We start from the raw sequence: 42083 nt of genomic DNA on the forward strand, positions 1-42083 counted from the left end.
CAATTAAAATGAAACTGTCAAACTCTTTATCATACCCATATTGTTTGAGTAATGATTGACCTTTCATGCTTTGAAGAGAAGCGAACTTATAGTGACCCTTTGGATCTCTTTTGATTATAAATTGTACGCTGCTATTACAGAGATTACAGACTCCATCAAATAAGATGATTCTTTCCATGTTTCACCTATTTTCCGTATTTGTCATATATCATTAGTATAGTTAAAGTTTTCCTAAAAAGCACAAAATTTTCTTGAGACTCTAGTAACCTGCCGTTATAGTAATATTGTACATATTTTTGAGTTAGCTGGGAAGAAGGGGGCAAAAACTATGGGGGTTCATGAGGGGTTTGATATATTTTCAATCATGAGTATGCTTTTTCCAGTTTTTTTTATCCTTGTTTTTGGTATTATACTTTTTACAATTTTTAAAGGGTTGAAGCAGTGGAGCCATAATAACAAGCAGCCGAGGTTGAATGTTGATGCAGTTGTTGTTTCGAAAAGGACACAGGTAAGTGGTGGAGGAAATGACAGTCATTCAAGTACCTGGTATTATGTTACGTTCCAAGTTGAAAGTGGTGACCGAATGGAACTTGCAGTAAATGGATCCGAGTACGGTTTGCTTGCTGAATGTGATTTTGGAGAATTGGTTTTTCAAGGTACCAGGTATCATGGATTTACCCGGAGACAACAGACGAATTAAGATTAAAAAAAGCACGCGACTGCGTGCTTTTCATGTTTTTAGATCTTTTAATTTAAAATGAGTGCTACTTCTTCAAATCCTTGTGTTTTTTTAAATTTCATTTGGTGATTAAAATTGGTTAAAGCATCTGATGGATCAAGGTTGGTGAGGTTTAATCGGTTGACTGTCATTTTGTCATATTTTACCGAGAGAATGGCTATTTTTTCCTGATAACCCGTTGCTGAATTTAACTTGTCTTCATAAGCATGAACAAAAACAAAGCTAACAGGTAATAACGCGATCATGTCTCTGGCAATACGCAAGGCACAGCTACAAACGTAATCTTGGTAATAATCATAATATGTTGATTTAGGAAGATTCTTTTCGGATAGCTTACCTGTTTTTGTTAGAGACAGTGCCTTTTGTGGAATGACATTTTGAGCATTTACTTCGAAAGAAACATGAATCACATTGGGATTATCCGTACCAAATTCAAAGCCGCTACCAAAATCGACTAAATCCTCAAGAGGGTCAAACTCTTGGATTACCTCCAAATAGGCATCAATGTCTCGATTTAACACTCTTCCCGCAACAGTATGCATAGTGTTCCAGTCGTTAAGCAATTCCTGGTCATGTATTTTTGCTTTTTCAATTTCTTCGTAAAGTTGTTGCATTTTTGAATCGTCTTTATTTAATATACGGTCAAAAAAACCTGGGCGATAGGATTGTTGTTTTTGTCTGGCTGCTAATGTGCTTGGTCCTTCTTGTCCAATTTGGAATGGGGGAGAGCGGTGGAAAACCTCCTGCCAATCTATAGGATTGTCACATTCATGATGAAGCGACCGTATTTGTTCTAGCCGATTTTCATAGAGGTCTACCTGAAAACGTGCATACTCTAACTCCTGCATCTTTTTCTGTTCTCGTTGAATCTGCGCTAATTCATTTCGTCTTTGGTAGGCAGGAGTCTTATAGGATTTAGAACTGGAAGATGTTGTATAATAAAGGCCGGTTCCTGGGACGCCGACTGTTGCCGTCTGCCTGCCACTGCTATTAACGGAGTACCTAAGACCGTTTCCACCAACACTTACTCCTACGCCCTTTTTGCCAACATTCACTCTAACACCGGGAGCAATTTTAAAACTTTTACGAAAATTTAACCCCATTTGTAATCCCCCTAATACTCTTGATAGATACTAAAAGTATGTCACTTTAGGTCAGATTTTACAATTTTTAGAGGATTTAGTTGCGGATGGAGGGAATTAGTTGCGGATGGCGGAATTTAGTTGCGTATGGCGACAAATACTGGCGGATAGCCAGAAATACTGCGGATGGCGAGAAATTGGCAGATAGCCAAAGACATTAAAAAATGAAGACCAATCTCACCATGAGATAGGTCTTCCAAAACATCACATATACAACCCCGCCAAAAAAATCCCCAGCGTCTCCTCGTAAATCTCATCAAATTGTGTAAGTGGGAGGGGATTGGTGCCGGTTCCGAGCTCGACGGTGAAGCCTGGTCGCCTCCAGTCTTGAATGAACCAGTCCTTGTAGCCAGCATAACTTTCAATGGTTTTGACTGCCTGATATCCACTGACTCTGCTAAACTCGTTCACCAGGATCTCGGATTCTGGCGGCTCAAGGTTTTCAAAACCCCAGTAAATGACTTCTCCTTGTGTATGGAAGGCGATTACGCGAGCAAAGTCACGTCTTCTAGTCAAATCTGCCATAGCAATCGCTTCAGGCTCGGATAAAGGGTGTTCCCCTCCATAATCCCGCGGTCCCGGCTTGCCAGGATTCCGTGCTTTCTCCAATTCCCAGCGAGCAGGGAATTGATCATTTAAATCAACACCTCTAATATTGGCTTTCCAACCAGAAAAATCAGTACTTCCTCGATTCAGCTCCATTACTCTTTTTCTCCATGTCTCATTTTCCGGCGGTCCATTCATAACAAGACTAACTCCATCAGGGTTAACCATTGGAACGAGAGATAACATGGTTTGAGAATATAATGGGAAGGTTGATAGACCACGAATCGAATTGCTATTTGTTAATGATAAACAATAGTCATTTAAAAATGTCATTAAGATTGGTGTCGTAATCCATTCGTTCGCATGAAAAGACGCATTATAATGTACTCTTTTATCGCCATCCCCAATGAGAATCTCTGATAGACGATTGCCTAGGACAGAATTCCCAATCCCTGACAATCGTAAAAACGGGTAAACAGATTGTAAACGACCAATATCGCTCATCATTCGGCTGAAATCGTAATGCTGCTTTCCTTGTACAAGTCTCCAGGTGATTCGTAATGGAACCCGAATTGTCTGGCCAATCTGGAGTCGATTGGGATTTATATTAGGGTTAGCAAGCAGCAAGGCATCAAGCGAAAGATTCCGACTTTGAGCAATTCCCCAGAAGGAGTCCCCATGTCTAATTTGGTAATTCTGCTCTATAAAACCGGGAATCCTAATTCGCTGTCCTGCTGAAAGTTGATTGGGCTGAATTCCTCGATTGGAATCAATAATCAGCTGAATATTGATTCCATATAGTTGGCTGTAATACCATAATGAATCACCTTGCCTAACATAGATGTCCATGTAATCCTCCTGATGGTCAATAATTGTATTAATAAGAATGTATGCACAAGGTTTGAGATATTATGTGGTTTTGTATTTACTTTCTCCATAAATAAAGTTCCAGAAAAGGCCATAAATAAAAGAGTGCCGTTAGACACTCTGGAGGAATATTACTATTGAACGCTTGGCCCATAGTTGTAAAAAAAAACTCAAAGATTACGTTAAATGAACGGTTTTAATATGTTGGAGATTTAAATAGACCGGATCCCCTTTAGCTGTTATTAATTCAACGAAATTATTTTTAATTCCCATTACTTTCCCCATTACATTTTCGTTTTCACCGATATTAAATACAATTAATGTTCCATTTAACTTTTCAATCTGGACTTCAAATGATCGTGCAAATGTGATGTTAGTGGGATTCACTGGCAAATTCGCATTGCTTAAACCATAGGGCCGTTGACTATTGGTATATGGAATTAACCATTTTAAGTGGTTGAGGGAAATAAACATCGTTTTATAAATAGGGGAATAAAAAACAAAATAGTTATTCATAATGCTGATAACGTAACCATGTAATGCTAATTTACTGGTTACATATATTTCTGAAAAAATCCCTTTTGCCGCTGTCAGGGTTTTTCTAAGTGAAATTTCCTCGTTAGGGTTGAAGAGGGGAGATTGATCATCCGAGAGAGTAATGATTTCATCAATTTCTTCTATTTTGGGAAACTTCCAATTTTGAATATGAACGGTAGGAATATATAAATAATCATAACCGTTATAGATCACCCACAAATCACTGCCAATATCGATTAAGATTCCGCTTATCGTCTTATTTCCAGAGATTTCAAGTTTTATATAGGTACCGATATGATCTTTCAATTTCATTTAATCACATCCTTTCTAGGAGTATGATTCTACAAAAAGAGAGGGCCTATTGAGGATGAATTGGAATAAATGCCCGCTCATTATTGTAAAATTTATTATGGGAATGAATCGGCACAGGAACATAGTATTTTTGATTAAAGATATTCATTTGCTTCCATAAGCTGGGGTGGATTAAATACGTTTTTGCGAACTATTTCGATTCGGCCATCCTGAAAAAATGGATCTACGGTCAAAATTTCGCATTACAGGTTCTCCTGAAAAACGCGATGCCCCGACTTCTTGTGCCGTAGGATTTTTATCTTCTTTTTTACTTTCTACACTGGTCTTTTTTGTCTTTTCAATTTTCATAAGTGGATTCGTATCCATGGTTTCTTTTGCTAGTTTAACTTTATTTAACAATTCTTGTGTGGAATTTCCTGTTACTTCTTTTTTCAATGGTTCAGATTTAATTTGCTCGCGTATAAGTTGCTTTATCTGAGCTCTTTTATCTACCAACGAACCGGCTGGTTTTTGAACTGTTTCTCTATCATGTTTAACAATGCTTTGAATAACCACTTCATTTTTCTGTTTTTTCACATCTACTTGTGGAGAGGAAGGGATGTCTGTCTTAGTCCATTTGCTTTCAACGTGACTGTTTTGTCGTACACTTACATTTTGCTGTTTACTTTCAATGTGAGTACTTTGCTTCAGTTCTTCGTTTTTAATTTCATTAGTAACCTTTGCTACTGGTAAAGAGGTTTTAATAGGCTCTGCCCATATCTTTTTCTCATTCTCCTGTAGATTTACCAACGCTTTTGGAGCGGCAACCGCATCCGTTTCAACCTTATTTGCAACCGCTTCTCGTTGCGAAGTAGCTGTATCTTGTTTAGTTGATTTCATAAAAGCTTGTGTTTCTACATATTTATCGTCTACAGTTTCCTGTTTATTCTCTGAAACAGTTGCATCACTTTCATTCTCACTTTTTTCTTCTTTTTCTTCTTTTCGATAACCTTTTAATATATTTGAAATGTGAGAAATTTTGATAATAATTCGATCTTCACCATTGATTAACGTAACAAAGTCCGAATCTACGAAACCTAGTACTCCGCTAAAAGATTGCTTATTTAAGCACAAAATTGATACCCATGAATTCTTTAATGAGCTTAATAAGTCCGCTAAACTTTGAGTTTTCATAAATTCAGTTGTAATCTCTTCACCTTTATATTGTTTCGTATTTTTTGTAATCGCCTGAATTTTATCAATGCTATAGTAATAGACGTATTTATTTTCATCTTCTATAATAATATGATCCGTTTCTACGCCCATTAATTTTCCTTTTATAATTTCTTCACCCACAAATAGATTCACATTATAGCCTTTTAATAAATCTACTGTTGATGAAAAATTATCTGTTCCCATTCAACGTTCCTCCTTAGGGTAAATTTTGTCGCTTCTCAATGGAGAAGCGACAAGAGTTTTATTCTTCATTGTCTAACTTGTGAATTTTCTGCACGGACAACTCGTTGTCTCACGACCTGTTTTTCTGTTTGAGACATAGTGTTCTCTTCTTTACCTTGATCTTTATTTTCTTCTTGTTTTTCACTTTCCACCTTTAATCCATAGCTAATATTTCGGATGTGCCACATGGATACACGGACAACTTCCTCTTTACTAATTAACGATAAAAAGTCCTTGTTGATTTCGCTAATAACACCTTCAAGTTTTTCTGGACCGCCACGGTTAATTCTAACCCATTGAAATTTTAAACTGTCTAAAAGTCCTTGGAAGCTTGAAGCACTTTTAAATTCGAAATTTTCCGGAACCTCAATTCCTAAATCCATTGTATCCTTTGAATTTTCTGTTACACTTTTGACATGGTGTGTATTGTAATAAAGCACACCGTCATCCTTTGTCAAAAGTACTAGATGGTCATCAAGAACGGCCATTAATTTTCCAATTCTAGATTCTGGACCGCCTCTATCAACCTTGATCGTCTTCCCCACTAAAGACTTCCACATGTCGTTATTCACAATATTTATCCTCCTTTAAATAAATAAACTTTTACACTGCATTTATATGTGTCACGGTGTGATGTTGTACTAAACGACAAGCCTTTTTTCTCGTCTATTTTCAAAAATAGGCAAAAAAAAGGTATATGGGAACCATATACTGATAGAAAAGGTCATAACGAAGCCATTTCCTTTTTTAAGTAGCTATTTCTATTCTTGATAAAATGAAGAAAAACATTTTTTTCTTTTAGAAACTGTTCTTCATTCATATTTATATGGGGGTCTGTCCTGATGTAAGGCTTTAGTGTTTGAAATTGTTCTTCAATAATTGGTTCTAATGCACCCAAGCTAAATTCGTTATCTAAGATGGAAGACAGAATTTCTTTATATTTTGCTTTCTTTGGGTAAATATGGAGAAGTCGTCCAGTTAACGTATTGTAACCATTTATAGGGACAAAGTCGTGATCCAGCTTCCTTCCGTGAAGGTCTCTTCCCCAGGTCCCATCATAATCCCAAGGGGTGATTTCAAACCGATTGATTTCGCTATTTAGATAAAGAGCATAGTTATGGATAAAACCATCAAAGTTTTGTGTACAAACTACTCCAGCGAGCCATCTTAGGTAATTTTCAATATCAAGGTATTTACCCACTTCTTTTTCAAATTCCTCATTGCTGAAGGTGTTAATCATTTCAATGAAATCCTCTAAAAAGGAAAGATCTTTTTGGTTTCCATATTTTATAGTGTAACCCTCATCTAAACTAGTTTTTAGTTCGTTTTCAGGAGAGAATAAAGAAAAGTTTGCGAAATAATTTGTGGCATAAATGATAGGGCCGTCCGGAAGGTTTCTCTTTTTCAAAAGATGTTGGTCAAAGGATTCCAACTCTAAATAAAGTCCTTTACAAAATCCATTCATATAAAGTTGTACATGTTTAGAGTGTGGAGAGGTAACACCGATTCGGTTGAAAAAGTCGAGTGAAAGCTTATTGCGGCTGAGTGAGATATCATCGTATTCTGCATTTAGATGGATTTCGTGAGCACCATCTACGAGATAGGGGCTACGAAATATAATATTATAGGATTTTTTCTTCTTCTTTCGAATGACATTCCCCCGGTATTTCAACCCTATTTTGTAACTATTTTTTGCGATTTTTAATACGGCAGGGACATAGTCATCTCCCCAAATATCATCTTCTAATTTCTGAAGCCATTTTGGATTAATGAAGATTTCGTATTTTAACACGTACATACTCCTATACATATATTTTTTCTAGATAGTATGCAATTTCCATATTGGATGTGCCACTTTTGATGAATATGGAGTACGAACATCTAGTTATAAGTTATTGGGCAAATGTTTATGCTTAAATAAATTCAAAATGATTTATAAAAAATAAATGTTTGTCTATATCAAACGCCACGTTATAACCATAAATTAGAAAGTGAATAAATTATTTATGAAAGTGGTGGAGACCAGAATGATGAGGGACATGAATCAAATGTTGTCAAAAGCTAAGGATAATGGCGTCGTTTTATTTCTAGATAACAATCCAGATGAAAAGCATGATCGTAAATGTTTCTGCAAAAGTACAGACTCAAGTGGAAGCAAAGGCAGCAGGGGCTCAAAAGGAAGTCGAGGATCACGGGGAAGTAAAGGTTCTAAAGGTACTGGTGGATCACGCGGAAGCAAAGGTCCAAAGGGTCCAAAAGGTAGGAAAAGATCAAGAGGGAATAAAGGTAGCAGAGGCTCAAGAGGCAGTCGTGGGTCCAGCGGTAGCAGAGGCTCAAGAGGCAGTCGCGGTTCCAGCGGTAGCAGAGGCTCAAGAGGCAGTCATGGTTCCGGCGGTAGCAGAGGCTCAAGAGGCAGCCGTGGTTCCGGCGGTAGCAGAGGCTCAAGAGGCAGTCGCGGTTCACGCGGTAGCAGAGGCTCGAGAGGCAGTCGCGGTTCACGCGGTAGCAGAGGCTCAAGAAGCAGTCGCGGTTCACGCGGTAGCAGAGGCTCAAGAGGCAGTCGCGGTTCACGCGGTAGCAGAGGCTCGAGAGGCAGTCGCGGTTCAGGCGGTAGCAGAGGCTCAAAAGGCAGCCGCGGTTCACGCGGTAGCAGAGGCTCAAAAGGCAGCCGCGGTTCACGCGGTAGCAGAGGCTCAAGAGGCAGTCATGGTTCCGGCGGTAGCAGAGGCTCAAGAGGCAGTCGTGGGTCCAGAGGAAGCAGAGGCTCAAAAGGTAGCCGCGGTTCACGCGGTAGCAGAGGCTCAAAAGGCAGCCGCGGTTCCAGAGGAAGCAGAGGTAGTCGTGGCCGTGGACCAAAAGGTAAAGGACCAAAAGGTAGAAAAGGCAGCCGCAGATCACGTGGTAGTCGCGGATCTCGAGGCAGCCGTGGGTCACGTGGTAGTCGTGGATCTCGAGGCAACCGTGGGTCACATGGTAGTCGCGGATCTCGGGGTAGCCGCGGGAGATAAAGTAGTAAGGAACAAGTTAACCATAACACCAACAAAAATAGACCGGTACTCTTTGAGTATCGGTTTTAATATTTCACTAGTTAACTAGTGAAATATTCCCCATTTATTGTGGGGTAGGCAGCATCTATTAACCATTTTAATAGGCGTAAATCCAACCATTATTTGAAGAAAATTTCTAGTTACTTGCTGATTTACATAAATTCAAGATATTCGTTTAGTTCAAGCCCCTAATGACCTACGTATGATAAAGCAGAGGACAAGAAAAGACAGGAAAAAGGATAATTCTTAGTTGAAATTTTGGATTGTTGAAAGGAGAGAAATAAATTATATGTATCATCCATCGACGGTGATCATCACCATCTTCGCGTTTATCCTAACCATGGTGATGATATTTATCCGTCCGAAAAACATGAATGAAGCAATACCTGCAACAATTGGAGCAGTGCTGGTTTTAGTAAGTGGAAGTGTATCCTTAGTAGATTTACTTGATATTAGTTCGAAAGTAACTGGAGCTGCCATCACTATAATCGCCACAATCGTCATGGCCATTGTTCTTGAAAGTTTTGGTTTTTTTAAATGGACAGCGGCATTAATGTTAAAAGTATCAAATGGTTCGGGAATAAGATTGTTTTGGTATACCTTATTGCTGTGCTTTTTAATGACACTTTTCTTTAATAATGATGGTAGCATCTTAATTACCACACCCATCTTAATATTAATTCTAAAACATTTAGGACTAAATAAACGGCAAATGATCCCCTATTTATTAAGTGGAGCTTTAATCGCAACAGCCTCTAGCGCACCTATAGGTGTAAGTAATATTGTAAATTTAATTGCTTTAAAAATTATCGGAATGGATCTTTATCTTCATACTGCTATGATGTTTGTTCCTGGAACTCTAGGTTTGTTATTCCTATCCGGATTATTATTCCTTGTTTTTAGAAAGGAATTGCCGAAACAGCTTCGTTATCATTCCTACTCGATACCATTGCATCAGAATAATCGCTATCACCCCTTAAAGAAAAATTCTGAAGAGATCTTTGTTAAACATAAAAAGCTAATGATTCATATGCTTATATTTGTATTTATCATGCGAATTAGTCTCTTCATTGCTTCATTTATCGGAATCTCAGTTTCCTTAGTTGCCGTAATCGGGTCTATCGTCCTTTTGATTTGGAGATGGGTACGTATTGGAATAAGTCCGAAGGATATGTTAGTTAAAACACCATGGCAAATATTAATCTTTGCCTTCAATATGTACATCATCATTTATGGTCTTCATAATATAGGGTTAACCAACTTTTTAGTAGAACAATTAAGTTCTTTGGTTCAAGGCAGTTTGTTCCATGCAAGTATTACAATGGGCGTATTAACTGCAGTATTATCGAACCTATTTAACAACCATCCAGCATTGATGGTTGCTACTATTTCGCTGACAGAAATGGGATTACCACCACTTACACTGAAAACAGTCTATCTTGCTAATATTATCGGAAGTGACATTGGTTCTTTATTACTTCCAATTGGAACGTTAGCGACACTAATTTGGATGCACATCCTTAAGGCGAATAAAATTACCATAACTTGGATGGAATATTTACGAGTTACCATTATCGTGATTCCTCCAGCATTAATCTTCACACTTATCAGTTTGTACTTATGGCTGTTACTGGTTTATGTTTAAACATACTGAGGGACCCACCAATTGGTGGTCCTTATTTTTTGCTATTAGTAGCTTTTAGCGAACTTTAATGATTCTTTGGAATAGTGGATACAGCAAATAGCCAATGAAAAATCCAATTACATTTAAAATAAGATCATCAATATCCAAGCTGCCTCTACTTGTAAAATATTGTAATAACTCAATCGACGAAACGAAGAGAATGGGAATATACAATAATTGAAAAGGAGTACATTTTTTAACTTTTAGAAATAAACCAAAGGGAATGAACAAACCTATATTTGCCGCCAAATTATAAAATGAAATCAACCCGTTCACTTTTCCTGATAGATAAAAAGCAATGGTAGAAAAGGGAACTAGATTTACTGACTGGTAGGTATGGTTTCCAGGTCGAAAGAATAGCAAAATGAATAAAGCAATCGTGTAAAGAAGTAAAAGCATACAAAAATGAGAGAAGCGAAGCTGTACCGTTTCCTTTCGTATAAACATGACGATGATGAAAACGGCTATAACCATACAGAATAAGACAACACCTAAGACGATAGGATGGAGATAGGAGACTAATGGAACGAATTCAGTAGATAATAGAGCAAATAGAATGATAGCTATAAGTAAAGATAATAAAAGTGATTTTTTCATAATGCGATTGACCTCGTTCACGATTTTTTCCATTATAGCACTAAACACCAATTTAATGTTAGAACCGTCCATTCTGTGATGGTTCACATAAAAGAGGAGGATTTGAAAGCAGTCCGAGAGTTTCAGGATAATTCACTATAAAAGGTAATCACAAAACGCTATTCCAGAATGACGTTCGTGTTATTCTTTTTTTTGCCTTTTTCAAGCGGAAGAGCCTTTTTTTATTAAAACAAGCATTACACTGGATTAGCTTTAACGTTTGTTTCTTACGTTAAATATTATAGTAATAAAAGGTAGGTGAGTAAAATGTATTTGGTCGGCTTTTATTCGCCAAAAGCGAAATCAGGTGTAACCGAATTGTCTTTATCTATTTATCATTGGCTTAAAATGAATACTGATTTATCTGCTGCATTTATTTCATACGGCCCACTAGAGAAGGAAGGGCAAACAAAAGAGGTGATCCACGAATTTTCTAAACTGACCCTAACAGAACAAAAACGAATAGTAAAAAATATGAAGAAAGAGTACGATATCATTATTTATGATGCCTCAAGCCAACTCTCAGAGGGTGTTTTAAAACTTTTGCCTATAGTTGACAGACTATTTGTTGTTGGTGAAGAGCATACAGATTTTGCAGTCAAACTTCACCAAATTATCCAGTTCAACAAAACTTTTGATAAAAATGTAAAAAACTTCATTCAGCATTTAAAAGGGAACAAAACCTTTATTATTCGTGAAAACAAGGAGGGTAGAGTGATTGGTTTTAATCATACAAAAAAAGAAACCAATGATATCGGGCAAATGGTGTATCGAGATTATGTGACACGATATTTGGAAGAGAAATTTATTGAAAAAAATGAAAAAATATATAAAAAAATTAAACAAATTCCAAAAGAAATATTATTTAGAGGGTTGTATGAGCTTGGTATTGATTTCGAGAAAGCATTGCTCTTTCATGAATATGTTCTTTTACGAGAAGCTTTGGGTCAAAATTATCAGGAAGCACTCGAAAACTTATTTCCCTTACTGATTAATTCCACTTTTGAAGTAATCCTCGAAAAATTTCAAAATGAAATAAAATTCATAGCAAAATTAAAACTATCCTAAAAAAGTCAGGAACCTGATTTCCTGACTTTTACTGATTGTTTGAAGATACATACTTAACAAATTCTCCAATTACGGTATAATATTATCTGGTAGAACCTATCATTGAAGAAAATAGTTGATGAAATTGACTATTTTTATTACTATTTTGTGTATAGTCAAAGTTGAAAGTGAGTGGACAATATGGGCCGTAAATGGAACAATATTAAAGAAAAGAAAGCTTCAAAAGATGCAAATACAAGTCGAATCTATGCGAAATTCGGAGTGGAAATTTATGTAGCAGCAAGAAGAGGGGAACCAAACCCTGAATCCAATCAGGCTTTAAAATTTGTATTAGAACGGGCTAAAACGTACAATGTACCAAGGCACATTATTGACCGTGCAATAGAAAAAGCTAAAGGCGGATCAGAGGAAAGCTACTCTGAGCTTCGTTATGAAGGCTTTGGACCAAATGGTTCAATGGTTATCGTCGATGCATTAACGAACAATGTTAACCGTACGGCATCAGATGTTCGTGCTGCATTTGGTAAAAATGGTGGAAATATGGGTGTCAGCGGTTCTGTTGCCTATATGTTCGACGAAACAGCAGTGATTGGTCTTGAAGGAAAAACAGCGGATGAAGTCCTTGAGCTTTTAATGGAAGCAGATGTAGACGTACGTGACATCCTGGAAGAAGAAGATTCTGTTATCGTATACGCAGAACCAGATCAGTTCCATGCCGTTCAAGAAGCTTTTACAAATGCTGGAATCAAGGAATTTACGGTTGCAGAATTAACCATGCTTGCACAAAACGAAGTAACCCTTCCTGAAGATGCTCAGGCTAAATTTGAAAAAATGATTGACGTCTTGGAAGAATTAGAAGATGTACAACAAGTTTACCATAATGTTGATTTAGGTGAATAGGACGAACTGGAGACCTTTGTTTTTGAACAGAGGTCTTCACTTTTCGGTTTTGTTAGAGAGGAGAAATGTATGTCAAATACAGTAAAAATTCAAAAGCCCAAAATACCGCAAGACCTAAAACCTATAGACTTTTATCCATGTGAAGAAAATCTTTTTGAATTATGTACCATAAGTGACTGTTCCATTATAAATAAAGATATACATAGATTAAGGTTTGAACAAGTAATTTTTAAAAATGTGATTTTTCAAGATGTATCCTTTAAAAACATCGAATTAACGGACGTACTATTTGATCACTGTGACCTATCAAACACAGATTTTAGAAATGGCAGTATTCATCGTGTTGAATTTATTGATTCCAAAATCCTTGGTCTAAATCTGTCAGACGCTTCACTTGGCAATGTTTTTTTTCAAAACTGTAATGCAAATTTAATTTCGTTTGGCTATTCCAAATTAAAACAGGTTGTTTTTGATTCTTGTTCACTACGCAATGCAGATTATTATGAATCAAACTTTATTAAAGTTGCCTTTAAAGAGTGTGATCTGAATGAAGCAAACTTTGAAAGAACCCCTTTAAAGGGTGTTGATTTAAGCAGTTGTACCTTTGATCAATTAAATGTATCAATTAATGACTTAGCTGGATGTGAAGTTACATCATCCCAAGCCATAGGATTTGCACGTTTACTAGGCTTGATAATAAAATAAGAATTGTTAAATAGCAGATTGGGATGGGCATGAAATAAAAACAAAAACGACACACTATATAAAAAAAGGGGATATTACAATGAAACAAGCATTAGATTCTAAGGTAATAACCGTATTAGAAGATAAGATTCAATTGATAAAAACAGAAAAAGGCGCAATATACTTAGTTGGACCTATCAAGCTGCCTGTTAACCTATATGGAGAAACCGTTGAATTCAAATGGTACTGTTGGTTAAATTGTAAAGAGGTTACCGAAGACTTTGAAAGGATCATTGATAAATTATCCTCTTCCAATTTAGCTGAATTTCAACAGTCCAGTGTTTTAGTTTATGGGGACTTTGAATATTCGGAGGATGCGATCATTCGCATGCATTCAATTTGTCACACAGGTGATATTTTTGGCAGCAAACGTTGTGATTGCGGATATCAGCTGAAAAAATCAATGAAAATGATTCAAGAACATGGAACAGGCGCCCTATTCTACTTGGCTAACCACGAAGGTAGAGGAATTGGGTTATTCAGTAAAGCAATGGCTTATGTTCTTCAAGAAAATGGCTATGACACGGTTGAAGCAAATGAGGGGCTAGGGTTCGTTGATGACTCTAGAAACTACAGTGATGCCATTCAGGTTCTAAAGGCAATTCGACAAAAACCAGTTACGTTAATGACGAATAACCCTAAAAAGTTAAATGCATTAAAAGAAGCAGGATTAGAGGTTGCAGGACGTCAACCATTATGGGGAGATGTATCTGAATATAATGAGAAATATTTACAGACAAAAATTAATAAGTCAGGACATCTAGAAGAAGATGAAGGGGCTTGCCCAAATGACTAATCATGAATTTTACATGGATATAGCCATAAAAAATGCACAGGCCATGAAAGGTCAGACTGACCCGAACCCATTAGTTGGTTCGGTTATTGTAAATGATAACCGAGTTGTTGGAATTGGGGCACATTTGAAGGCAGGCGAACCTCATGCAGAGATTCATGCCATTCGAATGGCTGGTGAGAAAGCACAAGGTGGAACCATTTACGTGACCCTCGAGCCTTGTTCCCATCATGGCAGAACAGGTCCTTGTGCGGTGGCGATTGTCGAGGCAGGGATTAAAAAGGTTGTGATTGCAACCCTAGATCCAAATCCAGTTGTTTCAGGGAATGGTGTGAAAATCTTAAAGGATGCTGGCATTGAAGTAATTACTGGTGTTCGTCAAGAAGAATCACAAAGAATGAATGAAGTATTTAATAAATTTATTGTTGAGAAAACACCCTTTATCACACTGAAGGCAGGAATAACCTTAGACGGTAAAATCGCCACCCACTCATTTGACAGCAAATGGATTACTTCTGAAGCAGCAAGAGAAGATGTCCACCATCTAAGAAATGAGAATATGGGGATTCTGGTTGGGGTTAACACGGTCATAAAAGATAATCCCGAGCTCACAACACGGATATCGAATGGACGAAATCCAGTTCGTATTGTTATGGACTCGACATTAAGAATACCTTTAGAGTCTAAACTGATAACCGATAAACTAGCAGAAACATGGATATTTACCGGTGAACGGTTTGACCAAGATAAGCGAAAAATTTTAGAGGGCTTAGGTATTCGCGTATTTCAGACCAGTGGGTCAACTGTTAATCCAGTAGAAGTATTGCAAATCTTAGGGGAAGAGCTGATTTCATCCGTTTTGATTGAAGGCGGAGGCACGGTTAACTGGTCATTTTTGGAAAATAAATTAATTGATAAAGTAGTGCTCTATGTAGCACCAAAAATTATTGGCGGCCAGCATGCACCTTCTTTCCTTGCAGGTACTGGGATGGATAAAATGAAGGATGCGGTAGAACTTTCCAATCTTTCTGTCCATCAAATCGGCAAAGATTATAAATTTATGGGGTATCCAATCTATACCCATGAGGAGTCATAAAATGAAATTTGGTTTTGATATTGATGATACACTCATCAATTTAAGAGAACATGCTTTTACGATTTACAATAAAAAGTTAAATAAAAACGTACCGATCGAAGATTTTCACGCCTTGAATAGGGTTGAAATCCATGAACCCTTCGGATTAACGGATGAACAGGGTAGTGAATTGTGGAAATCCTCGTTAGAAGAAATTTATTTTACAAACTGTCCTCCGTTTCCAAATGCGGTCGAAACACTACAGAAATTAGATGATAAGGGGCACGAGATTTACTACATAACGGCTAGACCCAAGGAACATGGGGAACAGACCAAAGAATGGATGAAAGAACAAGGCTTCCCTGTTAGAGATGACCGATTTTTCTACGGGATGCAGGATCATGAAAAAGTACAAATCATTAAGGAACTACAACTTGATTATTACTTTGATGATAAAGCTGAAGTTTTAGATACACTAACACACGATTCTTTAAAAGTATTCGTAAGGGACCAGTCCTATAATCGACATTTACAATATCCTCGTATTCTAGACTGGACGGAGTTAAAGGGAGTATTAAAAAAAGAGTTATAGAGGACAACACGCTGAAGTATTATTTCAGCGTGTTATTTTTTTGGAAATGATATTCACATAATTATCATATGTTTCAATTATTACATCTTCCCTTTTCGACATAATTGGATTGTATTTGTTGCTAGTCATTTACAAAACATATATATCTATTAAGGTATTAAGGAATTAAGTCGAATCCGTGTATTCAACGTCGTTAATTATTGATTTTGTCCGTTCCGTAAGGGTGCTACAATGAGGACAAAATAAGTTTACATATCAATAAAGCTATTTTCAAAAAGGAGGTACCGATGACAAAAAAACAATGTATCGCCATGTTGTTAGCCGGAGGGAAGGGATCAAGGCTAAAGGAGTTAACGAGAAATGTAGCAAAGCCAGCTGTACCGTTTGGCGGTAAGTACAGGATTATTGACTTTGCATTAAGCAACTGCAAGAACTCTAGCATTGATACCGTTGGAATCCTTACTCAATATAAACAAGAGACCCTTCAAACCTATATTGAGGATGGCGGAAAATGGGGGTTAAATCGAAAAATTGGTGGTGTCGCCATCCTTCAGCCGAATCATAATGATAATGGAAAAAATAGTTATAAAGGAACGGCGCATGCTGTATTCGAAAACATTCAGTATATAGAAAGTCAAAATCCCGAATATGTTCTTATCCTTTCAGGTGATCACATCTATAAAATGGATTACTCTAAAATGATCATGGAGCATAAGCTATCAGGTGCCGACGCCACTATTTCGGTAATCAATGTCCCATGGAGTGAGGCTAGTCGATTTGGAATTATCAATATGGAACCCGATGCACAGACCATTATTGACTTCGAGGAAAAACCTGAACAGCCAAAATCTAATCTCGCATCAATGGGTATCTATCTATTCAATTGGCCAATTTTAAAAAAATATCTAGTATTAGAGGAGAACAATCCATCCTCTTCAAAAGATTTTGGCAAAGATGTGATCCCAACAATGATTCGAGACAATCTCCATCTTCATGCCTATCGGTTTAATGGGTATTGGAAGGATGTTGGAACAGTCGAGAGCTTTTGGGAAGCCAATATGGATTTATTGTCGGCACGCACCAATCCGATAATTGTAAATGAAGAATGGAGAATTTATACATCTGGGTTACCGCAGCCTCCTATGTACTTGGATGCAGAAGCATCATTAAGCAAATCTATTATTAGTGAAGGCTGTAAGGTATTTGGAAGGGTAGAAAATTCCGTACTCTTTAATGGAGTAACTGTTGCAAAGGGTGCCTATATTAAGGATTCCGTTATTTTGCCTAATGCCATCATAGGTGTGAATGCGGTGATAAACCGTGCTGTAATCGGAAGTGGTAGTGTAATTGGAGAAAGGATTAAGATTGGGGATTCTGTGCCATTCAGTGATATTACTTTGATTGGGGATAATCAAACGGTTCAACAACCCTTGGAAAAAGTTAATAGATTATGAACTGAAGCGAAGTCGTAGCGGTTTCGCTTTTTTCTTGACTTCATCGCAAACTTGTTGTATTATTATCTCATATTCAAGATATTTAAATTCAAAGTAATAACAGGAGGTGGTTAAGATGGATTTGATATGCACAAACACTCCATTTTTATTATTAATGCAAACTTCTAAAGCAATTCAGGATCGAATTAGGGATGAAATGACAAAAAATAATTTGAGTGTAACTGAATTTTCTGCTTTAGAAGTGCTTTATTATAAAGAGAAACAAACCATCCAACAGATTGGCAACTCCATCCTCATATCAAGTGGATCGATGACATACGTGATTGATAAATTAGAAAAAAGGGGCTTAATAAAACGAAATGATTGTCGGGATGACCGTCGGGTTATTCATGTCACATTAACCAGTGATGGTAAAAATCTAATGAATGAAATTATGCCGAAACATCAACAGTTAGTTGATTATATATTTGATTCATTGAATAAAGATGAAACAGCAACCCTCACAAAGCTTTTGGAAAAAGTAAAGAATAAAATAGAGAGATAATTTTTTACTACATATCTCTCATTCGGGATTCCTTACATTAGACTAAGTAGTAATGGAGCGGCATAAGCTAAAAAAGCTAATCATAATGTTACTGATTAGCTTTTTCGATTTTGTATTAAGGGCTCGGAGCCAATATACTATTTAAGTTTATTAGATTCCTTTTTAATTTCTTTTACTGTTTTGTCAATTTGCTCTCCCCAATGATCATTGATGGTATTGAAAATAATCCTTCCATCTTTATCCATTAACGCGTAGCCACGATAAGCAGTATCAACATTTTTCATGTCCATGACATCAATTAATTCTAACTTAGGATCCGAAATGAAGGTAAGGCTTTGTCCAAAATGATCTTCTAATTCCTTATATAATTCATTTTGTTCCTCTGGTAGGTCTTTACTAATTATGTACTTCTCTACATTCAATCCTTCAAATTTATCAAGATTTTCATGCAACTGAACTAGTTGCTTAAGGCAGACGCCTCAGGTGTAGCTTGTAAGAAAAAAGAAAACAGTCGGTTTTTCTAATGGAAAAGTTACTTCTTCCTGTTTATTATTTAACAAGGTGATTGGTTCACTTAGAGTCTTTTGTCCGCATGCGGATAAAACAAAAATTGCAATAAGGAACAAGACCATTATTCTTGGTTTCATGTGGTTCTCCTTTTTATTATTTTTTTATAAGCAAAAATTAATAAGTTAATTGTAGTGTAAACAATGATATCTATCAAATAATACACTTATCCATGGTCAAAAAAACCAGATTGGAATTTCCATTCTGGTTTTTCACTGCTTATTTTTTATCAGCAAGCCATGATGCCACAGCATCTGCGTCTTCACCTTTTAGAATTCCTCCGGGCATACCGCCTTTTCCATTTAGAATAATTTCTTCGATTTCATCTTTAGAATATTTTGTGCCAATCTTATCAAGATCCGGTGCTCCGCCACTAACTAAATCTCCACCGTGACAGGAAGAGCAGCTTTGTTGAAATAAAGCATCTCCATCACCTGTATCTGCGGTTTGTTCCTGTTCCTTAGTAGGTGTTGTGTTTTGTTCTGTTTTTTCACCCCCACCACCGCATGCGGTGATAAAGCCAAGCAAAGCAAAACAAATGATTCCATAAAGCCATTTTTTCACATTATTCACCTCCAACTAATAATAGGTTTTCAATTTATGCTTGGAAATATTCCATTGGAAATCTGCTTGTCTAGTTTCAGCGCATTTTTTGCAAAACATTCAAATAATCGTTTGACCGTTTCTATCCACTTTGAATATAATATAATCAAATGAATATTTGAATGAGGATGAGCAATGGGCAATTCGGAAAAAATAATGTTTATTCGTCCGATTATGCTGACACTGATTTAAGTCACTTTTGCTCACGAATGGAGGGGATGGCACATGAGTAACGCATTGGAAAGAGCAAATGAAAAAAATGTTTACCGAATACAAGGATTCACCTGAGCCAGCTGTGCCACAAAGTTCGAAAAGAACGTAAAACACCTGGATGGTGTTTTGGAGGCAAGCGTAAACTTTGGTGCTGCCAAACTAACGGTTTATGGTGATACAACCATAGAGGAAATTGAAAGAGCAGGGGCCTTTGAAAATATAAAAGTGTTTCCTGAAAAACAGAAAATAGAAGAGGAAAAAGTTCCGTTCTTGCAAAAGCACTCAACGGTTATCGTCTCAATTGTTTTCCTTCTAATTGGCTGGATGGCTGCTCAATTGAATAGTGAAGAGAGTATCTCTTCCATTCTAGCCTATGGTGCTGCTATTTTGATTGGTGGGTACCGCTTATTTACAACTGGTATCAAAAACTTGATTCGTTTTGAATTTGATATGAAAACCCTGATGACGATTGCAGTCATTGGAGCTGCATTTATTGGAGAATGGGGGGAAGGAGCTACCGTAGTTATCCTGTTTGCTATAAGTGAAGCGCTAGAATCGTATTCCATGGATAAAGCGAGGCAATCGATTCGTTCGTTAATGGATATCGCTCCCAAGGAGGCGATAATTCGCAGAGGCAATCATGAATTCACCGTTGAAGTAGATGATATATTAATTGGTGATATCATGATTGTTAAACCAGGGCAAAAAATTGCTATGGATGGAATTATCGTTAAAGGGTTATCGGCCGTGAATCAGGCTTCGATTACTGGTGAATCTGTACCAGTGGCAAAAACGGTTGCGGATGAAGTATTCGCTGGGACATTAAATGAAGAAGGATTGCTTGAGGTAAGAGTCACCAAACATGTCGATGATACAACGATCGCAAAAATCATTCATCTTGTTGAGGAAGCTCAAGCGGAACGAGCTCCATCCCAAGCTTTTGTTGATCGATTTGCGAAGTATTATACACCAGTTATTATGCTCGTTGCTTTAGGTGTTGCTGTAATACCGCCTTTGTTCTTTGGGGCAGATTGGGATAAATGGATCTACCAAGGGTTAGCCGCACTCGTCGTTGGCTGTCCGTGTGCACTTGTTATTTCAACTCCAGTGGCGATTGTAACAGCTATAGGAAATGCTGCTCGTAACGGCGTTCTTATTAAAGGTGGTATTCATCTAGAAGAAATGGGAGCAATTAAAGCGATTGCCTTTGATAAAACCGGAACTCTCACTGAAGGAGTTCCGGTTGTAACAGATTTCCTTCCAATGAAAAAAACTAATTCACATGAATTATTTGCTATTATCGCTGCATTAGAGCATGGTTCACAGCATCCATTAGCTTCAGCAATAGTGAAAAAAGCTGTACATGAAAACATACGATATAAAGAACTTGAAATCACAGATTTCATGTCGATAACAGGAAAGGGCATAAAAGGGAAAGTTTACAATAAAATTTATTATGTAGGCAGCCCGCTTTTATTTGAAGAACTCCTACCATATGGAATTCCAGCTGACTTGAGAATGATCATATCAGATTACCAAAATAAAGGAAAAACAGTAATGGTTGCTGGAACTGATACTGAAATCCTAGGGCTTTTAGCCGTTGCAGATGGGGTTAGGGGGAACAGTAAATCTGTCATACAAAAACTGCAGATATTAGGTATTCAAGAAACCATTATGTTAACCGGTGATAATAAAGGAACTGCAAGGGCAATCGGAAATCAAGTGGGGATTTCTACTATTAAGGCAGAATTGCTCCCACAAGATAAATTAGCCTTTATTAAAGAACTACGAAGGAAATATGACAAGGTTGCAATGGTGGGAGATGGGGCGAATGATGCACCTGCTTTAGCTGCAGCAACTGTTGGAATTGCTATGGGGGGAGCAGGGACCGATACTGCACTTGAAACAGCGGATATCGCTCTAATGGCAGATGATTTGAGCAAACTTCCATTTACACTAAAACTAAGTAGAAAAGCGTTAACAATTATCAAGCAAAATATTACATTCTCATTAGGGATTAAACTTGTTGCCTTATTATTAGTCATACCAGGTTGGCTCACACTTTGGATTGCAATCTTTGCGGATATGGGTGCTACACTTATTGTTACACTTAATGGATTAAGACTTCTTAAGATAAAAGAAAAGAAGAAAGGCATTTAGCAAAATTAGGACTTAAATAATCGACTTAAATATCTCAATAAGGATTAGGTATGAACTTTAAAAAACAGCTATCGAGAATACCTCGACAGCTGTTTTTTAAAGCTCAGTCACTCCCAATATCTAATACTTTCCGTTTTAGATGTAGGTTCTCTCTTAATCACTTTGCCTGTGGCGTCGAAATATACTTCATATTCCTTATAAATTTCCACGTAATAACCGTCCATTTTTTCAACACTGTCGAGCCTGTTCTCCAAGACCGGCAAGTCTATTGGCGGTTGGACATCGACTGGCTGTGCCACTGCTGGTTCGCTGGACGAGTATGAATAGCCACTATGAATAAAAGAGTATGGAGAATCAAGATAGGCCACCAGTAAAATAATGATCCCCAGGAATAAAAACGTTGTGAAATGAGAGCGTAGTTTCATAAATCGCAACTCCTTTATACAAGTACATCTTCGTAACCTATCATATGCATGTCCTTTTTACTTATGCTAGTTTGTTTTCAAGATTAACGCTTTCGAACGATATACTTGATATAAAACAAAAGCTAAAACGGAAATGATTACTCCAGATATATAGGGTAAGCCGATGGATAACGAGAATAACCATCCACCTAGTGGAGGTCCCACAATTCTGCCTAATGAGTCAAAGGAAGAAAGAAGTCCTGTGGCGCTTCCATGACCTGCTGTGGTTGTTTTGGTAAGCAGGGAAGAAACACTCGGACGTATTACTCCGTTTCCAATACCAAAAATAGTTAAAAAAATCGCAGCAGTTGAAAAACTATTCACCAGTAAAATCAATCCAAACCCTATTGCTGAAACAATAATTCCACCTTGAATTACAGAACCTTCACCATATTTCTTCGTTAGTTTCCCCATTAAACCACCCTGAACCATTGCTCCAGCAAATCCCATAATCATAAAGATGTATCCTAGATCAGTGGCGTTAAGTCCTGCCTTTTTCGCTGCAAAGTAGGCAAAGGTTGCTTCTAAGCCAGAAAGAGATAGAGAAATAAATAGCTGTAAAATAAATAAAACCGATGAGGGACCACTAAAGGATTGCCATAACGATTGCCTTTTTTCTGCAGTTGCATTTTCAGTGTTTTTCTTCAAAGTTTCTTTTAATAAAAAGAATACAAGAATCAAGGTTAGTATAGATGAAAAACCTGCTAAGTAAAAAGGCATACTCATGCTGTTTTTCGAAAAGATTCCACCGATTGCAGGTCCAAACACAAAACCTAGTCCAACAGCTGCTCCAATGATTCCCATTCCTTTACCACGGTTTTCAGGAGTGGTTATATCGGCAACGTAGGCCATTGCTGTCGGCATATTTGCGGAGGAAAGAAGACCCCCAATAATCCGAGCAGCGAATAACATCCAAAGCTCTGTTGCCATAGCCTGGATAAAAAATGATAGTGCAAGTCCCGCTATCCCAATCAGCATAACTGGCTTTCGCCCAATGCGATCAGACAATCTACCCCAAAATGGTGCGAAAATCAGCTGCATCAGCGAATATACGGCCATTAATAAACCAAGCTGAAATGTATCAGCACCAAGTTCTTCAGCATAAAAGGGAAGAACAGGAATGATAATACCAAAACCGATCATGACTAAAAACATCACTAAAAATAAAATAGGTAAAGCTCTTTTTGTTTCCAATAACTCCAACTCCTAAATAATTTCAACAGTTCAAATCTTTATGTACTATGGAATCATATTTTTGACCGCTATGCTTAGAATAATTGAAAACAGGAAGCTAATACAAGTATTTCACCATATTATTTTGTAAACAGCTGAGAATGTGCATTTAACCGAGCTTATCAATAAGATAGCAAAAACATATCACCTGCTAGCTAATGTATAGCAGATGTGAAAAGACTAAAAAAGAACACACATCCCTTCATAGGACATGTATTCTTTACTTAACTGCTTTCCGCGTTGTTTCTGAAGCAAAGTCTGCGATGATGACAAGGATCATGTAACACAGTAATAGTAAGGTGATTTGAGTGTAGTCAAAATAACTCATAGCAAGTTTAAAATCCATTCCAAGTCCACCTGCACCAACAAATCCTACTACAATCGTTGTTCTCATAATAACTTCCCATCGATAGAGGATATAGGTAAGAAATCTAGGGAGTACAATAGGAAGTATTCCATAAAAAAAGATTTCAATTTTTGAAGCTCCCGCTGTAGCTAAATTTCTAATTGGCCTAGGATCCATGTCCTCGACCACCTCTGCCCATAGCTTTCCTAGAATTCCAAAGTTATGAAGGGCAAGAGCTAATGCGCCAGGCAAAATACCAGGTTTAAAAATAAATATAATCATCATCGCCCAGACTAACTCTGGAACTGATCTAGAAAAAATATATGTCAGTCGAATAAAACCGTATAGAATCCAATTATACCAACTTTTTTTTAATGTAAGACTGCCATCTGCAATGTTTCTAGTTGCCGGAATAACAGTAATAAAGGCAACAATCGTTGCAAATCCAATTGCCATAATGCTCATTTCAAGTGTCTCTACTGTTAACTTTAAGGCTGTAGACCAGCTTTCTGCATCTAGAAAAGCAGGGTTATCTTGATTGATACCAAGGAGTCCGCTGAAGAACCTTTTTGCATACTCGATATTTTTTTCAGACAATAATTCAAATAGATCTGCTTTTTCTGCAACAGTAATATATACCCAAGAAGCAGCAATTAAAAGCAAAGAGAATAGAACGGATAACCAGCCAAATCCAATCCCTTTTTGTCGTTTATGATCCGTTAAGCCTTTACGCACAAAATTACTCCATAAATCTACAAAAATAACGAGAGCAATTAAGAAATAGACAAAAGTCCAAACAGATTCGTACTTGAGATCTGATAGTGCTAATTGTATTTGGAAGCCTAATCCGCCAAGCCCAACAAAACTCATGATGGCAGAAGAGCGAATCGCACACTCAAACCTGTACATGGTGTAACTAATAAAATCAGCCCAAACTAATGGAAGGTAGCCATAAATAAGCGTCTGAAGTCTAGAAGACCCTGCAGATTTAAGTGCAATAATTGGCTGCTTGGGTACATCCGTTAACATATCTGCAAATATACGTCCCAGAATCCCTCCATATGGGATTGCAAGGGCCAGGATGGCTGCAAAGGGAGATAAACCGATGGCTGCCACAAAAAGCCATGCCCAAATTAATTCATGAATCGAGCGAGTAAAGCCTAAGATTCCCCTAAAAACTATTTTCGAAAAAATCCTAGAAAATTTATTAGACGTTAACGTTCCTGATGCAAGGACACCAACAATAAAAGCATAAATAATGGCCAAAGACATCCCAGCAACCGCGTATGCAAGGGTAATCCATGCAGATTCCAAACCAACCAATAAAATACTCGGATCTAAATTTGGATGAATCAATCCTTCCACTATTTGCAACATGGTAGGAATTCCGCCCGCATGATATAACTCTGAGTTCCAATGAACAGAAGAAAGGCTCCAGATGAAAACAAATAGTAATAGCATTGTAAGGATGAATCGTTTATGAAGTTGAAGAGAGGGAATAAGTTTCATCTTAAACCTGCTCCTTCAGTTGGTATAGTTCAGTTAATAGTTCATCGGTAACTTTTTCTGTTGGCAAATCGAAAAATATCTTCCCATTTTTGAGTGAGATGATTCTCGTAAAGTATTTACGAGCATATTCAACTGAATGTAAACTGGCAATTAATGTTTGCTTTTCTTCTGTAACGATTTTAGTCAGCATGGTAAGTACATCATCTGCACGAGCTGGGTCGAGAGAAGCAACTGGTTCATCTGCTAGGATGATTTCTGGATTTTGCACCAATAACCGTGCCATCGCTACACGCTGTTGTTCTCCACCTGAAAGCGTGGCTGTGATTTCCAATAGTTTATCTTCAAGTCCCACTCGTTGAAGTGCTTTAATAGCAATTTCCTTTTCTTGAGGGACTAGTAGTGAAAATAATGATTTGAACAATCCCCATTCAGATAATTTACCAGCAAGGACATTGTGAATCACCGCTAATGGACCAATTAAGTCGAATTGTTGGCGGATGACACCTATTTTCTTTGAAAAAAGTTTGCCTTTTTTATATTTTGTAAGAGGTACGTTATCAATAATGAGTTCACCGCTGTGAAGGGGTACAAGGGCAGCAATCGAATTCAATAAGGTAGTTTTTCCGGCACCACTTGGCCCAATTAAGGCAACTAACTCTCCTTGTTTGATAGAAAAAGAAAGGGAAGATAAGGCTATCTTCCCTTCAAACTGTTTTGTTATATTTTTTGCTTCAATGATTGTTTTTGAAGACATTTACAACACCTACTACTTTATAATCTCTAATTCCTTTGCTACTTTTTCAATCTTTTCATAGTTATCATTTTTTGTTTCAATAAACTTGTCAGTTTGGAATAAATCCGTTATTTCTTTTGAGTCGCCCGGCATAGCTAGAAGTGAATCTTTTATTTTTTGCTTCGAACCTTTGCCAAATACTTCTTCAACATTGCTATTGATTGTCCAGTTATAGTCATAATAATCTGGAGTGGTGTAGAAAACTTTTACTTTGCTTGTATCAACCTTTCCTTCTTTTACAGCTGCTTCCCAAACGGAAATGTTAAGGGCACCAGCTTGGAAGGAACCAGATTCGATTAATTTGTAGGTTGTATCATGAGAACCTGAAAAATTCGGCTTACCATTAAAGTCCGTAGTAGGGTCAATTCCTTCTTCTTTTAAGAAGAACCGTGGCATTAAATGTCCAGATGTTGAGCTTTCACTTCCGAATGTAAAGGATTTTCCTTTTACATCAGCAAGTGTGTTAATGCCTGATCCCTCTTGAGTAATAAATACAGATTTAAATTCAGCATCACGTGGACGTTGTACTATCGATTCAGCACCTGGAACAAGATTTCTAGCCTGTACACTTGTTAAACCGCCAAACCATGCTAAATGAATCTCTCCGCGTTGGAATCCTGTTACCAATGCTGCATAATCAACGGAAGGTACAAATTCAACCTTCATGCCAGTATCTTCACTTAATTGCTTTGCAACAGCATCCATCCCTGTTTGTAGGAAAGCTGCATTTTGATCAGGAATGGCACCTATTTTTAAAACTTCCTCTGATTTTGTTTCTTTCTTTCCTTCTTTTTCTTCAGTTCCTTTATTATCAGTTTTCCCACATGCTGCCAACGAAAAAACCAGTATTAATAAAATAATACCAGATAACCATTTCTTCATAAAATATTCCACCTCAAAGATTTAGTAGTTTTATCACCGTAGTAATATTCTTGCCATTTTGATTATATATAAAGGAGTAACCTTATTAAATTCATTTTATCTATTTAATAAATTAAAACCAATCGGTTTTTTCGATTGAATGATAGCACGAAAACGTTGATAAATGAAGAAATATATATATATATATCTTTTTACCATAGGCTGTTCATTCGTTTATTCTTATTTCTTGCGTTTAGAACTACCTCAATATGGAATGATATTTATAGAGCTTATAAAATACGTAGAACGAGGATGAGGTGATGCTAAGTGGAACAAACTCAGGAAGTCAGATTTTGCGAAAATTGTAGCAGGGATACCGTACATATGGTGAGGGAAGATCCATTAGAAATCGAGTATATTTGTAAAGAATGCAATGACCATCAAGAACTGTTTAAATCGTTTTTTTAAATTATTTAGTTAATGAAACTTAAGTAAGAACCATAGCCTGACTTATACATACCATAATAGTAACACCAAGGACAAGGAGGGGGTTTACTTTGGTCACAAATCCTAATAATGTTTCAATTGGGACGATTTCAGGCGGCATTGTTAACTTTGGCGGTGCTGTTTACATTTCACCCATCTCCATTACCAAAACCATCGGTGGCTCTGGCGAAAGTAGCACAAGTCCAGATTGTGATATGGAATCCGAAAATGAGCCAATCATGAAATTTCCTAAGCGTTGCTAACATTAGCTTCGCTTTATTTTTTTGTACATTATGAAGTGGTATAAAGAGGTTTTAATGGTAAATAATACATTAAGAGAATGTCTTGAATTGATTGAGGGTGCTGGTAAATGTTCTTTAAGAAGAAATTAATAGCCAATAAAAATGTGAAACATGTTGGGAACGAGGACTCAATACCTCCATCAAGAGAATTAATGTCTTCGGAATTTAAAAATAGATTGCACAACAGTGCAGACATTTTCGAGAATGAAGTAGGTTGCTCAGGAATAACCATATTCTACATTGGTACATTAATAGAAAAAACCATGCTTTATCAGTTTATTATTGAACCAATAAAAGAGCTTTCCTTCGATTCCATTCAAAAAATAATGGAGTATTTATCTGTTGCTGAGATTGAAAAATCAAATCAAATGGATATGGTCGTCAAATCTGCTCTAGAGGGAAATGTAATTATTTACTTAGAAGGGGATTCATCCGTTCTATTAGCAAAAATACCTTCTACAGTTGGACGATCCTTAACTTTTGCAGAAAATGAATCTGCGGTTATTGGTCCACAAATTGCATTTAATGAAAGTTTACTGACAAATATTTCCCTTATTCGAAATTACCTTAAAGATCCAAAATTATGCATTGAAAATTTGAATGTAGGGAGTCACACCAATAAAACTGTTTCAATTGTGTATATGAATGGTATTGCCTCTGAACAAATGGTGGGCACACTAAGACAAAGAATTCAAAACATAAAAATAGATGGAATTATTGATAGTTCAGGGCTTTTACAACTTATTGAAGATAACTCTTTATCGATATTTCCACTAATGTTGTTAACAGAGCGTCCGGACCGAGTAAGTGATTTGCTATTAAAGGGAAAGCTGGCGATTTTTGTAGATGGCAGCTCCTTGGCTATTGTTTGTCCTCAATCATTCTTAGAGTTTTTTCAAAGTTTAGAAGACTATAATGTCAATTGGCAAATTGGAACATTCCTACGGTTTTTAAGATTTATCGGCTTATTTATTTCGGTGTTCTTTACCTCAATATATGTTGCTTGTCTAACCTTTCATTATGAAGTCATTCCACAAACTTTGTTACTGCCTCTTAGCGAGTCAAGGTCAAAGGTACCATTCCCACCAATGTTTGAAGCTTTAATATTAGAATTTTTCATTGAATTACTAAGAGAGGCAGGAGCAAGATTGCCGACAAAAGTTGGCCAAACGATGGGTATTGTCGGAGGTATCGTTATTGGAACAGCTGCGGTAGACGCAGGGTTTACGAGCAATATTTTAATTATCATCATCGCCTTAGCTGCTTTGGGGTCATTTGTAACACCAAGTTATTCAATGGGCAACGTAATTAGGGGATTACGATTTCCGCTCATTATATTGGCTGGATTTTGGGGGTTTTACGGAATTATGTACGGTTTTTGCTTTTTACTATTGCACATGTTAAAGCAATCGAGTCTTGGAACTCCTTATCTATCTCCTTTTTATCCACCTCGGTTTAGTGATTGGAAAGATAGTATCGTTAGACTTCCCTATCAATTCACTTACAAAAGGGCTGATCTAAATAGGCCAGAGGACGAATACAAATATGCCCCTGAAAAAGCGAAAGAAAAAAATTGACCTTACGTAGCAGGTGAATGTATGAAAGTTCAATACCAACCAAAACCTCAATTTTTGTTAAGTACCTTTTTGATATGTTTTATTATCAATGCTAATCAAGTAGGGATTGGAATATTTGGGTATCAACGGATAATATTTTTTGAAGCAAAACATGATGCCTGGATTTCGGTTGTCCTCGCAGGCGTTTTCTCTCATATTGTCGTATTTATTATGATTAAAACGTTACAAATTTATGGATCTACAGACCTTTATGGTATACACCAGGATGTGTATGGAAAGTGGATTGGAAAGATGTTGAGTAGTGCATATATTCTATATTGCTTATGTGCGTGTTTGATCATACTAAAAAACTATATCGAGGTCATTCAAACATGGGTTTATCCGACTGTACCAACTTGGGTGTTTTCATTTTCCATTCTATTATTAGTCATTTATGGGGTCACAGGTGGGATTCGTATTATAGTTGGGGTTTGTTTTTTTAGTATCTTATTTTCACTCTGGATGTTTGGGCTCATTGGCTTTCCTTTACGATTAGGAGATTTTCATCACCTGCTTCCCGTGATGGAAACAAATATGGTGTCCCTTTTAAAGGGAGTTCATAAAATGACTTTCACTATTGTAGGCTTCGAAATCCTTTATTTTGTCTATCCTTTTTTGGAGAAAAAGGATAGGGTGCAAAAATTTGCTCAATTAGGAATCGCTGCAACTACTTTCTTGTATTTGATTATTATGCTCCTAACCATTAGTTATTTTAGCCCTGGACAATTAGAACATACCATTTGGGCAACTTTAACCCTTTTTAAAATCGTTCGACTTTCTTTTATCGAAAGAACAGAATATATAGCTGTATCCTATTGGCTGCTCATCATTCTCCCTAATCTTATGCTTTATTTGTGGGCCGCTGTTCATGGTGTAAAACGCACATTTGGAAAAAAACCAAAAGGAGTTTTGTGGATTTTTATATTATTAATTTTTGTTGCAAGTTTGTTTTTTACAACACGTTTAAGAATCGATAGATTGAACGATACTTTTGCTAAATTCTCTTTTTTTATTGTGTTTTGTTATCCTTTTGTTCTCTATGCTTTCGCTTTACTAAAGAAACAAATTAGGTCCTATAAGGAGAAAGTGAAATGTTGAGAAAAAGATGGTTATTGAATTTGTTATTATCCTTATTGTTGCTTTGTGGCTGTGCAGAACCAAAAATACTTGATAAATTAGGTCTTGTAACCACTGGTGCATACGACTTGGGGGAAAATGGTTCCATTTTGGGGACGGCGGTTGAGTTAAGCATAAAACCCAATGCAGCTAATGATATTGATATTCTGGAAACGCATGCACTGACGATTAAAGGAAATCGTAACTATGGAAATAAAAAAGCGTCTAAGCGATTGGTTTCGGGACAACTTCGAGTTATTTTATACGGTGAAGAATTGCTTAAACAAGGAAAGGCAAATGTAGCAGAAACGTTATCAAGTGATCCTTCTATTAGTGATATGACATACTTAGCCGTGGTTGATGGAAGAGCAAGGGATTTACTACAAATACAAAACAAGCATATTCCTGATATTGGACTGCATATTTATACCCTCATGGAACAAAATACCCAAAATAAAATGATGCCACCCGCAACTATTCAAGAGATTTTACGTAACAAATACACGATAGGGAAAGAACCAACCATGCCAATTTTAAGGAAGGAAGATAGCAAGGATGTCCTTTTTTCTGGGGTTGCCCTCTTTAAAGGCAGTAAATTAGTAGGGAAAATTAATACTGAACAATCCTTTTATTTAACCTTGCTTACTGATAAATATAAGGATGGAAGTAAGGACGTGGTTATCAATAGTGAATCTCCGAAATTGAAAGGAAGGAATCAACGGCTTAACAAAACGGTTGCATCTCTAGATTCAATACGAAGCAGTAGTAAAATTAAGCTTATTAACAAAGATAAACCGGAATTTAATATAGAGACAAAATTTACTGCAAGATTGCTTGAAATAACTAGTCCAATCGATGTTGGTAAACCTTCAAATATAATATTTCTTGAAAAGGAGATTGAGAAGAGCATGAAAAAGGAGATCGAAAAACTCATATCTTTTTTACAATCTAAAAATTCAGATGTGATTGGACTTGGGGATATATATAGAAGTTCTGTCCGTCACTCAAAGCTTACTGATAAAAAGTGGTACAAAATGTATAAGAATGCGAAAGTCAATGTAAAAGTAGACTTTAATATCATAAGAACGGGGCTTAATGATTGATCGAAATATAAGCTGCCAGGTTCATTTTGAACCTGGCAGCTTTTTAAAATGAATATTATGCAACACCTTGACTGCTTGTTTTTGGAGCTTGCGTTTGCCTTACAGGCTTCGCAACATTAAACACAATATTTAAGAAAATAGCAGTTAAGCTTCCCGCAACAATTCCATTATTGGTTAGGATTTTTACGCTATCTGGGAGTTGAGCAAATAAATCAGGGACAGCCGTAACACCAAGACCCATACCGACAGAACATGCGATAATTAACAGATTTTCTTGTGAAGCAAATTCTACTTTACTTAGCATTTTAATTCCATATGCAATGACCATTCCAAACATCGCCACCATTGCACCGCCTAAAACAGGGGTAGGAATAACCGTTGTTAAAGCACCTATTTTAGGAACGAATCCTAAAATGATTAACATTGCACCCATTGTGTAGATGACATTTTTGGTTTTAACACCTGAAAGTTGTACTAGTCCTACGTTTTGAGAATAGGTTGTATACGGGAATGCATTGAACAAAGCACCTAACATGATCGCAAGTCCTTCTGCACGATAACCTTTAGCTAAATCGCTCTCCTTAAGCTTTCTACCAGTGATATCACTTAGAGCAAAGTAGACACCTGTAGATTCTACTAAACTAACAATCGCAACAAGGGTCATTGTGATAATCGGTGTCCATTCAAAAGTAGGGGTACCGAAATAAAAAGGTTTTACCATATGGAACCAGGAGGCATCACCAACAGCCCCAAAGTTTACCTTACCCATTAATGCAGCAACTATGGTTCCACCCGCTAAGCCTAGGAGAATCGCAACAGAACGAATAAATCCTTTTGTAAAACGGTAGAGTAGAATGATAAATAATAGCGTACCAAAAGCTAAGCTAATATTTGAAAGACTGCCAAAATCAGGGCTGCCTTGTCCGCCTGCGATGTTATTCATCGCAACTGGTATAAGAGTAATACCAATTATGGTAACCACCGATCCCGTAACAACTGGCGGGAAAAATTTGATTAACTTACTAAAGAACTGTGCAATCAAGACAACAATTAAACCTGAGACTAGAATCGAACCGTAAATGCTTGAAATACCATATTCTCCGCCAATCGCAATCATTGGACCGACCGCAGTAAACGTACATCCTAAAACAATCGGTAAGCCAATTCCGAAAAAGCGATTCTGCCAAACCTGTAAAATTGTTGCGATCCCACACATCAAAATATCAATCGATACCAAATAGGTTAATTGTTCTCCCGTTAGATTTAAAGCACCACCGACGATAAGAGGGACGATGACAGCTCCAGCATACATCGCTAACACATGTTGAATTCCTAAAGATGCGATTTTGAACGGATGTTGTTTCATTAGAACAATTCCTCCGTTTTCTCTGTGATAAATGTAACTTCCCTACTGGATAGAGAGGCGATTCTAGCTAATGATTCAACTCGTAATCCTTGCTCTTTTAATTTCTGAGCACCAGGCTGGAAGGACTTTTCAATCACAATGCCAATTCCAGCAACTGAGGCATTAGCCTGTTGGACCATCTCGACTAGGGCTAGTGCAGCCTGACCGTTCGCAAGAAAGTCATCGATAATTAATACTTTATCTGTTGCGTTCAAATACTTTCTAGCAATTGCGAGTTCATTCGTTTCGTTTTTTGTAAAAGAATGAACGCTTGCTGTCAGAAGGTCGTCCGTTAAAGTGACTGATTTTCTTTTTCGCGCAAAAATAACTGGTACAGTCATCTGTAATCCTGCCATAACAGCGGGAGCAATCCCAGAGGACTCGATTGTAACAATTTTTGTAATTCCTTCACCTGCAAATCGCTTTGCAAACTCCTTCCCAAGTTCAAACATTAAACTAGGATCAATTTGGTGGTTTAAGAATGAATCAACCTTTAACACATTTTCATTTAGGACTCTGCCATCCTTTTTAATCTTTTCTTCAAGTAATCTCATGTGTATCCCCCTATGGAAAAATAAAAAAGCCCAAATATCATGGCCCACATCAAATTCGAGTGAGGCAATGACATTTGGGCTAAATAACCTAAAATGTATGGACGCAAAATAGCGCCGTAAGCATTACCCACTCATAGTCGGATTGTTAACGGCAATCCGGTAGAAACTTGCAGGCCATATCCCTGCGATTATATGAGTGAAACCTTATAAAATTTATCTCATTATAACATGGTAAAAAAGGAAAGCAATTGTTTTTTAACCAAAAGACGAACGATGGAAAATTTTAACGACTCATCGTCCGTGTTGTGAAAACGTTTTATTATTTATTAATAAAGGCTTTAGTCTACGATTGAATAACCATTCATTTTCAGGTACTATAGGAATAGGTAATTTATTCAGAAAATTCTTAATTGAAGGAGTGAGTTTATGCAAAAATCAATCCCTGAAAATTGGTGGAATCAGTTAAAGTTGCCGGTAATCGCGGCACCAATGTTTTTAGTGTCAGGTCCAGATTTAGTTAAAAATTGCTGTATAAATGGAGTAATTGGATCATTCCCAGCGCCAAATGCAAGACCGATAGAGGAATTGGATCAATGGATGGGACAATTAAATGAGGAATTAGAAGCAGCCAGCGCAACAGAGCCTGGGCGTAAAATCGCACCATGGGCGATGAATATGGTTGTACATAGCACCTATAGCCGTCTACAGGACGAAATCGATTTAATCAAAAAGCACAAGCCGCAATTAGTTATAACTTCTTTAGGAAGCCCAAAACATGTGGTTGACATTGTTCATGAGTATGGAGGCTTGGTTTTCTCAGATGTTAGCGATTTAAAATTTGCCCATAAAGCTGCAGAAGCGGGTGTAGACGGGTTGATTTTGGTAGCTAGTGGTGCAGGTGGACATGCAGGTCAAATTAACAGCTTCGCATTTGTGGATATGGTCCGTACTTTTTGGGATGGCATTATCGTTCTCGCTGGTGCAATTTCAACCGGTAAAGGGATATTAGCTGCACAAGCAGCTGGTGCAGACCTTGCTTATATGGGAACAAGGTTTATTGTCGCAACAGAAAGTATAGTAAACGACGATTATCGTGAAATGCTCGTTACCTCATCACAGGAAGATATCGTCTTAACCGATGCCTTTTCTGGTGTAAAGGCAAACATGCTGATTCCGAGTATCGTGAAGGCAGGGCTTGACCCAGCACAGCTAGTAAAAAAAGAAAAGATTGATTTTGATCATATGGAGGGTAAATCTAATGTGAGAGCTTGGCGGGATATTTGGTCTGCTGGGCACGGAGTCGGTGCCATCGACAAAATCGAACCTGCTGCTGCTATCATTAGTCGTTTAGAGGCTGAATACCTGGAAGCACTGGAAAAAGTGAACCAAAATTCTACGAAATTAACTAGACTAAAAGTGAATGAAAGATGAAGCATTGAAAGAACCTATCCCATTATTGGGCAGGTTCTTTTTTCTTAGGTACCATCTTTACAATTTTATAGCCTGGCATTAATTTTACCCGTTTTGTTCCCTGGTCTGTTTTCACTTGATAAAGTGTGAATTTTTTCGACTGGTGCTCCAGCATTTCAACTTTTTGAACGTTTTCGTCGCGGTAATATTTATGGATTTTACGAATTTGTTTTTCTTGTTGTTCACCAAAAAGCCAATCATAGAGATAAATAAATATAAAAATAAATAATCCTCCAACAATGATGGTGGATAGGATTGACGAAATATATGTCACAAACTACATCCTTTCTAATAAGACATCAACCTTCATTATACCGTTTTTACACCTTTTGAAAACTAACCTTTTTTCCAATTAGATAAACTAAAAAATACGGAAAAATTTTTTCAATAAATGTCCACATGGTATGAACATTTTTAACTATAATATGATAAAGTATAGTAAAGAAACCCATTCATATTGGGATTCGTTCGACGATTAACTGTCCACATGTGGCGGACAAATGTTTTTCTAAAAGCGACAATAAGGGGGAATAAATGTGTCTAGTATGATTTTAGAGCAATTTTTAAACGAAAACCTAGAAGATTTAAAAGCTAAGGGTCTATATAATGTCATCGATCCATTGGAAAGTCCAAATGGTCCGATGATTACAATAAATGGTAAACAGTTAGTGAATCTTTCATCCAATAACTATTTAGGATTAGCAACAGATGAACGTTTAAAAAAAGCTGCTGCTGAGGCAATTGAAACGTACGGTGTTGGGGCTGGAGCGGTTCGTACCATTAATGGAACACTAAAACTCCACGTTGAATTGGAAGAGAAGTTAGCTGAATTCAAACATACGGAAGCAGCCATTGCATATCAATCAGGATTCAATTGTAATATGGCTGCTATTTCAGCTGTTATGGATAAAAATGATGCGATTTTATCCGATGAATTAAACCATGCGTCCATCATTGATGGGTGCCGACTTTCTAGAGCAAAGATTATTCGTGTCAATCATTCAGATATGGAAGATTTACGCGCAAAGGCCAAAGAAGCTAAGGAATCTGGTCAATTTAATAAAATTATGGTCATTACAGATGGTGTATTCTCCATGGACGGTGATATTGCGCTATTACCAGAAATCGTAAAAATAGCTGAGGAATTTGATCTCATTACATATGTAGATGATGCACATGGATCTGGTGTCCTTGGTGATGGTGCTGGTACTGTTAAACATTTCGGTTTATCGGATAAAATTGATTTTCAAATTGGAACTTTATCAAAAGCGATTGGCGTCGTGGGTGGATATGTTGCAGGAAAGAAGAATTTAATTGATTGGCTTAAGGTTCGCAGCCGTCCATTCCTATTTTCCACATCATTAACACCGGCGGATGTAGCGGCCAGTAAAAAATCCATTGAAATTCTAATGGAGAGTACAGAGCTTAATCAAAAGCTTTGGGAAAATGGAGATTACCTAAAAAAAGGCTTGAAGGAATTAGGCTTTAAGATTGGAAATAGTGAGACTCCAATTACTCCATGTATTATTGGAGACGAGGCTCTAACACAGCTATTTAGCAAACGTTTAAACGAAGAGGGAGTATATGCAAAGGCGATTGTGTACCCAACCGTTCCTAAAGGAACCGGTAGGGTACGTAATATGCCAACCGCGGCACATACAAAAGAAATGCTCGATCGTGCTATTGCTACTTACGAGAAAGTCGGTAAGGAAATGGGCATTATTTGAAAATGGAAACGTTGGATGGGCAAGATTTCATGACATAAGTGAAGGGGACGGAGAAGAATGAAACGCATTTTAATAACCGGTGCCTTAGGACAAATTGGTTCTGAACTCACGATGAAATTGCGGGAAAGGTATGGTACAGACAATGTAATCGCTACTGATATAAAAAGAAATGGCAGCGAAGCAGCACAGAGTGGACCATTTGAAATCGTGGATGTTACCGATCTAAACAGAATGGGAGAGGTAGCTGAAAAATACAAAGTAGATACGGTGATGCATTTAGCTGCTCTGCTCTCTGCAACTGCTGAAGCTAAGCCAGTTCAAGCTTGGAATTTAAATATGGGTGGATTAATGAATGCATTAGAAACAGCGAGAGAGCTGAATGCACAATTTTTTACCCCTAGTTCAATTGGTGCATTTGGACCGTCCACACCAAAGGAGAGCACGCCACAGGATACGATTATGCGTCCCACAACGATGTATGGAGTAAATAAGGTAGCTGGGGAACTTTTGGGCGATTACTATTATCATAAATTTGGAGTCGACACCAGAGGATTACGTTTCCCCGGATTAATTTCACATGTTGCCTTTCCAGGCGGTGGTACCACAGACTACGCGGTGGAAATTTACTATGAAGCAATCAAGAATGGCAGTTATACTTCCTGTATTGAAAAAGGGACTTACATGGATATGATGTATATGCCTGATGCCCTTAATGCGATTATCGATTTAATGGAGGCAGACCCATGCAGGCTTATTCACCGTAACGCGTTTAATGTCACGGCTATGAGTTTTGACCCTGAAGAAATTGCACGCGAAATTAAGAAACATATCCCTTGCTTTGAACTGACCTATAATGTTGACCCTATCCGTCAAAAAATTGCCGACAGCTGGCCTAATTCTATTGATGCAATCGCCGCAGAAGAAGAGTGGGGCTTTAAATTCGAATACGATCTAGCGAAAATGACCGAAGATATGATTAAAAAACTAACAAATAAATTTACAATGAACCAATCCAAAGCCAATTAGTCGCTTTCTAAGAAGAACGACCTATATTCGTGTAGGTCATTTTTTTATGGGATTGATTTATGAGAAAGTTTTATGTTTTGTAGAAACTGTACGGTTTATTGTAGAACCTGTACACTTTTTTGTAGAACCCGTACCTTTATGCGCAATAATCTGTTCTGCTTCCCAAAAAAATACACAAAAAAAACAGCACGGCTCATGCCACGCTGTTATCTTTTTGCATAAATTAACTTGTCCTGCTTCTCTACGACCCTGCCAACAATAGCAGCATCGTGTTTTCCAGCTGAATGCAGGTTGTTCACATATTGAACTGCTTCTTGTTCACTCATGGAAACGAGTAGTCCACCAGAAGTAATGGCATCACACAAAACTAACTGCTCCTCAGGGAGTAAGTCCTCATACGAAACATCATCGATTAACCATTTGTGATTTGACTTTGATCCACCCGGAACAACTCCATCTCTCGCTAACTCTAATGCACCATCAAGGATTGGAACCTTTGAGTAGGAGATTTCAAAGCTGACATTACTCCCGCGTGCCATCTCACTACTATGTCCTAACAATCCAAATCCTGTTACATCCGTTACAGCATGAGGATGGTAGTTCATTAACAATTCAGCCGCTGTTTTATTTAACTCAGCCATCGTTTCTGTGACGGTCTGTTCTTGTAGCTCTGTAACAACACTTCGTTTAATTCCAGTCGTGATAATTCCTACGCCGATCGGCTTCGTTATCACTAAGACATCGTCCGGCATTGCACCGACATTCTTCCAAACCTTATCAGGATGAACAATTCCTGTTACAGAAAGACCAAACTTCGGCTCTTGATCATCGATAGAATGACCGCCAACAGTTAATGCTCCAGCTTCCTTTACTTTATCTGCTGCACCGCGGAGAATATCTGAAAGCATCTGTGCACCGAGCTTTTTTATTGGATAAGCGACAATATTTAAGACTGTTTTCGGCTCACCACCCATTGCATAAACATCACTTAAAGCGTTGGCTGCCGTAATTTGTCCAAACATATATGGGTCGTCTACGATTGGCGTAAAGAAATCGACAGTTTGAATAAGTGCAATTGAGTCAGTTAACTGATAAACACCCGCATCATCTGATGTTTCGTGTCCCACCAATAATTCAGGAACCGATTCTTGCTTAGGTAATAGGCGCAAAACTTGCGCCAGGTCTTCAGGACCAATTTTGCAGCCTCAACCAGCTTTAGTTGATAAAGAGGTTAGGCGAATTTTCTCTTGCTCACTCATGTAAAAGTTCCACCTCCATTATTAGTATAACTGTTTATATAAAAATACGCACATAGTATGAAGGCGAAAGATTTGCTTGAATAAATAGTAGTGAGTTAAACTATTTTTACTATATCGATGTAGGAAATTAGATTTAAGTTGCAATGGAGGATAAAAAATGAACATCTATCAAATAACTGTTGAATTTTGCATGCAATGAAACTACGCACCAAAAGCTGCGAGTTTCGCGGAAGAATTATTTACACACTTTAATCGCAAGATTGGAAAAATGGAATTAATTCCTGTTTCAGGTGGGGCATTTGAGGTAACGGTTAATGGAGAGAAGATCTATTCAAAATTGGACACTGGTGTATTTCCTGACACAGAGGATTTCATAAATATCATTTCACAAAAATAACAAATAACCCTCATATCTAGTCTAGATAATGGGGGTTATTTGTTAGCTGTAATTGTATTATGTCAACTTAATTATGAAAAAAAATCATGCCTTAAGTTTATCCTTAGGGCAATGTTATAAAGCAGTTTTTTCCTAATCCCTTTTCAGATTTTGAAATAAACACCTCTAAAATTCCATTAATATAATTCGCTGTTACTTTTTGATTAATGACTTCAAAGGGGAACTGGATCGTGCGAACTTTTTTTTGTTGATTAGAGGAAGTGGAAGATTTATCTGCAGTAATAACGAGTTTCTTATCCTCTATAAAAACCTTAATTTCCGAGCTGTTAAACTCGTTAAGTAACGCTTCAACAATCCATTCTTGATCTGTTTCGTATAGATCTATTCGAAATTGAGTTACGTCATCTTGTGTCGTTAGTGGATCAAGGCAGTAGTTTTCCAACCACTTTTCCACAAGGTCAAAGTCAATCGGCTGAATATTTTTTTTGGATTTCATAACAATCCCCCTTGCTCGCTGTATTTTATTCATTCAGAATGAAAACGTGAAATGGTATAATAGGAATAAAGTAGGATTAGTAAAGGAGTTTGTAAATGGTGAAAGAATGGCTACGCTCAATTCCGGCTGTACATGAACTACAAAAACATGGACAGTTCGAAGTTCTCCTTAAGGAGAATCATCTAGATGTTACTCAGTTAACAAAACAGGTAAAGGAAGCAGTAGATCAAATTAGGACATTGCTAATAAAAGGGGACTGGCATGGTGCAACTCCAGGCTCAAATCAGTTTATAGATGAAGTTTTTCAACGCTTAGAAGTAAACATCAAGAAGCAATATTCATACACAATTGAAAAAGTAATTAATGCAACTGGAACCATCCTTCATACAAATCTCGGAAGAGCTAGACTAAGCAACAATGCTATTCATCATGTGGTAGAAACAGCACAGAATTACTCAAACCTTGAGTATAAATTGCAAGAAGGAGAGCGAGGTTCCAGGCATAGCCATGTGGAAGCACTGCTTAAAGAAATTACCGGTGCAGAAGCAACAATGGTCGTCAATAACAATGCTGCCGCTGTCTATCTTGTTTTAAGAGCGCTTGCAGAAAATAAAGAAGTTATTGTTTCGCGTGGTCAATTAGTGGAAATTGGCGGCTCATTTCGCATTTCTTCTATTATGGAAGAAAGCGGAGCGAAATTAGTGGAAATCGGAACAACTAATAAAACGCATTTATATGATTATGAGAATGCACTTCATCCTGAAACGGCGATTATCATGAAAGTACATACAAGTAACTTTAAAGTGATAGGTTTTACGAAATCTGTCGAAACAGAAGCGCTAATTGAACTGACGCAAAATTCCGAAAATGTGATTTTTTATGAGGACCTTGGCAGCGGTGCACTTTTTGACTTTAGAAAGCACGGAATTGGCAACGAGCCTGTTGTAAAAGAGGTCATTGAAATGGGTGCAGATATTGTTACTTTTAGTGGAGACAAGCTGCTTGGCGGCCCGCAAGCTGGTATTATTGCTGGGAAAAAGAAGATTATTGATCGGTTAAAAAAACACCAGTTAGCACGAGTGGTTAGAGTGGATAAAATGACATTAGCAGCCCTTGAAGGGACGCTGATTGATTATGCACGAGGTGAAAATGGTGTACAAAACATTCCAACAATCCGTGATTTATTAGTATCTATTGATGTAATAGACGATAGATCGAAGCGTTTTGTTACAAATTTGTTACAAGGTTCTGATCATTTTCAAGCAAAGATTTTCCAAAGTACAAGTCAGGTAGGCGGGGGAACGATGCCGGATGTAGAACTGCCAACAATGTCTATTTCTCTTAAACACCATTCACTAACAGCAGAACAGGTTGGAAAAAAATTAAGAACACAATTTAAACCAGCCATTGTTGGACGAATCCAAAAAGAGGAATTTATCATTGATTTAAGGACAGTCACAGATAAAGAAGAACACCTCTTACTGCAAGCACTACTCCAATTATAAATGTAACCCCCTCTTCGGTCTAGAGGGGGTTAGAACTATTTACATATCATGATGACTGTTATGCTTCGCACGCGAATGGTTGCGATTTTTCACTTTATGTGAACCACTTAAAGGCTCTGGCTGACCAGATGTCTTTGGTTGATTTCTTCTCATATCCTTGCCGTCGTTTTTGTTCACCATTTTCATCCCTCCTCCTATATTGTTAGGATGCAATACAGAAGACTTTTTATGCTGAATAATTTGTTATCGTGCTGTGCAATTTAAGATTATTAAAAAATGATGGGAGTGAAACAGTCGAATGCAACAATATCCATACAACAAAGATAAACAGCAAGCTTTTCAAGCAGCTCAGCAAGGATATGAAGAAGCACAGGGGCTTGCGGCTACTATTATTAGTGATAGCGCAAGTTACGGACATCAGTTGAAACATTTAAAGGAAGAAGTTAACGAAGCCTATCAACAAATTGAAAATGCGCTGGAAGTAGCATCAGAACACCAACGAGTACAACTTGAACGCTTTCAACAGGATTTGCAGAGTATAGTGGCGGAAGTAAATCTAGTAGAATAAAACAATAAAAAGCAGGGGAGCCCGAGACTGCTGAAAATATAGGCAATCTAAATTTACTGCAATAAAAATTAAAAAGATTAGGGATGTTTTTCAACATTCCCTAATCTTTTTTCGTGTTTTGGATTTTTAAAGGTAAAATAATGGGCTATTACTTACCCATTAACGTGATAATTCGTTTCATATTCAC

The 42083-nt window shown here is 37.3% G+C and carries 43 protein-coding genes, 1 pseudogene and 1 riboswitch (1 of these 45 only partly in view); of the genes and pseudogenes, 22 read left to right on the forward strand and 22 right to left on the reverse strand.

All coding sequences use genetic code 11. The features are described from left to right. Positions 1 to 178, reverse strand: partial view of a thiol-disulfide oxidoreductase DCC family protein gene (locus BLR86_RS19290; RefSeq protein WP_090765300.1) — the start only. It extends 215 nt beyond the left edge of the window; only the first 178 of its 393 coding nucleotides appear in the window; its start codon is at positions 176 to 178; its stop codon lies off the left edge, out of view. A 150-nt stretch (positions 179 to 328) separates the two neighbouring features. Here BLR86_RS19290 and BLR86_RS19295 point away from each other — a divergent pair, with 150 nt between their 5' ends. Further along, positions 329 to 700: a DUF2500 domain-containing protein gene (locus BLR86_RS19295; RefSeq protein ID WP_090765303.1), complete on the forward strand. Its 372-nt coding sequence runs from the start codon at positions 329 to 331 to the stop codon at positions 698 to 700. 47 nt (positions 701 to 747) lie between these two features. Here the strand turns inward: BLR86_RS19295 and BLR86_RS19300 are convergent, their stop codons facing one another. From BLR86_RS19300 to BLR86_RS19325, 6 genes are all read right to left on the reverse strand, one after another. Next, positions 748 to 1842 carry a DUF4236 domain-containing protein gene (locus BLR86_RS19300; RefSeq protein ID WP_090765306.1) on the reverse strand — a complete coding sequence of 365 codons (1095 nt, stop codon included), beginning with the start codon at positions 1840 to 1842 and terminating at the stop codon, positions 748 to 750. Between the two features lie 243 nt (positions 1843 to 2085). Next, positions 2086 to 3276 (reverse strand): M14 family metallopeptidase, encoded by a 1191-nt coding sequence (locus BLR86_RS19305; protein ID WP_090765308.1) that lies wholly within the window; start codon positions 3274 to 3276, stop codon positions 2086 to 2088. Between the two features lie 195 nt (positions 3277 to 3471). Continuing rightward, positions 3472 to 4143 (reverse strand): DUF2642 domain-containing protein, encoded by a 672-nt coding sequence (locus BLR86_RS19310; protein ID WP_090765311.1) that lies wholly within the window; start codon positions 4141 to 4143, stop codon positions 3472 to 3474. A 171-nt stretch (positions 4144 to 4314) separates the two neighbouring features. Then, positions 4315 to 5541: a hypothetical protein gene (locus BLR86_RS19315; protein ID WP_090765314.1), complete on the reverse strand. Its 1227-nt coding sequence runs from the start codon at positions 5539 to 5541 to the stop codon at positions 4315 to 4317. Between the two features lie 65 nt (positions 5542 to 5606). Next, positions 5607 to 6152, reverse strand: coding sequence for a hypothetical protein (locus tag BLR86_RS19320; protein ID WP_090765316.1), 546 nt, complete (start codon positions 6150 to 6152; stop codon positions 5607 to 5609). A gap of 152 nt (positions 6153 to 6304) precedes the next feature. After that, complete coding sequence (locus BLR86_RS19325) at positions 6305 to 7372, reverse strand: CotH kinase family protein (RefSeq protein WP_254782378.1); 1068 nt, start codon at positions 7370 to 7372, stop codon at positions 6305 to 6307. Positions 7373 to 7683: 311 nt separating this feature from the next. Between BLR86_RS19325 and BLR86_RS26470 the strand changes: the two genes are divergently transcribed. After that, a complete protein-coding gene (locus BLR86_RS26470) occupies positions 7684 to 8676 on the forward strand; it encodes a hypothetical protein (RefSeq protein WP_090765322.1) in 993 nt (330 codons plus the stop codon). 270 nt (positions 8677 to 8946) lie between these two features. Then, positions 8947 to 10272, forward strand: coding sequence for an arsenic transporter (locus tag BLR86_RS19335; RefSeq protein ID WP_254782383.1), 1326 nt, complete (start codon positions 8947 to 8949; stop codon positions 10270 to 10272). 54 nt (positions 10273 to 10326) lie between these two features. On the opposite strand, the gene BLR86_RS19340 is transcribed toward BLR86_RS19335, so the two are convergent. Then, on the reverse strand, positions 10327 to 10941 hold the full coding sequence (locus BLR86_RS19340; protein WP_090765328.1) for a VanZ family protein: 615 nt from the start codon (positions 10939 to 10941) through the stop codon (positions 10327 to 10329). 324 nt (positions 10942 to 11265) lie between these two features. Between BLR86_RS19340 and BLR86_RS19345 the strand changes: the two genes are divergently transcribed. From BLR86_RS19345 to BLR86_RS19380, 8 genes are all read left to right on the forward strand, one after another. Next, positions 11266 to 12015 carry a hypothetical protein gene (locus tag BLR86_RS19345; RefSeq protein ID WP_175492970.1) on the forward strand — a complete coding sequence of 250 codons (750 nt, stop codon included), beginning with the start codon at positions 11266 to 11268 and terminating at the stop codon, positions 12013 to 12015. Between the two features lie 180 nt (positions 12016 to 12195). Continuing rightward, entirely contained in the window at positions 12196 to 12915 is a 720-nt protein-coding gene (locus tag BLR86_RS19350) for a YebC/PmpR family DNA-binding transcriptional regulator (RefSeq protein ID WP_090765334.1), read from the forward strand. Positions 12916 to 12984: 69 nt separating this feature from the next. Beyond that, positions 12985 to 13620 (forward strand): pentapeptide repeat-containing protein, encoded by a 636-nt coding sequence (locus BLR86_RS19355; protein ID WP_090765337.1) that lies wholly within the window; start codon positions 12985 to 12987, stop codon positions 13618 to 13620. A gap of 79 nt (positions 13621 to 13699) precedes the next feature. Continuing rightward, positions 13700 to 14455 (forward strand): GTP cyclohydrolase II, encoded by a 756-nt coding sequence (locus BLR86_RS19360; RefSeq protein WP_090765340.1) that lies wholly within the window; start codon positions 13700 to 13702, stop codon positions 14453 to 14455. After that, the gene (gene ribD, locus BLR86_RS19365) at positions 14448 to 15548 is read left to right on the forward strand and encodes a bifunctional diaminohydroxyphosphoribosylaminopyrimidine deaminase/5-amino-6-(5-phosphoribosylamino)uracil reductase RibD (protein ID WP_090765343.1); all 1101 of its coding nucleotides are present in this window, start codon (positions 14448 to 14450) and stop codon (positions 15546 to 15548) included. The genes BLR86_RS19360 and ribD overlap by 8 nt, the downstream gene beginning before the upstream one ends. A 1-nt stretch (position 15549) precedes the next feature. Beyond that, the gene (locus BLR86_RS19370; protein WP_090765346.1) at positions 15550 to 16119 is read left to right on the forward strand and encodes a 5' nucleotidase, NT5C type; all 570 of its coding nucleotides are present in this window, start codon (positions 15550 to 15552) and stop codon (positions 16117 to 16119) included. Between the two features lie 287 nt (positions 16120 to 16406). Further along, on the forward strand, positions 16407 to 17573 hold the full coding sequence (locus BLR86_RS19375; protein ID WP_090765349.1) for a glucose-1-phosphate adenylyltransferase: 1167 nt from the start codon (positions 16407 to 16409) through the stop codon (positions 17571 to 17573). 115 nt (positions 17574 to 17688) lie between these two features. Further along, the gene (locus BLR86_RS19380; protein WP_090765352.1) at positions 17689 to 18117 is read left to right on the forward strand and encodes a MarR family winged helix-turn-helix transcriptional regulator; all 429 of its coding nucleotides are present in this window, start codon (positions 17689 to 17691) and stop codon (positions 18115 to 18117) included. A 137-nt stretch (positions 18118 to 18254) separates the two neighbouring features. On the opposite strand, the pseudogene BLR86_RS19385 reads toward BLR86_RS19380, so the two are convergent. The 3 genes and pseudogenes from BLR86_RS19385 to cccB form a co-directional block, all read right to left on the reverse strand. Continuing rightward, positions 18255 to 18581, reverse strand: a pseudogene (locus tag BLR86_RS19385) (hypothetical protein); the annotation flags it as partial. A gap of 15 nt (positions 18582 to 18596) precedes the next feature. Continuing rightward, complete coding sequence (locus tag BLR86_RS26200; RefSeq protein WP_175492971.1) at positions 18597 to 18764, reverse strand: lipoprotein; 168 nt, start codon at positions 18762 to 18764, stop codon at positions 18597 to 18599. Positions 18765 to 18903: 139 nt separating this feature from the next. Continuing rightward, the gene (gene cccB / locus BLR86_RS19390) at positions 18904 to 19248 is read right to left on the reverse strand and encodes a cytochrome c551 (RefSeq protein ID WP_254782379.1); all 345 of its coding nucleotides are present in this window, start codon (positions 19246 to 19248) and stop codon (positions 18904 to 18906) included. 264 nt (positions 19249 to 19512) lie between these two features. Here cccB and BLR86_RS19395 point away from each other — a divergent pair, with 264 nt between their 5' ends. Next, entirely contained in the window at positions 19513 to 21660 is a 2148-nt protein-coding gene (locus BLR86_RS19395; RefSeq protein WP_090765358.1) for a heavy metal translocating P-type ATPase, read from the forward strand. Between the two features lie 107 nt (positions 21661 to 21767). Here BLR86_RS19395 and BLR86_RS19400 read toward each other — a convergent pair whose 3' ends face one another. From BLR86_RS19400 to BLR86_RS19420, 5 genes are all read right to left on the reverse strand, one after another. Further along, a complete protein-coding gene (locus BLR86_RS19400; protein WP_090765361.1) occupies positions 21768 to 22085 on the reverse strand; it encodes a hypothetical protein in 318 nt (105 codons plus the stop codon). Between the two features lie 66 nt (positions 22086 to 22151). Further along, positions 22152 to 23318 carry an MFS transporter gene (locus BLR86_RS19405; protein WP_090765364.1) on the reverse strand — a complete coding sequence of 389 codons (1167 nt, stop codon included), beginning with the start codon at positions 23316 to 23318 and terminating at the stop codon, positions 22152 to 22154. Positions 23319 to 23577: 259 nt separating this feature from the next. Further along, positions 23578 to 25212: a PhnE/PtxC family ABC transporter permease gene (locus BLR86_RS19410; RefSeq protein ID WP_090765367.1), complete on the reverse strand. Its 1635-nt coding sequence runs from the start codon at positions 25210 to 25212 to the stop codon at positions 23578 to 23580. Between the two features lies 1 nt (position 25213). Beyond that, positions 25214 to 25966 carry a phosphonate ABC transporter ATP-binding protein gene (locus tag BLR86_RS19415; RefSeq protein ID WP_090765370.1) on the reverse strand — a complete coding sequence of 251 codons (753 nt, stop codon included), beginning with the start codon at positions 25964 to 25966 and terminating at the stop codon, positions 25214 to 25216. A gap of 12 nt (positions 25967 to 25978) precedes the next feature. Next, complete coding sequence (locus BLR86_RS19420; protein WP_090765373.1) at positions 25979 to 26887, reverse strand: putative selenate ABC transporter substrate-binding protein; 909 nt, start codon at positions 26885 to 26887, stop codon at positions 25979 to 25981. A 536-nt stretch (positions 26888 to 27423) separates the two neighbouring features. On the opposite strand from BLR86_RS19420, the gene BLR86_RS19425 reads away from it, so the two are divergent. The 4 genes from BLR86_RS19425 (at position 27424) to BLR86_RS19440 (ending at position 31489) form a co-directional block, all read left to right on the forward strand. Then, positions 27424 to 27615: a spore germination protein gene (locus BLR86_RS19425; protein ID WP_139185664.1), complete on the forward strand. Its 192-nt coding sequence runs from the start codon at positions 27424 to 27426 to the stop codon at positions 27613 to 27615. Positions 27616 to 27722: 107 nt separating this feature from the next. After that, positions 27723 to 29231 carry a spore germination protein gene (locus BLR86_RS19430; protein WP_090765382.1) on the forward strand — a complete coding sequence of 503 codons (1509 nt, stop codon included), beginning with the start codon at positions 27723 to 27725 and terminating at the stop codon, positions 29229 to 29231. 21 nt (positions 29232 to 29252) lie between these two features. Then, positions 29253 to 30368 (forward strand): GerAB/ArcD/ProY family transporter, encoded by a 1116-nt coding sequence (locus BLR86_RS19435; RefSeq protein WP_090765385.1) that lies wholly within the window; start codon positions 29253 to 29255, stop codon positions 30366 to 30368. After that, the gene (locus tag BLR86_RS19440; RefSeq protein ID WP_090765387.1) at positions 30362 to 31489 is read left to right on the forward strand and encodes a Ger(x)C family spore germination protein; all 1128 of its coding nucleotides are present in this window, start codon (positions 30362 to 30364) and stop codon (positions 31487 to 31489) included. The genes BLR86_RS19435 and BLR86_RS19440 overlap by 7 nt, the downstream gene beginning before the upstream one ends. Positions 31490 to 31544: 55 nt before the next feature. On the opposite strand, the gene BLR86_RS19445 is transcribed toward BLR86_RS19440, so the two are convergent. Together BLR86_RS19445 and BLR86_RS19450 are read right to left on the reverse strand one after the other, a co-directional pair. Next, positions 31545 to 32855: a nucleobase:cation symporter-2 family protein gene (locus tag BLR86_RS19445; protein WP_090765390.1), complete on the reverse strand. Its 1311-nt coding sequence runs from the start codon at positions 32853 to 32855 to the stop codon at positions 31545 to 31547. Then, positions 32855 to 33448, reverse strand: a complete 594-nt coding sequence (locus tag BLR86_RS19450; protein WP_090765393.1) for a xanthine phosphoribosyltransferase — start codon at positions 33446 to 33448, stop codon at positions 32855 to 32857. Before BLR86_RS19450 ends, BLR86_RS19445 begins: the two co-directional genes overlap by 1 nt. Positions 33449 to 33562: 114 nt before the next feature. Beyond that, positions 33563 to 33664, reverse strand: a riboswitch (purine riboswitch). 210 nt (positions 33665 to 33874) lie between these two features. On the opposite strand from BLR86_RS19450, the gene BLR86_RS19455 reads away from it, so the two are divergent. Next, positions 33875 to 34879: an NAD(P)H-dependent flavin oxidoreductase gene (locus BLR86_RS19455; RefSeq protein WP_090765397.1), complete on the forward strand. Its 1005-nt coding sequence runs from the start codon at positions 33875 to 33877 to the stop codon at positions 34877 to 34879. 22 nt (positions 34880 to 34901) lie between these two features. Here BLR86_RS19455 and BLR86_RS19460 read toward each other — a convergent pair whose 3' ends face one another. Continuing rightward, positions 34902 to 35192 (reverse strand): hypothetical protein, encoded by a 291-nt coding sequence (locus tag BLR86_RS19460; RefSeq protein WP_090765400.1) that lies wholly within the window; start codon positions 35190 to 35192, stop codon positions 34902 to 34904. Between the two features lie 262 nt (positions 35193 to 35454). Between BLR86_RS19460 and BLR86_RS19465 the strand changes: the two genes are divergently transcribed. Both BLR86_RS19465 and BLR86_RS19470 read left to right on the forward strand, forming a co-directional pair. Beyond that, the gene (locus BLR86_RS19465) at positions 35455 to 36645 is read left to right on the forward strand and encodes a glycine C-acetyltransferase (RefSeq protein WP_090765406.1); all 1191 of its coding nucleotides are present in this window, start codon (positions 35455 to 35457) and stop codon (positions 36643 to 36645) included. A 57-nt stretch (positions 36646 to 36702) separates the two neighbouring features. After that, positions 36703 to 37671 (forward strand): L-threonine 3-dehydrogenase, encoded by a 969-nt coding sequence (locus tag BLR86_RS19470; protein WP_090765409.1) that lies wholly within the window; start codon positions 36703 to 36705, stop codon positions 37669 to 37671. 206 nt (positions 37672 to 37877) lie between these two features. Here the strand turns inward: BLR86_RS19470 and selD are convergent, their stop codons facing one another. After that, a complete protein-coding gene (selD, locus tag BLR86_RS19475) occupies positions 37878 to 38930 on the reverse strand; it encodes a selenide, water dikinase SelD (RefSeq protein ID WP_090765412.1) in 1053 nt (350 codons plus the stop codon). 157 nt (positions 38931 to 39087) lie between these two features. Here selD and BLR86_RS19480 point away from each other — a divergent pair, with 157 nt between their 5' ends. Continuing rightward, on the forward strand, positions 39088 to 39327 hold the full coding sequence (locus BLR86_RS19480) for an Rdx family protein (RefSeq protein ID WP_368086804.1): 240 nt from the start codon (positions 39088 to 39090) through the stop codon (positions 39325 to 39327). 103 nt (positions 39328 to 39430) lie between these two features. Here BLR86_RS19480 and BLR86_RS19485 read toward each other — a convergent pair whose 3' ends face one another. Further along, the gene (locus BLR86_RS19485) at positions 39431 to 39823 is read right to left on the reverse strand and encodes an Hsp20/alpha crystallin family protein (protein ID WP_090765418.1); all 393 of its coding nucleotides are present in this window, start codon (positions 39821 to 39823) and stop codon (positions 39431 to 39433) included. A 98-nt stretch (positions 39824 to 39921) separates the two neighbouring features. Here BLR86_RS19485 and selA point away from each other — a divergent pair, with 98 nt between their 5' ends. Further along, positions 39922 to 41328, forward strand: a complete 1407-nt coding sequence (selA, locus tag BLR86_RS19490) for an L-seryl-tRNA(Sec) selenium transferase (RefSeq protein ID WP_090765455.1) — start codon at positions 39922 to 39924, stop codon at positions 41326 to 41328. A gap of 39 nt (positions 41329 to 41367) precedes the next feature. Here selA and BLR86_RS19495 read toward each other — a convergent pair whose 3' ends face one another. Next, on the reverse strand, positions 41368 to 41508 hold the full coding sequence (locus tag BLR86_RS19495; protein WP_175492972.1) for a small acid-soluble spore protein P: 141 nt from the start codon (positions 41506 to 41508) through the stop codon (positions 41368 to 41370). A gap of 118 nt (positions 41509 to 41626) precedes the next feature. Here BLR86_RS19495 and BLR86_RS19500 point away from each other — a divergent pair, with 118 nt between their 5' ends. After that, a complete protein-coding gene (locus tag BLR86_RS19500) occupies positions 41627 to 41896 on the forward strand; it encodes a hypothetical protein (RefSeq protein ID WP_090765424.1) in 270 nt (89 codons plus the stop codon). Positions 41897 to 42083: the final 187 nt, after the last annotated feature.

Origin of the sequence: Bacillus sp. OK048, from assembly GCF_900103525.1 — a bacterium.
Classification (GTDB): Bacteria; Bacillota; Bacilli; order Bacillales; family Cytobacillaceae; genus Neobacillus.

Bases quoted from the DNA above. Each gene is read 5' to 3' on its own strand.
- BLR86_RS19295 (WP_090765303.1), top strand. From the start codon at position 329: ATGGGGGTTCATGAGGGGTTTGATATATTTTCAATCATGAGTATGCTT.
- BLR86_RS19300 (WP_090765306.1), bottom strand. From the start codon at position 1,842: ATGGGGTTAAATTTTCGTAAAAGTTTTAAAATTGCTCCCGGTGTTAGA.
- BLR86_RS19305 (WP_090765308.1), bottom strand. From the start codon at position 3,276: ATGGACATCTATGTTAGGCAAGGTGATTCATTATGGTATTACAGCCAA.
- BLR86_RS19310 (WP_090765311.1), bottom strand. From the start codon at position 4,143: ATGAAATTGAAAGATCATATCGGTACCTATATAAAACTTGAAATCTCT.
- BLR86_RS19315 (WP_090765314.1), bottom strand. From the start codon at position 5,541: ATGGGAACAGATAATTTTTCATCAACAGTAGATTTATTAAAAGGCTAT.
- BLR86_RS26470 (WP_090765322.1), top strand. From the start codon at position 7,684: ATGAAAAGCATGATCGTAAATGTTTCTGCAAAAGTACAGACTCAAGTG.
- BLR86_RS19340 (WP_090765328.1), bottom strand. From the start codon at position 10,941: ATGGAAAAAATCGTGAACGAGGTCAATCGCATTATGAAAAAATCACTT.
- BLR86_RS19350 (WP_090765334.1), top strand. From the start codon at position 12,196: ATGGGCCGTAAATGGAACAATATTAAAGAAAAGAAAGCTTCAAAAGAT.
- BLR86_RS19355 (WP_090765337.1), top strand. From the start codon at position 12,985: ATGTCAAATACAGTAAAAATTCAAAAGCCCAAAATACCGCAAGACCTA.
- BLR86_RS19360 (WP_090765340.1), top strand. From the start codon at position 13,700: ATGAAACAAGCATTAGATTCTAAGGTAATAACCGTATTAGAAGATAAG.
- ribD (WP_090765343.1), top strand. From the start codon at position 14,448: ATGACTAATCATGAATTTTACATGGATATAGCCATAAAAAATGCACAG.
- BLR86_RS19370 (WP_090765346.1), top strand. From the start codon at position 15,550: ATGAAATTTGGTTTTGATATTGATGATACACTCATCAATTTAAGAGAA.
- BLR86_RS19375 (WP_090765349.1), top strand. From the start codon at position 16,407: ATGACAAAAAAACAATGTATCGCCATGTTGTTAGCCGGAGGGAAGGGA.
- BLR86_RS19380 (WP_090765352.1), top strand. From the start codon at position 17,689: ATGGATTTGATATGCACAAACACTCCATTTTTATTATTAATGCAAACT.
- BLR86_RS26200 (WP_175492971.1), bottom strand. From the start codon at position 18,764: ATGAAACCAAGAATAATGGTCTTGTTCCTTATTGCAATTTTTGTTTTA.
- BLR86_RS19400 (WP_090765361.1), bottom strand. From the start codon at position 22,085: ATGAAACTACGCTCTCATTTCACAACGTTTTTATTCCTGGGGATCATT.
- BLR86_RS19410 (WP_090765367.1), bottom strand. From the start codon at position 25,212: ATGAAACTTATTCCCTCTCTTCAACTTCATAAACGATTCATCCTTACA.
- BLR86_RS19415 (WP_090765370.1), bottom strand. From the start codon at position 25,966: ATGTCTTCAAAAACAATCATTGAAGCAAAAAATATAACAAAACAGTTT.
- BLR86_RS19420 (WP_090765373.1), bottom strand. From the start codon at position 26,887: ATGAAGAAATGGTTATCTGGTATTATTTTATTAATACTGGTTTTTTCG.
- BLR86_RS19430 (WP_090765382.1), top strand. From the start codon at position 27,723: ATGTTCTTTAAGAAGAAATTAATAGCCAATAAAAATGTGAAACATGTT.
- BLR86_RS19435 (WP_090765385.1), top strand. From the start codon at position 29,253: ATGAAAGTTCAATACCAACCAAAACCTCAATTTTTGTTAAGTACCTTT.
- BLR86_RS19440 (WP_090765387.1), top strand. From the start codon at position 30,362: ATGTTGAGAAAAAGATGGTTATTGAATTTGTTATTATCCTTATTGTTG.
- BLR86_RS19445 (WP_090765390.1), bottom strand. From the start codon at position 32,855: ATGAAACAACATCCGTTCAAAATCGCATCTTTAGGAATTCAACATGTG.
- BLR86_RS19450 (WP_090765393.1), bottom strand. From the start codon at position 33,448: ATGAGATTACTTGAAGAAAAGATTAAAAAGGATGGCAGAGTCCTAAAT.
- BLR86_RS19455 (WP_090765397.1), top strand. From the start codon at position 33,875: ATGCAAAAATCAATCCCTGAAAATTGGTGGAATCAGTTAAAGTTGCCG.
- BLR86_RS19470 (WP_090765409.1), top strand. From the start codon at position 36,703: ATGAAACGCATTTTAATAACCGGTGCCTTAGGACAAATTGGTTCTGAA.
- BLR86_RS19485 (WP_090765418.1), bottom strand. From the start codon at position 39,823: ATGAAATCCAAAAAAAATATTCAGCCGATTGACTTTGACCTTGTGGAA.
- BLR86_RS19495 (WP_175492972.1), bottom strand. From the start codon at position 41,508: ATGGTGAACAAAAACGACGGCAAGGATATGAGAAGAAATCAACCAAAG.
- BLR86_RS19500 (WP_090765424.1), top strand. From the start codon at position 41,627: ATGCAACAATATCCATACAACAAAGATAAACAGCAAGCTTTTCAAGCA.